The 57,671-nt window shown below is 60.2% G+C and carries 49 protein-coding genes and 3 tRNA genes (2 of these 52 cut by a window edge); 5 read left to right on the forward strand and 47 right to left on the reverse strand.

The features are described 5' to 3' along the window. The 17 genes from FBY03_RS00165 to FBY03_RS00245 all read right to left on the reverse strand — a co-directional run. Positions 1-436 carry the beginning of a hypothetical protein gene (locus tag FBY03_RS00165; RefSeq protein ID WP_147170160.1) on the reverse strand. It extends 446 nt beyond the left edge of the window, so the window shows 436 of its 882 coding nt (coding positions 1-436); its start codon is at positions 434-436; the stop codon falls past the left edge of the window. 8 nt (positions 437-444) lie between these two features. Continuing rightward, positions 445-1,080, reverse strand: coding sequence for a glycosyltransferase (locus tag FBY03_RS00170; protein WP_256677809.1), 636 nt, complete (start codon positions 1,078-1,080; stop codon positions 445-447). A 5-nt stretch (positions 1,081-1,085) separates the two neighbouring features. Further along, positions 1,086-1,568, reverse strand: a complete 483-nt coding sequence (locus FBY03_RS00175; protein WP_147170163.1) for a hypothetical protein — start codon at positions 1,566-1,568, stop codon at positions 1,086-1,088. A 1-nt stretch (position 1,569) separates the two neighbouring features. Next, positions 1,570-2,388, reverse strand: a complete 819-nt coding sequence (locus tag FBY03_RS00180) for a hypothetical protein (protein WP_147170164.1) — start codon at positions 2,386-2,388, stop codon at positions 1,570-1,572. Positions 2,389-2,518: 130 nt separating this feature from the next. After that, positions 2,519-3,802, reverse strand: coding sequence for a glycosyltransferase family 4 protein (locus FBY03_RS00185; RefSeq protein ID WP_147170165.1), 1,284 nt, complete (start codon positions 3,800-3,802; stop codon positions 2,519-2,521). Between the two features lie 112 nt (positions 3,803-3,914). After that, positions 3,915-5,330: an HlyD family type I secretion periplasmic adaptor subunit gene (locus tag FBY03_RS00190; RefSeq protein WP_147170167.1), complete on the reverse strand. Its 1,416-nt coding sequence runs from the start codon at positions 5,328-5,330 to the stop codon at positions 3,915-3,917. After that, the gene (locus FBY03_RS00195; RefSeq protein WP_147170169.1) at positions 5,327-7,477 is read right to left on the reverse strand and encodes a type I secretion system permease/ATPase; all 2,151 of its coding nucleotides are present in this window, start codon (positions 7,475-7,477) and stop codon (positions 5,327-5,329) included. The genes FBY03_RS00190 and FBY03_RS00195 overlap by 4 nt, the downstream gene beginning before the upstream one ends. A gap of 591 nt (positions 7,478-8,068) precedes the next feature. Further along, complete coding sequence (locus tag FBY03_RS00200) at positions 8,069-10,423, reverse strand: RND family transporter (RefSeq protein ID WP_147170170.1); 2,355 nt, start codon at positions 10,421-10,423, stop codon at positions 8,069-8,071. A gap of 18 nt (positions 10,424-10,441) precedes the next feature. Further along, positions 10,442-11,533, reverse strand: a complete 1,092-nt coding sequence (locus FBY03_RS00205) for a YCF48-related protein (protein WP_256677810.1) — start codon at positions 11,531-11,533, stop codon at positions 10,442-10,444. Between the two features lie 197 nt (positions 11,534-11,730). After that, complete coding sequence (locus FBY03_RS00210) at positions 11,731-13,101, reverse strand: DUF1329 domain-containing protein (protein ID WP_147170172.1); 1,371 nt, start codon at positions 13,099-13,101, stop codon at positions 11,731-11,733. 65 nt (positions 13,102-13,166) lie between these two features. Further along, the gene (locus FBY03_RS00215) at positions 13,167-15,203 is read right to left on the reverse strand and encodes a DUF1302 domain-containing protein (RefSeq protein ID WP_147170173.1); all 2,037 of its coding nucleotides are present in this window, start codon (positions 15,201-15,203) and stop codon (positions 13,167-13,169) included. A 656-nt stretch (positions 15,204-15,859) separates the two neighbouring features. Continuing rightward, positions 15,860-18,532 carry an aminopeptidase N gene (gene pepN, locus FBY03_RS00220; RefSeq protein WP_147170174.1) on the reverse strand — a complete coding sequence of 891 codons (2,673 nt, stop codon included), beginning with the start codon at positions 18,530-18,532 and terminating at the stop codon, positions 15,860-15,862. An 80-nt stretch (positions 18,533-18,612) separates the two neighbouring features. Further along, positions 18,613-19,440, reverse strand: coding sequence for a DUF2797 domain-containing protein (locus FBY03_RS00225; protein WP_147170176.1), 828 nt, complete (start codon positions 19,438-19,440; stop codon positions 18,613-18,615). Next, positions 19,440-19,706 (reverse strand): YeaC family protein, encoded by a 267-nt coding sequence (locus tag FBY03_RS00230; protein WP_147170178.1) that lies wholly within the window; start codon positions 19,704-19,706, stop codon positions 19,440-19,442. The genes FBY03_RS00225 and FBY03_RS00230 overlap by 1 nt, the downstream gene beginning before the upstream one ends. A gap of 27 nt (positions 19,707-19,733) precedes the next feature. Continuing rightward, complete coding sequence (locus tag FBY03_RS00235; RefSeq protein WP_147170179.1) at positions 19,734-20,591, reverse strand: rhomboid family intramembrane serine protease; 858 nt, start codon at positions 20,589-20,591, stop codon at positions 19,734-19,736. Further along, positions 20,588-21,562 (reverse strand): metallophosphoesterase, encoded by a 975-nt coding sequence (locus FBY03_RS00240; protein WP_178090532.1) that lies wholly within the window; start codon positions 21,560-21,562, stop codon positions 20,588-20,590. The genes FBY03_RS00235 and FBY03_RS00240 overlap by 4 nt, the downstream gene beginning before the upstream one ends. After that, positions 21,562-22,452 carry an NAD(+) kinase gene (locus tag FBY03_RS00245; protein WP_025165549.1) on the reverse strand — a complete coding sequence of 297 codons (891 nt, stop codon included), beginning with the start codon at positions 22,450-22,452 and terminating at the stop codon, positions 21,562-21,564. The genes FBY03_RS00240 and FBY03_RS00245 overlap by 1 nt, the downstream gene beginning before the upstream one ends. A 105-nt stretch (positions 22,453-22,557) precedes the next feature. Here FBY03_RS00245 and FBY03_RS00250 point away from each other — a divergent pair, with 105 nt between their 5' ends. Beyond that, on the forward strand, positions 22,558-23,505 hold the full coding sequence (locus FBY03_RS00250) for a DUF1853 family protein (RefSeq protein ID WP_147170181.1): 948 nt from the start codon (positions 22,558-22,560) through the stop codon (positions 23,503-23,505). 81 nt (positions 23,506-23,586) lie between these two features. Here the strand turns inward: FBY03_RS00250 and FBY03_RS00255 are convergent, their stop codons facing one another. The 5 genes from FBY03_RS00255 to FBY03_RS00275 form a co-directional block, all read right to left on the reverse strand. Beyond that, positions 23,587-24,696, reverse strand: coding sequence for a cyclic nucleotide-binding domain-containing protein (locus FBY03_RS00255; protein ID WP_147170182.1), 1,110 nt, complete (start codon positions 24,694-24,696; stop codon positions 23,587-23,589). A 22-nt stretch (positions 24,697-24,718) separates the two neighbouring features. Continuing rightward, positions 24,719-25,681 carry a 1-aminocyclopropane-1-carboxylate deaminase/D-cysteine desulfhydrase gene (locus tag FBY03_RS00260; RefSeq protein ID WP_147170558.1) on the reverse strand — a complete coding sequence of 321 codons (963 nt, stop codon included), beginning with the start codon at positions 25,679-25,681 and terminating at the stop codon, positions 24,719-24,721. Positions 25,682-25,690: 9 nt separating this feature from the next. Next, complete coding sequence (locus FBY03_RS00265; protein ID WP_147170183.1) at positions 25,691-27,061, reverse strand: chromosome partitioning protein ParA; 1,371 nt, start codon at positions 27,059-27,061, stop codon at positions 25,691-25,693. Between the two features lie 215 nt (positions 27,062-27,276). Beyond that, a complete protein-coding gene (locus tag FBY03_RS00270) occupies positions 27,277-27,708 on the reverse strand; it encodes a nuclear transport factor 2 family protein (RefSeq protein ID WP_147170185.1) in 432 nt (143 codons plus the stop codon). Between the two features lie 14 nt (positions 27,709-27,722). Next, positions 27,723-29,756 (reverse strand): NADPH-dependent 2,4-dienoyl-CoA reductase, encoded by a 2,034-nt coding sequence (locus FBY03_RS00275; RefSeq protein WP_147170186.1) that lies wholly within the window; start codon positions 29,754-29,756, stop codon positions 27,723-27,725. A 133-nt stretch (positions 29,757-29,889) separates the two neighbouring features. Here FBY03_RS00275 and FBY03_RS00280 point away from each other — a divergent pair, with 133 nt between their 5' ends. After that, positions 29,890-30,882, forward strand: coding sequence for a hydrolase (locus tag FBY03_RS00280; protein ID WP_147170187.1), 993 nt, complete (start codon positions 29,890-29,892; stop codon positions 30,880-30,882). Beyond that, entirely contained in the window at positions 30,879-31,925 is a 1,047-nt protein-coding gene (locus tag FBY03_RS00285) for an AraC family transcriptional regulator (protein WP_147170189.1), read from the forward strand. Before FBY03_RS00280 ends, FBY03_RS00285 begins: the two co-directional genes overlap by 4 nt. Before the next feature lie 262 nt (positions 31,926-32,187). On the opposite strand, the gene FBY03_RS00290 is transcribed toward FBY03_RS00285, so the two are convergent. The 12 genes from FBY03_RS00290 to gspE all read right to left on the reverse strand — a co-directional run bounded on the left by FBY03_RS00290 (position 32,188) and on the right by gspE (position 40,179). Next, a tRNA-Asp gene (locus tag FBY03_RS00290) sits at positions 32,188-32,264 on the reverse strand. A gap of 103 nt (positions 32,265-32,367) precedes the next feature. Next, a tRNA-Asp gene (locus tag FBY03_RS00295) sits at positions 32,368-32,444 on the reverse strand. A gap of 36 nt (positions 32,445-32,480) precedes the next feature. After that, positions 32,481-32,556 (reverse strand) — tRNA-Val (locus FBY03_RS00300). A gap of 224 nt (positions 32,557-32,780) precedes the next feature. After that, a complete protein-coding gene (locus FBY03_RS00305) occupies positions 32,781-33,305 on the reverse strand; it encodes a type II secretion system protein M (RefSeq protein ID WP_147170191.1) in 525 nt (174 codons plus the stop codon). Next, positions 33,302-34,444: a type II secretion system protein GspL gene (gene gspL, locus FBY03_RS00310; protein WP_147170193.1), complete on the reverse strand. Its 1,143-nt coding sequence runs from the start codon at positions 34,442-34,444 to the stop codon at positions 33,302-33,304. Before gspL ends, FBY03_RS00305 begins: the two co-directional genes overlap by 4 nt. Then, the gene (gspK, locus tag FBY03_RS00315; RefSeq protein ID WP_147170194.1) at positions 34,441-35,406 is read right to left on the reverse strand and encodes a type II secretion system minor pseudopilin GspK; all 966 of its coding nucleotides are present in this window, start codon (positions 35,404-35,406) and stop codon (positions 34,441-34,443) included. The genes gspL and gspK overlap by 4 nt, the downstream gene beginning before the upstream one ends. Then, on the reverse strand, positions 35,403-36,116 hold the full coding sequence (gene gspJ, locus FBY03_RS00320) for a type II secretion system minor pseudopilin GspJ (RefSeq protein WP_147170196.1): 714 nt from the start codon (positions 36,114-36,116) through the stop codon (positions 35,403-35,405). Before gspJ ends, gspK begins: the two co-directional genes overlap by 4 nt. Further along, on the reverse strand, positions 36,113-36,502 hold the full coding sequence (gspI, locus tag FBY03_RS00325; protein WP_147170197.1) for a type II secretion system minor pseudopilin GspI: 390 nt from the start codon (positions 36,500-36,502) through the stop codon (positions 36,113-36,115). Before gspI ends, gspJ begins: the two co-directional genes overlap by 4 nt. Then, positions 36,499-37,029, reverse strand: a complete 531-nt coding sequence (gene gspH, locus FBY03_RS00330) for a type II secretion system minor pseudopilin GspH (RefSeq protein ID WP_147170199.1) — start codon at positions 37,027-37,029, stop codon at positions 36,499-36,501. The genes gspI and gspH overlap by 4 nt, the downstream gene beginning before the upstream one ends. Positions 37,030-37,035: 6 nt before the next feature. Next, complete coding sequence (gspG, locus tag FBY03_RS00335; protein ID WP_147170200.1) at positions 37,036-37,461, reverse strand: type II secretion system major pseudopilin GspG; 426 nt, start codon at positions 37,459-37,461, stop codon at positions 37,036-37,038. A gap of 4 nt (positions 37,462-37,465) precedes the next feature. Then, positions 37,466-38,683: a GspF family T2SS innner membrane protein variant XcpS gene (gene xcpS / locus FBY03_RS00340; protein ID WP_147170202.1), complete on the reverse strand. Its 1,218-nt coding sequence runs from the start codon at positions 38,681-38,683 to the stop codon at positions 37,466-37,468. Between the two features lie 8 nt (positions 38,684-38,691). Further along, positions 38,692-40,179, reverse strand: coding sequence for a type II secretion system ATPase GspE (gene gspE / locus FBY03_RS00345; RefSeq protein ID WP_147170203.1), 1,488 nt, complete (start codon positions 40,177-40,179; stop codon positions 38,692-38,694). Between the two features lie 319 nt (positions 40,180-40,498). Here gspE and FBY03_RS00350 point away from each other — a divergent pair, with 319 nt between their 5' ends. Together FBY03_RS00350 and gspD are read left to right on the forward strand one after the other, a co-directional pair. Continuing rightward, on the forward strand, positions 40,499-41,068 hold the full coding sequence (locus FBY03_RS00350) for a type II secretion system protein N (protein WP_256677811.1): 570 nt from the start codon (positions 40,499-40,501) through the stop codon (positions 41,066-41,068). Positions 41,069-41,072: 4 nt separating this feature from the next. Next, positions 41,073-43,028, forward strand: coding sequence for a type II secretion system secretin GspD (gene gspD / locus FBY03_RS00355; protein ID WP_147170206.1), 1,956 nt, complete (start codon positions 41,073-41,075; stop codon positions 43,026-43,028). A gap of 121 nt (positions 43,029-43,149) precedes the next feature. Here gspD and FBY03_RS00360 read toward each other — a convergent pair whose 3' ends face one another. The 13 genes from FBY03_RS00360 to leuD all read right to left on the reverse strand — a co-directional run. Continuing rightward, a complete protein-coding gene (locus FBY03_RS00360) occupies positions 43,150-44,361 on the reverse strand; it encodes an O-succinylhomoserine sulfhydrylase (protein WP_147170207.1) in 1,212 nt (403 codons plus the stop codon). 55 nt (positions 44,362-44,416) lie between these two features. Further along, positions 44,417-45,922: an amidophosphoribosyltransferase gene (gene purF / locus FBY03_RS00365; RefSeq protein ID WP_147170209.1), complete on the reverse strand. Its 1,506-nt coding sequence runs from the start codon at positions 45,920-45,922 to the stop codon at positions 44,417-44,419. Between the two features lie 72 nt (positions 45,923-45,994). Continuing rightward, on the reverse strand, positions 45,995-46,522 hold the full coding sequence (locus FBY03_RS00370; protein WP_025165527.1) for a CvpA family protein: 528 nt from the start codon (positions 46,520-46,522) through the stop codon (positions 45,995-45,997). A 67-nt stretch (positions 46,523-46,589) separates the two neighbouring features. Next, positions 46,590-47,192, reverse strand: a complete 603-nt coding sequence (locus tag FBY03_RS00375; protein WP_147170210.1) for an SPOR domain-containing protein — start codon at positions 47,190-47,192, stop codon at positions 46,590-46,592. Then, positions 47,176-48,483, reverse strand: a complete 1,308-nt coding sequence (gene folC, locus FBY03_RS00380; protein WP_147170211.1) for a bifunctional tetrahydrofolate synthase/dihydrofolate synthase — start codon at positions 48,481-48,483, stop codon at positions 47,176-47,178. Before folC ends, FBY03_RS00375 begins: the two co-directional genes overlap by 17 nt. Then, positions 48,480-49,364 carry an acetyl-CoA carboxylase, carboxyltransferase subunit beta gene (gene accD, locus FBY03_RS00385; protein WP_147170213.1) on the reverse strand — a complete coding sequence of 295 codons (885 nt, stop codon included), beginning with the start codon at positions 49,362-49,364 and terminating at the stop codon, positions 48,480-48,482. Before accD ends, folC begins: the two co-directional genes overlap by 4 nt. Before the next feature lie 240 nt (positions 49,365-49,604). Further along, positions 49,605-50,234 carry a phosphoribosylanthranilate isomerase gene (locus tag FBY03_RS00390; protein WP_147170214.1) on the reverse strand — a complete coding sequence of 210 codons (630 nt, stop codon included), beginning with the start codon at positions 50,232-50,234 and terminating at the stop codon, positions 49,605-49,607. Between the two features lie 45 nt (positions 50,235-50,279). After that, positions 50,280-51,146 carry a tRNA pseudouridine(38-40) synthase TruA gene (truA, locus tag FBY03_RS00395; RefSeq protein ID WP_147170216.1) on the reverse strand — a complete coding sequence of 289 codons (867 nt, stop codon included), beginning with the start codon at positions 51,144-51,146 and terminating at the stop codon, positions 50,280-50,282. Positions 51,147-51,149: 3 nt separating this feature from the next. Further along, complete coding sequence (locus FBY03_RS00400) at positions 51,150-53,987, reverse strand: FimV/HubP family polar landmark protein (RefSeq protein ID WP_147170559.1); 2,838 nt, start codon at positions 53,985-53,987, stop codon at positions 51,150-51,152. A 152-nt stretch (positions 53,988-54,139) separates the two neighbouring features. Then, positions 54,140-55,150, reverse strand: coding sequence for an aspartate-semialdehyde dehydrogenase (locus FBY03_RS00405; RefSeq protein WP_147170219.1), 1,011 nt, complete (start codon positions 55,148-55,150; stop codon positions 54,140-54,142). A 159-nt stretch (positions 55,151-55,309) separates the two neighbouring features. Beyond that, the gene (gene asd / locus FBY03_RS00410) at positions 55,310-56,422 is read right to left on the reverse strand and encodes an aspartate-semialdehyde dehydrogenase (RefSeq protein WP_147170222.1); all 1,113 of its coding nucleotides are present in this window, start codon (positions 56,420-56,422) and stop codon (positions 55,310-55,312) included. Positions 56,423-56,479: 57 nt separating this feature from the next. Then, positions 56,480-57,562, reverse strand: a complete 1,083-nt coding sequence (gene leuB, locus FBY03_RS00415; protein ID WP_147170224.1) for a 3-isopropylmalate dehydrogenase — start codon at positions 57,560-57,562, stop codon at positions 56,480-56,482. A gap of 13 nt (positions 57,563-57,575) precedes the next feature. Then, on the reverse strand, positions 57,576-57,671 hold the 3' portion of the coding sequence (gene leuD, locus FBY03_RS00420) for a 3-isopropylmalate dehydratase small subunit (RefSeq protein WP_147170226.1). It continues 552 nt past the right edge of the window; the window shows 96 of its 648 coding nt (coding positions 553-648); its start codon lies beyond the right edge, outside the window — the gene reads right to left on this strand; the stop codon is at positions 57,576-57,578.

Raw genomic sequence — 57,671 nt, forward strand, 5'->3', positions numbered from 1 at the left:
CTCCCCAGGTTTTCATAAACGCTTCGTATTCGGGGGTTCCCTTCTTTCCTTTCAACCAGGGGCGCGCCTGCACAGGTTTAGGCCCCGGCAACTCGAACTCCACCGCAAAGGATTTTACGGAACCATCCTTCTCGACCCAGGTTGTGCCGGCATGCAGATACTCACGGGGAATACGGAATGTAACGGCGGGCTGCGTCTTCGTTGCCGGCCAGGATACTTCCAGGTCGGGCTGTTTCGATTCCTTCTTGACGTGCAAAGAACCGTCAATGGCAAGCACCTGACTCACCGATAACACACCAGCAAGCAACGCACATGTCCTTAACAACTTTCTAACCTTTATATTTTTCATTTTTTTCCTCATAAACGGGGCGACCGCAAGAACTGAGTGCAACACATGACCTTTCCGCTCAGGCTCCGACCTGATTATTTGTTGCATGTCGACTCCTACGCATTGATCTGGCGACTCCCCTGGCTTGGCAAACCCATTTCACGGGAAACTTTTCTGATCGTTGGTTCTGGGTAGCGCTCACAAGCATTCGCCAGGATTGCCTGAGCGTAATGGTTATTCCCATGCACGATGGAATAGCGTTGCGCCGTTATATAGGCAGCCTCGCGTAAATCTTTAAATACATCTGGCTTGGCAAGCCCCTGCAAAACACGTTCGGCTATTTCCTCCTGTTTGAAAAAGTCCACCAGCATGCCGTTCTCCTTGTCACGAATAACTTCGCGCACCGGCGCCGTATCCGAACCGACAATCAGACAACCACAGGCCATGGCCTCCAATAGCGACCAGGACAACACGAAGGGATAAGTCAGGTAGACATGCACCGCAGAAACCTGCAGCACTTTTTTATAGGTGACGTAGGGCACCTTGCCTAAGAAGTGCACACGATTTAGATCAACAGGATTCTCCGCCAGAAACTTGCTGCGCCAGTTGGATTCGTCCTTGGGCTTGCTACCGTAACTGACGTCATCGCCGCCGACGATCACCACCTGGCAGGTCGGATGTTGTTTGAGAATAAGCGGCAAGGCGCGCATAAAACTATGGAAGCCCCGATACGGTTCCAGGTTGCGTGCCACATAGGTCACCACCGGGTCACCCGCCTTGAGGATTTGCCCAGTGATGAAAAAAGCATCTGCCCTGCAATTGAAGCGTCGCTATTTGCCAACTGATTCAGAGTTGGCAGAATACCAGCGTGTCCCAGAATATCTGTGAAAACAACCTGCTCAGCGATCGCATCGGACACCGCCTGCATTTTGTTTATAACATCACCCATGGAGCTGCTGCCAGAACGAAGCTCAAATTGTCTTGCCGGGTACTCACGAATAAATGCTGAGAAAGCACCTTCCCCCTTATTAACCAGCACGGCACCATCAAACCATAACATCGCTGCTTCAGTTTCTTTTATGTCGCCACTCGCCACCGAGCCACGTTCAAGCGCCATCTTCAGAATCGAGGAAACCTTCTCATAGAGCCTCCACCACGGCACTTCACTGCCATCCGCCACAATAGAATCATAAACCAGCTTAATTTGATCCTGCTCTTCCTTTGAGAAAATATAAGACATATCATTGCTCCATTATGATACTGATTGAATTATTAAGCTGCACAAAGAACGCTCGCCAGTCTTTCAGTGCCGCCTCATTAAATTTTGCGGTCACCACCCAGCCATTGCCTTGATCCAAAACCAAAAAGCAAAAATTTTTAGAGCACGCAAAAATTGGCGGGTTGCCGAGTCTTGTGCGATATTTATTGAGGTCTTTTGGAGCCCACCAACTACCATAGTGGTGCCCGGGCTCTTCATATAAATCCAAGCCCTCATACTTACCCTGCAACTCCCCTCGATGCTTAACCAACATCGGGGCACCCAGCCTTGCTCTTTCAAAAGCTTCTTTATACTGAGCCACATACGGCGTCCTACCTTCCAAATCCACATTAACGGGGAATGGAAATTTATAAGAAACATTCCCTTCCATTCTGACCTGTTCAACATCTCGCCCACGCAAGTAGTAGCTATACACGACCTGCACACCCCTTGGATCACTGCCTGGAATACGTCCTCGTGCACAATTACTCAGCCCTAGCGGCACAAACCCAGGCAAACAGTAATGCAAGGCAAAACTACTGCCATCCATTGCAGCATAAACTGGTAAATATTTAGAATCATGCTTATAGTTAGGATCCCCTAAGACCGGGATACCTTCTTTTCTAAGCTCACTAGTCTCCCCATCAAATTTTGTTTCGGCTACTGCGTTAGGCATCTGCCACAACATAATGAACACAACAAAACAAGCAAACGCAGATTGTGCTAACTTACTTAACAATCCATTACCCGAAAATGCCATTTGCCGTACAAGATACACGCCACGAATGCTTTTAAGTTTCACCGCTGCCATCTCCAAAAATTAGTCTCCCTGTGAATTCCATATATTCATCGGCCACTCCACTTGGCCGCCGCCGCGTAAGCCAAGCGATCACCGAATCATTGCCAATGAGGTGCCACACTTATCTCAGCACCTATGCATTGACCTGGCTTGTCTGAATAGGTAGTCCCGTGCCGCTGGCTAATCGATTGAGCGTCCGCCTTGACGAGCACTCACCCGCACTCGCCAAAGTGACCTGTGCCAAGTGGTTATTCCCATGCTCAATGGAATAACGTTGCGCCGTCACATAGGCAGCCTGGCGCAATTCACTAAAAGCCTCCTGCTTGACAAGCCCTTGCAGAACTCGCCCGGCGATTTCGTCCGTATTGTAGAAGTCCACCAGCATGCCGTTTTCCTTATCACGAATAACCTCCCGCACCGGTGCAGTATCCGAGCCCACAATCAAGCAGCCGCTGCCCATGGCCTCCAGCAGCGACCAGGACAAGACAAAGGGATAGGTCAGATAGACATGCACCGCCGAGACTTGCAGAACCTTCTTGTAAGTTTCATAGGGCACCTTGCCAAGAAAGTGCACCCGGTTTGTATCAACAGGATTTTCCGCCAGCAGCTTGATCCGCCAGTTGGGTGCGTCCTTGGGTTTGCTGCCGTAGCTGACACCGTCGCCACCGACTATCACCACCTGGCAAGTCGGGTGCTCTTTAAGGATTGTCGGCAGCGTGCGCATGAAGCTGTGAAAACCCCGGTACGGCTCCAGGTTGCGCGCCACGTAAGTGATGATCGGCTCACCGGCCTTGAGCACCTTTCCATTAGGCAACTGCAACGTCGCCTCGGCGTCTGGCCCCAGGTTAACGGTGTCGATACCTTCGTGAATCACCTGGATTTTGTCCCGGTAGGCCGCCGGATGCAGGCTGTGCTGCCAGTGGGTCGGGGTAATGGCCTGGTCGCAATTTTCCAGGTTGAGCAGGTGCAAGGCATTGCGGCTGCGGATGCTGGCGGCGCCGTTGATCTCCAGGGGGAACTCCGGGTCGAAGCCGGCGTCGGCGCCCTGGGTCTGGTAGTAGTACTCGCAAAAATGAATCAGCTTGGCTCGGGGGAAGGCGTCCTTGGTATAGAGGGTTTCGCCCCAGCCGGGGTGAGCGACTATCACGTCTGGACGGTAGCCTTTGGCCTTGAGGTCGAGTAGCAGGCGCAGTACCTGCTGGCCGTGCAGTACGCCATCCTCGAAGCTGCGTGCATAGGGGTGGGTGTGTTGGCTGGCGCTGCGATGCGGTTTGTAGCGCAGCAGGCGAATGCCCGGCAACCCAGGTGCCTGTTCGCGGCCGATGGCCAATACCTGCACGCCCGGCTGTTGGGCCAGGTGCGCGGCGATATGGCGAAACTGACCGGGGAAGTTCTGGTGGATAAACAGCACCTTCATACCGCTGCTCCCTGCGTTTACTTATTCGGCTCTATGCCTGTGCTGGGTTACGCCTTCGGCTAACCCCACAGCATGGGTATCGCTGCGCTCAACCCATCCTACGATTTGGTGCTCAGCGCTCGCTTAAACTTTCTGCGGTGTACTGCTTGAGCGGGCTTAGGAAGTAGTCGATCACCTTGCGCTTGTCGGTCTTCACTTCCGCCCTGACAGCCATGCCCGGTGACAGGGCGATCCTGTTGTCGCCCACCTGAATCGTGTTCTGTTTGAGTTGGATGCGCGCGCTATAGACCAGGCCCAGGCGTTCGTCTTCGATGGCGTCGTTGGAGATGCTGACCACCGTGCCTTCGACTACGCCGTATTTGGTGAAGGTGAAGGTCTCGACCTTGATCTCGACTTCCTGGCCTGGCCGCACAAAGCCGATGTCCTTGTTCTCCAGCATCGCCTCCACTTCCACTGGCTGGTCGCTGGGCACTATGACCATCAGCGGTTGCGCCTCGGTGACCACGCCGCCGTTGGTGTGGATCGCCAGCTGTTGCACGGTGCCGTCCACCGGGGCGGTGAGGCGCATCAGGCGGTCGCGTTGCTCGGCCTTTTTCAGTTCCTGGGTCAGGGCGGCGGCGCGTTGTTGGGATTCGTGCTGCAGGTCGAGCATGGCCCGACGAGTCTGGGCGAGCACGCTGCGCTGCTGGCTCTCGGCGGCTTTCTTAGCGGCGCTGAGTTCGCGTACCCGCGACTGCTGGATGGCCAGTTCGCGCTCCTGGTCGAGCAGCGTCTGCTGCTTTTCCAGGTAGGCGTGTTTGGCGACGAACTGCTTGTCCAGCAGGCGCTTGTAGTCGGCGGCCAGTTCGCGGGTGATCGGCAGGCTTTGCTGCAGAGAGGCGACGCTGCTTTGCGCTGATTGGATTTCCGCGCTGCGCTGCTCGATTGCAGCCTGTCCCTGGTCGAGGGCGCTGCGCAGCTCCAGGTACTGGCCTTGCAGCCAGCGCTGGGCGGCCAGTTGCTGTTCGGCGCGGGCCTGGGGGATGAGCGCGGCCAGGCTGGTGGGTTCGTTGTTGTGTTGAATGGCGTCGAGCAACGCGGTGGCGCGGGCGCTGTCGACTTGGGCGGCGAGCAGGTCGCTGCTGAGTCGATCGACATCGGCACCGGTGATCTGCCCGTCCAGCTCCACCAACAGTTCGCCAGCCTTGACCTGCTGGCCGTCGTAGACGTGGATGGCCTTAACCACCGCCACGTCGCTGGGCTGGATGATCTTGCTCTTGCCGCTGGGCACTATCTTGCCGCTGGCGGTGGCGACCACGTCGATCTCGCCGACGCAGGCCCAGAGCAACGCCAGGGCGGCAAAGGCCATGATGCTCCATTGGATGGTGCGCGGCGCTGGGTGCACCGGCTTGTCCTGCAGGGCCAGGGCGGCCGGCAGAAACTGCACCTCGTGGCGCAATCGTGCGGGTGCGTCCATGGCCTGGCGATTGCGCCAAGCATGGCGCCAAGCCTGGCGGTAGCGGTTGAGCAGCTCACGCTTGGCACTCATGCGGCACCGCCTTGCTGCAGACGGTGCAGGCGCGAATAGTGGCCGGCCTGATGCTCCAGTAGCTCGGCGTGGCTGCCCTGCTCGACTATCTGCCCGCGGTCCATCACCAGGATACGGTTGGCGTCGCGCACTGCGCTCAGACGGTGAGCGATGATGATCACCGTGCGGCCCTTACAGATGCTTTGCATGTTCTGCTGGATGATGCGCTCGGACTCGTAGTCCAGGGCGCTGGTGGCTTCGTCGAAGATCAGGATGCGCGGGTTGCCGATCAGCGCGCGGGCGATGGCGATGCGCTGGCGTTGGCCGCCGGACAGCGAGGCGCCATGCTCGCCGACCACGGTGTCGTAGCCTTCCGGCAGTTCGAGGATAAAGTCATGGGCGCCGGCCAGCTTGGCCACCTGAATCACCCGCTCGATGGGCGTGCCGGGGTCGGTCAGGGCGATGTTTTCGCGAATGCTGCGGGCGAACAGCATGTTGTCCTGCAGCACCACGCCGATCTGCCGGCGCAGGGAGGAGACATCGGCTAGGGCCAGGTCCATGCCATCGACCAGCACGCGGCCGCGCTCGGGGGTGTAGAGGCGCTGCAGCAGCCGGGTCAAGGTGCTTTTGCCGGAACCGGAGCGGCCGACCACGCCGATCACCTCGCCGGCCTGGATGCTCAGGCTGATGCCGCGCAATACTTCGGAGCCATCCGGGCGATAGCGGAACTGCACTTGATCGAATTCGATGGTGCCCTTGAGCGGCGGCAGCGCACTGCGCGAGTCCTGGGACAGTTCGGTGCGGCTGTTGAGGATGTCGCCCAGGCGTTGCACCGACACCCCGGTCTGCTGGAAGTTGGTCCACAGCTGGGCCAGGCGCATGATCGGCTGCGACACCCGGCCGGCGAGCATATTGAAGGCGATCAGCTGACCGACCGAGAGGTCGCCGTCGATCACCAGCCGCGCGCCCAGCCAGAGGGTGGCGACGGTGACCAGCTTGCCGATCAGGCCGACGCTTTCGTTGGCCAGGGTGGAGAGGGTCTGGGTCTTGAAACTGGCGGCGACATAGCCGGCCAGCTGGTTGTCCCACTTGCGGCTGATCTGCGGCTCCACCGCCATGGATTTGAGGGTGTCGATGCCGTTGACCGTCTCCACCAGAAACGCCTGGTTCTCCGCGCCACGGCTAAAGCTTTCGTTCAGACGCGCGCGCAATACTGGGGTGATCAACAAAGAAACAATGAAGTACAGCGGCAGGGACAGCAGCACGATCAGGGTCAGCCAGCCGCTGTAGACGAACATCACGGCGATGAACACCACCGAGAACAGCACGTCCAGCACCAGGGTGATGGCGTTGCCGGTGAGGAAGCTGCGGATGTTTTCCAGCTCGCGCACCCGCGCCACCGAGTCGCCGACCCGGCGGGCCTGAAAGTAAGCCAGCGGCAGGCTCACCAGATGACGGAACAAGCGCGAGCCCAGCTCCACATCGATGCGGCTGGCGGTGTGGGCGAACACGTAGGTGCGCAGGCCGCTGAGCAGGGTTTCGAACAGCATGATGCCGAGCAGGCCTATGGCCAGTACATCCAGGGTGCTGAGACCGCGATGCACCAGCACCTTGTCCATCACCACCTGAAAAAACAGCGGCGTCAGCAGCGCGAAAACATTGAGTACGAAGGACACCAGCAGTACTTCGCCGAGCAGCTTGCGGTACTTGACGATGGCCGGGATGAACCAGCTGAAGTCGAAGCGGGCCAGCTCGCCGGCCTGCGAAGCCTCGGAGCGCAGCAGAATCAGCTCGCCGTTCCAGCGCGCCTGCAGATCCTCGAAACTCAGCACCTCGGGGCGTTGCGTTTGCGGGTCGTGGATCAGGACTTTGCCGTCATCCAGCCGCGCGATGATGAAGAAGCGGCCGTCATTATCCGCAGCCAGCGCCGGCAGCGGTGTGTGCGCCAGGCGCTCGAGCTTAGTGCGAACGGCCTTGGCTTTTAGACCAAGTTTCTTGGCGGCCAGCAACAATTCGGCGCAACCAAACTGGTGGCCATCTTCGGCAAACTCATGGACCAGTTGTTCGGGGGAAGCGGCGACATTATGAAAGCGCGCGAGCATGACCAAGGCGGCCAGGCCGGTGTCGACCTCAGGTAAAACGCCTGATTCAATGGTTTCGTCTGACATCTGCATTCCTTTGCACCGAACTGGCCTCCAACGAGGCGTTGCCGACAATCAGCCGAGCTAATCTACTGGTCAGTCAATACGCTGACAAGAAAATCCATGTTGAAGAGCAGATAGGCATAAGCAATTCTGAGAGAGTCTTCGCAGACTAACTAAGGGGACGTCATCCAGAGGACGGGGTTGCTCTGTATGCTGCGCTTTTTAAATCCAAATGCTCTTGGATGGAAAGGGCTCTGGCTGATCCGAGGTGCATGCCAGCGCTCGCGACAGCTCTCCGCCCCGACTGGCGTAAACCTAACTCCTCCGCTAAGAACCAGCTGAAAGCGCTAGTTGTGATCTCTCAGTAGGTTGTTCATCCGGGGCATTCCCGAAGTTCTTGAAGCGCGACGAGTTATCACGGGCTATGGCCCGGAGCGGCAACGCCGTATTGAGGTTTCAGCGCCAACTTTGACTGATCGAGCCCGTCACACAGAGCCCTAGCAATGCCCGCGCAGCAGCAGAAACGCTTTCGCTATACCGCACCGTTTAAACCGCGAGCAAAAAAACCGCGACCCTTGGGTCGCGGTTTTTCACAGGGGTGACTGCGAATCAGGCTCAGGCCTTATTGCGCAGTTTCTCCGGGTTGATCAGGAAGCGTGCCAGAGCAGGCAGCAGCCAGATCGCCCCGATCATGTTCCAGAGGAACATAAAGGTCAGCATCAGCCCCATATCCGCCTGGAACTTGATCGCCGAGAAGATCCAGGTTGCCACCCCGATCGCCAGACAGACGCCGGTGAACAGCACGGCCTTACCGGTCGACTTGAGGGTCTCGTAGTAGGCTTCCTGCAACGACAGTCCTTGGCGCAGGTAGGTTTCCAGTCGACTGTAGATATAGATGCCGTAATCGACACCGATACCCACGCCGAGGGCAATCACCGGCAGGGTCGCCACCTTCACGCCAATGCCCATATAGGCCATCAGCGCGTTACCCAGTACCGACGTCAGCACCAGCGGCAAGATGACACAGAGCGTGGCGGCCACTGAGCGGAACGTCAGCAGGCACATGATGCTCACGGCCGCATAGACCGCCACCAGCATGGTGGTTTCGGACGCCGCGATCACCTCGTTGGTGGCCGCTTCAATACCAGCGTTACCCGCCGCCAGGATGAACTGCAGGTCGTCCTTGTTGTTTTCCTTGGCGAAGGCCTCGACCACCTTGACCGTACGCTCCAGCGTTTCTGCCTTGTGGTCATTGAGGAACACCAACACCGGTGCCACCGAGCAATCGGCGTTGTACAAGCCATCGGCACGGGCAATCGAGTTGTTCAGCACATCCTGGTTGCGCGACAAGGTCTCCCATTTCAGGTTGCCCTCGTTCATCCCTTTGATCACCTGACGCGATACCGTGACCATGGAAATGGCCGACTGCACGCCTTCGGTGTTTTCCATCTTCCACATCAGCTCATCCATGGCTGACAGTGCCTGATAGGAGGAGCAACGCTCGGGCCCGCTTTTAACCATCACCACCAGCACATCGGAACTGGTCGAATAGTTGCGGATGACGAAATCGTTATCCAGGTTGTAACGCGAATCCGGATGCAGTTCGGGCGCGCCCTGATCGAGGTCGCCGATCTTCAGGTTCTGGCCATACCAGATACCGCCCCCCAAAGCACCCAGGGCAATGACCACGGAAATCGGTGCGATCATCGGATGGGCGAAATTGGAGACCAGGCGCCAGATTGGGTGATCCTTGACCGCATCCTCACGGCTGATCCTTACCGCCTTCTTGCCAATACCGATGTAGGAAATCATCACTGGCAGGAGGATCAGGTTGGTCAGGATGATGACCGCCACACCCATCGAAGCACCAATGGCCAACTCACGGATTACACCGATATCGATAAGCAGCAAGGTCACGAAACCCACGGCATCCGAGAGCAGCGCCACTAGACCGGGGATGAACAACTGGCGGAAGGCCATCCGCGCGGCAGACAAGGAGTCGGTCGCCTCGCCGGAGGCCATGGCAATGCCGTTGATCTTCTGCACACCATGGGAAATGCCGATGGCGAAGACCAGGAACGGCACCAGCATCGAGTAAGGGTCGAGACCGAAACCAAGGGTATGCAGCAAGCCCAGCTGCCAGATCACCGCAATCAGCGTGGCGACAATGACCGCCAGCGCACTCTTGAAGCAATGGGTGAACCACAGCAGGAGGACGAAGGTAATCCCGATGGCCACGGCAAAGAACAGCGCAACACCGACCAGACCATCGATCAGGTCGCCCACCTTCTTGGCAAAACCGATGACATGGACCTTAATATTGGGGTTTTGCGCCTGGTATTTCTCGCGAATCTTCTCCTCCAACTCATGGGAGAACTTCTGGTAATCCAGGGGGATCAGCTTGCTCTGGTCGTTAGGATCCGGATACGACTCCAGCAGCGGCACATCGACAATGCTCGACTTGAAGTTGTTCGCCACCAAGCGACCGACTTGCCCGGACTTGAGAATATTGCTGCGCAACTCCTCGAGGCTGTTCGAGGAGCCATCGTAGGTTTGTGGAATCACCTCACCACCGGCGAAGCCTTCCTCGGTCACTTCGGTCCAGCGTACGCTCGGGCTCCACAGTGACTTCAGGCCGGAACGATCCACACCGGGAATATAAAAGGCTTCGTCGTTGATCTGACGCAGCGTCTCCATGTACTCCTTGGAGAAGATGTCGCCTTCGACCGCCTCTACGGAAATTCGTACGGTGTTGCCCAGGTTGGCCAGGTCATTGCGATGCTCGAGCATCTTCTGGATATAGGGATGTCCCAGCGGAATCATCTTCTCGAAGCTGGTTTGCGGACGCACCTGCGAAGCCTGGTAGAACAGGAAAACACTGATGATCAGGCACAGCAGAATCACCGCAGGACGGTTGTTGAAGATCAACCGTTCCAGGAAAGACGCAGGTTGTTGTTGATGCTTACTCATGCAAACGCTCCCGGCTTATTATTGTTGGCCCAGATCGGCGCCAGTTGGCGAAGCGACATGCACGCCGCCCTGCCCCACCAGAATCAGGTTGCCGTTATCCACTGCGGTCACGCCGGCCAGCGAAAGCCGGTCGGCGCGGTTGACCAAATTAAAGGTACGCCCGTGATCCGTGCTCTTCAGCACGGTACCGCTATGCCCGACCACCACGATCGAGCCATCGGCCAACAAGTTGCCGTCGGCCAGACCGAACTTCAGCGGTCCATTGTTCGGGGTATTCAGTTCGATCTGCTCCCAGCTATCGCCAAAGTCGGCAGAGCGGAACAGATGACCACGCAGGCCATAAACCAGCAGGGTGCCGGCTTCATTCGTGCCCAGGGCACCGAACAAGGAGCCTTCGTACGGGCCTTTGAGGGTTTCCCAGGTTTGCCCCCAATCGGCCGAGCGGAACATGCTGCCCAATTCACCAACAACAAATAGCCCGGAATCCTTGACTGCGACGATGGCATTCAGGTGATAGCCATCTTCATTGTCCAGACGGTCACTGACATCCTCCCAGCTTGCCCCACCATCGGTGGTTGCCAGTAAAGCGCCATAGGCGCCGACGGCATAACCGGTATTGAGGTCTTTGAACCAGACGTCGAGCAGCGGCGCTTCACGCTCCAGGTCTTCGAACTGCTTGACCCAGGTCAGACCGCCATCGCTGCTGGCGAGGATTTGTGCGTCGTGGCCTACCGCCCAGCCATGCTGGTCATCGACAAAGAACAACGCAGTGAGCAACTGCTTGGTCGGCACCTTGGCTTGCGTCCAAGTGGCACCGTTGTCATCGGAGTAAAGGATATGACCGCGATCACCCACCACCACCAGACGTTTGCCGACGCTGGCAACATCCAACAGCAGGCTTTTTACCGCCTTGGGTGACTCGATGGAGTAATTAGCAGCTGAGCCGGCGGCAGTTTGCGCCTGCAGTGGTGTAGCGATAAAAGTCAGCATCGACAGCACACTGCACAGCGAGAGTGCTTTAGCCAGCGGCGAGTGGACGCACAACACCGGAGCGCGGAACAATCCCGCGGCATGACCGGCCAGGGTGCGCCGCATGACGGGCTCACTCATATACCTTCCCCTTTATTGTTATAGCTGGTACTGCCATTTAGCAGGCCGCCTATGCTATCGAGCTTTAGAAAGGCCTGACAATCAGTGAGACGTTATGTTTTGTTAAGGCAAACCCGCGTGATTGACCGCCCATTCGACTCGCGAATGCACAAAGGCCGCTACAACTGTAGCGGCCTTTGGCCAAGACTACCTAACCTTTAACGGGTCCCGCGTCGACGCAGGGCGGCCGGTTTGAAGTAACCGTCGTCTGGAATCGGCTGACTGAAGTCGATGGTGTTCGACTCTTCGTTGTCCAGGTTCTGTACGTGGTAACGACGCGCCTGCAAATCGTGGAACACATCCAGCGCCGACCAGGTGGTCGGCAGATCGTAGTAGTTCTTCAGATAGGCAATCGACACACGCCACAGCTCGCCACGACCGTCGTACTGATCGACTACCGCCGCTTGCCAGCTGTCCTCGTCGAGGTACAGGGTGCGCTTGGAGTAGATATGACGGGCGCCGGGCTTCAACGTGCCCTCTACGACCCACACACGGTGCAGCTCGTTGCGCGTTACTGCCGGGTTCAAGTGGCCAACCTGCAGCAGGTCTGCGTACTTGATCTCCGGGCTGGTGACTTTGTAGTTGTTGTACGGAATGTAAATTTCCTTCTTACCCACCAATTTCCAGTCGTAACGATCTGGAGCACCGTTGAACATATCGGTGTCGTCGGCGGTACGCAGGCCATCGGCTGCGGCGATCGGCGTGTCATACGCCAGGTTCGGCGCGCGACGTACGCGACGCTGGCCGGCGTTGTAGCCCCAGGCCTGGCGAGGCTCTTTCACCTGATCCAGGGTTTCATGCACCAGCACCGCACCACCGGCCAGGCGTGCCGGGCTCTTGGTGAAGGACAGGTAGTAGAACATGATGTTGTTCATGTTGGCGTACGAGCCCTTCGGGTCGTAGAACTTGAACAGGGCTTCCTGCTGCGAGGTTACCAGCGAGTAGGCGCCATTGCGCTGCACCGCCACTTCAGAGGCACGGCGCACGATATAGCTGCCGCGATAGCGGGTGATGTGGTTCCACAGCGCCTCGACCCCATTCTGCGGAATCGGGAACGGGATGCCGCCGTAGGCGTCGGAGAAACCATTACCACCGTCCAGCAGCTTGGCGCTGGTGGCGTTCTTGATGCTGTTGTCGTAGACCCACTGTGGCGCCGAGCCGGAGCGACGGGTCTGATACACCGGCATCTGGTAGCTGTTCGGGTAGGTGTTGAACAGCGCAATCTGACCGGCCGTCAGGTTGTCTTTGTACTGTTCCAGGTTGGCCTTGGTGATGGTGAACAGTGGCGTGTCGCCGGCAAATGGGTCCGAATGGTGTTGCCCCGCGCCCTTGTAGTCGGCAGGCGCCTTGGTGATACCGCCAGTCCACTCCGGAATGGTACCCGCGGCATTACCCGCCTTCTCGGCACCAAAGGGTGTCAGGCTCGCGCCCAGCTTGGCCGCTTCTTGTGGCGAAACCGCCGCCAGCGCGCTACCTGCAGACAGTGCCAGCGCAATGGCAGCCCCCATCAGCGTGTGTTTTATCAACATTGTGATCTCCGTGATAAATCGTCGGGCGTCCACCCGCGGGCGCCCGATAGGGTTCTGGTTAAGGCTTAGAAGGAGTACTTGACGTTCAGACCGATGTTGTCGCGATCGCGCGCCGAGTTGTTCTGACCGGCGCCATAGAATTCGGTGTACTGAACCTCGGCCTCCAGACTGTTCAGGTAGCTGGCGCGCAGACCGACGGTGTAGGCCTTACGGCCTTCGATGAAGTTGCCGGTCTGGTGCGAGTTGCCTTCGAAGTCATCCTTGTAAACGGCGAACGGCGACAGGTTCACCCCGGCGTAGACGTCGTTCCAGGTACCGGACAGCAACAGGGTGTAGCCGTAGGCGTTCTTGTTGATCTGGTCATCGCGGTCATAACCGGAGATGTAGGAACCGTTCGGACGGCCGGCGTAATAACGGTTGCCGTTACGCGACTGATACTGCAAATCGCTGCCGCGCAGATGCTCGGACGCCAGTTCGGCAACACCGAACAGCGAATCGAAGCCGAGGGTCGGACCAAAGTTGTAGATGGTACCCAAGGAGGCGTTGAAGGCCTCGACGCGTTCCGAGTTATGGATTTCATCGTCCAGCTGGACGATCTGTCCGCCGATATTCGCCGAGCGACCGGATGACAGGAAAGCCGCCTGGGTGAGCAAGTCGCCCAACAGATCGTTGGTTGCCGCGATACCGATCGGCATGTTCGGCCGGTAGGCCAGGTCACCGAACACCGAAGCCTCGCCGAGCGTGGTATTGAAGCTCATACCATACATGCGGATGTCTTCGGCATACTCGCGTCGACCGATCACGTTGTTGGCCAGATCGACTGCGGCCAGTCCGCCTACGGCAGTGTTGACTGCGCCGCCTAGAGCCCCGGCATAGGCGGCAGCTAGCGCCGGATTAAGCGCCGGGTTAGCAATGACCGCCTGCAGAGTAGCCAAAGGCACACCAGCCTGTGCAGCAACCGCCTGCTGCACCTGTGGCGTCAGCGCTGGGGTGGCTGCCCCAGCAAGGGTCGCCAAATCCAGACCGGTAAAACTGCTGTCCACCTCGGCGAAGATGGTCGGTTCCTTGGCGTGGTAGTTGACGAAATAGAAGCCGAACTCGGTAGAGTTCAGTTCTTCGGCGATATAGCGGAATGCCACGCCAAACTGCCCGTCGTTCTTGGCATTCAGGTCGCTGCCAATGGTCGCCACCTTGATGGTGCCGTTGCTGTCGAAGAAGTCGTTGCCGCCAAGACCACCGACCCTGCCCGCTGAAAGCCCGGCATACAGCGGCTGCAGAGCCGCCAGGGCCCGTTGCTCGCTGTAAGCGGTGTTACCACCATCGGCGAACAGATCGGTCTCGGAGAAGTAGGTCCCGACCGGGTCGATAGCCGACTCCTTCCAGTTGAACTGGTAGAAGGTTTCCATCGACAGGTTGTCGGTCAAGCCGACACTGAAGTTCAGTGCCTCGACCGGCACCAGTACTTCCTTCAGTTCGGAACCCGGCAAACGGAATTTGGCCGCATCCACCGGGTTGGTGGTGTTGATGCCGCCACGGTAGAAGATGCCCTCGCCCCAGTTGAATACCTGACGCCCCAAGCGTGCGCTGACCGGCATGTCGGCCACATCCCAGTTGCCATAGACATAGGCGTCGAGGATTTGCGCATCGCGACCGGCCTTGTGGCGGGTCTGATAGGTGAAACGATCATCCTTGGGGAAGCTCTGGCTCGGCTGCACCGGATCGTTGGCGCTGTAGTAGTCGTTGCGCTTGTCCATGATCTGGGTGTCATAGAACGCCGTGCCACGGACGAACAAGCCATAGTTCTTGTAAGTCGCGCCCATGTCGGAGGTGATCTTGTACACCTCGGAGACCAGGCCGGTATCGAAGTTGCGATTACCGTCATTGGTGTTGATGTCGTTGTTGCTCTTGTCCTGCCCCTGCACGCGCCACAGCTGGCCGTAAGACACAGTAGTGTCGATGGAGCCGGTGATTTCATTGTCGGCGAAGCTGAACTCAACCGCGTGAGCATGGACGGCAACCAGCAGGGGCAGGATGCCGGCAAAAGCAAAACCGGCCTTGGCTGGCGCAAAACGCAATATGGGTTTGCGGGACTTAATTTCCATCGAGACTTCACTCCGTGGACAAACAGATCATTCTTTTTGCGCCCACGAACCGGGGCACGACATAGCCGTACTGACGACGACTTTTGGTTGATTGGAAGGAAAAAACCTGCGCGCTTGCAGGTCATTGAAAGTCATCGCGGGCGGCCCTCGGCTGTTACTCCGCGTCGCTACGTGGCGCCTTGAGACCCACATAGTGGGTTCAGGAACTAGCGCTACCCGTAGGAAGCGGCTACGCCCTAGCCTTCCTCGCGAACCTTCAACGATCTGTTACGCGCGCCTCACCGCTAGGCATGCACCATCGCGGGGCCGAATCCGCATTGGTATTGCAACCATAGTGCCAATTCAAACGAGCGTATAAAAACCAGGCACCCAGCGGACACAGAACCCATCAAGCCATTTTGTGACCGATCATTCACTGAACAAATAATACAAACGCCAGCAAAGGCTGGCTTATTTTGTCTGACAACCTGACGCGTTACGTCCCTTCACACGACCAGCCACTGCGAATCAGCCTCAGGAAAAGCAGGCACAGTCAAGCCAGCCGGCGCAATCTTAAGTAAGAAAGCGCATAAGCCAATCTGCTGAAATTCTTTTAGGTAACAAAAAAGTGTTACCCGCCAGAGACGAGTAACACTTTCAGAGGAACAGAGCAGCCCTTAGGCGAGACTCTTGCTGACCACTTCGAAGACATCGCTGGACAGCTCGCCGGACGCGAGAATTCGCTCCAGCTCGGCCTTCATCAGGGACTGACGCGCCGCATCGTATTTACCCCAGCGGGTCAACGGCGCCAGCAACCGTGAGGCAATCTGCGGGTTGAGGGCATTCAGGATGATCACCTGATCAGCCAGGAAGCGGTAACCGCTGCCATCGGCCAGGTGGAAGTTCACCGGGTTCTGCCCGGTAAAGGCCCCAATCAAAGCCCGTACCTTGTTCGGGTTCTTCAGGGTGAACGCCGGGTGTTGCATCAGCTGCTGCACCCGCGCCAAGGCACCCGGCAGGGCACTGGCCGCCTGCACGCTGAACCACTGGTCCATGACCAGCGGGTTGTCCTTGAAGAAGTCGGCAAAGCTGGCCAGGGCCTTGGCTTTTTCGGCGTCGAACGGCGAATTGATCAACACCGCCAGGGCCGTCAGGCGCTCGGTCATGTTGTCGCACGCCTCGAACTGCTCCAGACAAGCCGCCAGCACTTCGGGTTTGCCGCTGAGCATCAGGTAGGACAGCGCGATGTTCTGCAGGCTACGCCGAGCAAAGTGCCGGTCTTCGGCGACATAGGCACTGCTACGAGAGACTTCGCGGTTGCTCTGATAGCGCTGCCACAGCGGCTCGAACAGGGCCTCGGCCAACTGCAGGCGAGCGAATTCGCGGGCGCCATGAATGGCCTCGACATCGGCCACCTCGCTGATCTCGGTGAGGTAGGCCTCGCCCGGCAGCGAGAGCATCTCGGCAACCATGGCCTGATCCAGCTGTTGGTTCTCCAACACGCTACGCAGGGCGGCGATCAGGCGTTGGTCCATGACCAGCGGCTGGCCGCGCTGATGCTGGCCGATCAACTCCTGCAGCACCTGCACCGACAGTTGCTGGCCCGCCTCCCAGCGGTTGAAGCCGTCGCTGTCGTGCTGCATGAGGAACATCAGCTGATCACGGTTGTAAGGGAAGCTCAGTTTCACCGGCGCCGAGAAACCGCGCAGCAGCGACGGCAGCGGCTGTTCAGCCACGTCTTCGAAGGTGACGGTTTGCTCGGCCTCACTGATGGCGATCACCCGCGAAGTGCCGAGCGCAGCGGTCTCACCATCCAGGCGCAGCGGCAACTCGCCACCCTGGGCATCGAGCAGGCCCAGCTCAACGGGGATGACGAACGGCAGCTTCTCGCTCTGCCCCGGCGTAGCCGGGCAGCTCTGGCTGAAGGTCAGGCTGTAGCGCTTGGCTGCCGCATCATAGGCCTCGCTGACCGCCAGGCGCGGCGTGCCGCCTTGGCTGTACCAGCGTTTGAACTGGCTCAGGTCGACGCCATTGGCATCTTCCATGGCCTTGATGAAGTCATCGCAGGTCACCGCCTGGCCATCGTGGCGCTCAAAGTACAGGTCGCTGCCCTTGCGGAAGCCTTCGCTGCCGAGCAGGGTGCGAATCATCCGCACCACTTCCGAGCCCTTCTCGTACACGGTCAGGGTGTAGAAGTTGGAGATCTCGATGAAGGCATCTGGGCGCACCGGATGGGCCATGGGCCCGGCATCCTCGGCGAACTGATGGGTGCGCAGGTAAGCCACGTCCTCGATGCGCTTGACCGTGCGCGAATTCATGTCGGCGCTGAACTCGGCATCACGGAACACCGTGAAGCCTTCCTTGAGCGACAGCTGGAACCAGTCGCGGCAAGTTACCCGGTTACCCGACCAGTTATGGAAATACTCGTGCGCCACCACCGCTTCGACGCGCTGGTGCGCGGCATCGGTGGCGGTCTCGGCCTTGGCCAACACGCAGCTGGAGTTGAAGATATTGAGGCCCTTGTTCTCCATCGCGCCCATGTTGAAGTCGTTAACCGCGACGATCATGAAGATATCCAGGTCGTACTCGCGACCATAGGTCTCCTCGTCCCAGCGCATCGACTTCTTCAGGCTGTCCATGGCGTGCTGGCACTTGTCGACGTTCTCCGGTTCGACATAGATACGCAGCGCCACCTCGCGCTGACTCATGGTGGTGAAGCTGTCCTCCACACACCAGAGGTCGCCGGCCACCAATGCGAACAGGTAGGCCGGCTTCATGAACGGATCTTCCCAGGTCGCCCAGTGCCGAACACTCTTTCCAGGGGCAGTCTCTTCCGGGCCGCTGGCAATCGGGTTGCCGTTGGACAGCAACACCGGGTAGCGATGCTGCTCGGCGCTGAGCGTGGTGGTGAACTTGCTCATCACGTCCGGGCGGTCGAGGTAATAGGTGATCTTGCGGAAACCCTCGGCCTCGCACTGGGTGCAGAACATGCTGCCGGACTTGTACAGGCCTTCCAGTGCGGTGTTGCTTTCCGGATGGATGCGCACGCTGCTGTCGATCACGAAACTCGCGGCTTTCGGTTGCAGGCTCAGGTGGCTGTCGCTCAGCTGGTAATCCGCTTCGGTCAATGTTTGCCCATCCAGCGCCAGCGCCAGCAACTCGAGCTGCTGACCATCCAGCACCAGCGGCGGCAGATCGTTGCCACAGGCCGGGTTACGCCGCATCACCAGTTGCGCATGCACCAGGCTGTGATCCTCGAACAGCTCGAAGGTCAGGTGCGTCTCGTCGATCAGGTAATCCGGCGCCTGATAGTCCTTGAGGTAAATCATCTTCGGCTGTTCGCTGCGCATGGCTGGTGGCCCTTCTGGTTCAGGGCCGTGGCTAGGCCCAAATGTGCGAAGTTTGGTTGTCGACTACTGGTGCAGGCCCGCTAGGCGTGCACGGCCAGCTGGTAGGCCGTGTACTTGCGGATATTGATCACCCCGGTGTCGAACATCAGGTACTGGCCCTTGATACCGATCAAGGTGCCTTCGGCGATGGGATTCTTGTCCAGGTTGAAGCTGGTGATCTTGGCCGGATAGGCCTCTATCGGGTAGGCGATCTCGACCGGCTGCTGATCGCTCAACGGCTGAATGGCTTGCAGGCCGAAGCGCTGCTGCAGTTCGCGCAGCCCCTCGCCACAGCTGTCGAACAGCTGGTCGCGCACCGCCGCCAGGTCGACCGGTGCGGCATCGCCCTTGAGCAAGGCACGCCAGTTGGTCTTGTCCGCCACCTGGCTGCGCAGCAGGTCTTCGACGAAGCCGGACTGCTGGCGGGTCGCCACGCGCAGAATCGGCAGCGCCTGGCTCGCCCCCTGATCCAGCCAGCGCGTCGGTACCTGAGTTCCGCGAGTGATACCGACTTTGACCCCGGAGGAGTTGGCCAGGTAGACCACGTGATCGGTCATGCAGAACTGCTCGCCCCAGCTCGGTTCGCGGCAGGTGCCGGCGTCGTAGTGACAACGCTCCGGACTCATGATGCAGATATCGCACTGCGCGAGTTTCTGCATGCAGGGATAACAGTAACCCTGGCTGAAGCTGGTCTTGGTCTTGCGCCCGCAATGGGTGCAGTGAATGGCGCCGAGGTATTCCAGGCGCAGGCTCTTGCCAATCAACGGATTGACCGGCACCTCCTGCTCATCCAGGCGGAAGGCGTATTGCACTGGGGCTTCCAGGCGTGCCGCCATCTTGCTCAGGGCACCGCGGGCTAGCTCGACCATCAGTGCAGGGTATCCGCGGAGGTCTTGAACAGCAGATTCGGCACTGGCGCGGACTTGGAGCTGCATTCCTGCGGGCCCATATAGCCGATACGCTGATCTTCCGGCAGATTCTGCACTTCCCAGGCAATCAACGCCTGCAGACAGAGTTCTTTCTGCTCCTGAGTCAGCTTGCGGCCATCGGCCCATTTACCGATTTCCACCGCCAGCTTGAGGCTCTGGTAGATCTGCGGAGTGATATTTTCGATAGTTTCTAGGAAGGACGACATACGGGTCTCCGAATACAAAGCGGCAGTTTAACGGCGCTGACGCGCCAGCGCACCGCCCAGCAGGCCAGTGGCACAACCGGCAAGCAGGCCACCGACATGCGCGGCATTGGCAATTGCGCCGAACTGCAGCAGCTCGAAGATCCCGGTCATGCAGATCAGCAGCCAGGCCAGCATCATCACCAGCACCCCAGGCGGCAGGCGGTAGTCGGCGTTCGGCGCCAAACGCTGGTACAGCCAGCAGTGCCCAAGCAGCCCGTAGAGCACCCCGGACAGACCGCCAAACAAGGACGGCCCGCCGAAGCTGTACTGGGCAAGATTCGATATCAGACCGAACAGCAGGGTCAGCCCCAGGAGCATCCAGCTGCCCTGATGCGCCTCGATACGCCGCCCCAGCTCCCAGTACCACAGCGCATTCATGGCCAAGTGGAGCATGCCGAAGTGGATCAGCATCGGCGTCAGCAAGCGCCACCACTGCCCGCTTGCCAAGGTTTCGCCCAGGTAGCTGAAATAGATGTAGTCACCCTGGATGCGAAAATTGACGAAGCTGAGCCAGCGGACCACCGCGAGGTTCTCGCCGAGCAGGGTCAAGGCCGCGACCAGCAATGTCAGCAGCAGTACCCCTGCCGTCAGCGGGCGACTTTTCACCTGCTGGAGAAAGCCTTGCGTCGGTCCGGGTGCAGCGGCCAACCGTACAGCCGGATCACCTTGCGGGTAACGGCTATAGAGATCGCGCACCTGTTCGGCCAAAGCTTCGCCCGGGACCCAGAGCACCTGCTCACCGGCCTCCTCGGATACCCGGTGAGGGACCTGTAAACGCTGCAACAGCTCGATAAAGCCACTGAGGTTGGTCTGCACCGGCAAGCGCAAGACGGCCACTGGGGTCATCGCGGCGCCTCCGGTTTTTCCACTTCGACCCAGGCGAACTTGCTCGGATCGAGACGCGTCTCCCGATCCAAGCGGTACGCCACCAGCTTGCCGTACAGCACCGCGCTGTAGTCCAGACAGGCCAGGTTGGGGCGAATCGGCGCCGGCTTACCGCGGCGCCAGTAATGGCCGACGAACAACAGCGGCTGGTCGGCGCCATATTTCAGCAGCTCGGCCTTTTGCAGCTCACTCAGCGGGGTCTGCGCGGCCAGGGTCGGCAAGGCATCCGGCTGAAAAACGATATCGCCATAGGTCTGCGGGTCTTCTTCCCAGAACTTGGTGCGAAAATGCGAGCGAGTGAAGCCCTCATCGCTGGTCAAGGTCAAGCCATGCGGCAGGCGCATATCGGTGCCGCGCAGCAAGCGATCCAGGGCGGTGCTGGCAAAGCTGCCGGGCACAGCCGAAGCCTTCAGAAAAGCCTCGCTGATGCGCCCGTCGGCAAACTGCGCGCGCAGCGATTCGATCAACCCGGCATCCCAGCAGGCATGCACGACGCGAAAGCGCCCCGCATCAATGAACAACGGCAGCTCATAGAACCAGCCGAGAAACTCACGCCACTCCGCCGGATACGCCGCGAACTGCTCCAGCGTCTCCTGGATCAGCCGGGCATGCCGCGGTGTGTGTTCGCGCACGTACTGGTGACCGCTGCCGGGCGCCGCCGGGGTACTCCAGGCCAAGGCATTGAACTCATGGTTGCCCATGATGCACAGCGCTTCGCCGGCGGCGACCATGTCGCGTACCAGGTGCAAGGCCTCGCGGATACGCGGCCCGCGATCGACCAGATCTCCGAGAAAGATCGCCATGCGCTGCGGGTGACGCCATACACCGCCCTGAATGCGATAGCCGAGGGTGTCGAGCAAGCGCTCCAGGGTGCGCGCGCAACCATGGATGTCGCCGATCAGGTCATAACTGCGTGCCGGATCGAGAATCATCATGCCCCTCCGCCACCGAGACGACTGCCCCAGCCCAACTTGGTGCGACAGATTTCGTAGTAGTTGTGATCGAGCGGATGAATCAGGCAGAGCTTCTGTGGCTTCTTGCGCACCGTAATGGTGTCGCCCGGGGCGCAGGTGAAATGGTTTTGCCCATCGCAGGAGACCTGCGGGTAAATCGACATGTCCTTGGACACGACAATTTTCAACTCGCTATTGCCATCCACCACGATCGGCCGGCTGGACAGCGTATGCGGGTACATCGGCACTATGACGATGGCATCCAGCTTGGGGTGCATGATCGGCCCGCCGGCAGACAAGGCATAGGCGGTAGAGCCGGTCGGCGTAGCGACGATCAGGCCGTCGGCCTTTTGACTGCAGACGAACTGACCATCGATATACAGTTCGAACTCGATCATCCGCGTCGACTTACCTGGGTGCAGCACCACATCGTTGAGCGCATCGCCTTGGCCAATGGCCTCGCCATGCCTGCGCACTTCCGCTTCCAGCAAGAAACGGTTTTCGGTCAGGTAGTTGCCTTCCAGCACCTCGGCGACTTTCTGCTCCAGCTCATCCGGACGAATGTCGGTGAGAAAGCCCAGGTTGCCACGGTTGACGCCGAGCACCGGCACTTTGCTGCGGGCCAGCGCCCGGGCGGCGCCAAGCAGACTGCCATCGCCGCCCACCACAATCACCAGATCGCAGACCTCGCCAAGAATCTTCCGTGACGAGGTTTGCAGACCGTGGCCTGGCAACACCTCGGCAATGGTGTCCTCGAGAATCACATGCAGGTGGCGGTCGAGCAGAAAGTTCTTCAGCCGGCGGATGGTGTCGAGCACCTGGGTACTGCCGAGGCGACCGATAATGCCGATATTACGAAACTGCTCCATGGTGCTCCCGCAAACGCTGAATCCAGAGGGCTCGATTATGGGCGAAAGCCCGCAATAGCGGCAAACTTGAGCCTGGATTAATGATTAAGCGCTATTCTCGATAGCATGATGCCTTTCGCCTCGCTCGCCGACCTGCCCCAACAATTGCGCCAACCTGTAGTGCGGGATCTGGCCTGGGTACTGCTTTCGCAGCCGCTGCTGAGCACCACGCCCTGGCCGCAACGCCACCCGTTCAGTGCCAGCTATTGGGCTCGCCACCCGGGAGCACTGGCCGACTGGCTGCTGCATCTCGACTACGACAGTAGCAGTCTGGTGTCCTGGCTGGCGCGAAGCTCGGTACGCCGTCTGGGCCTGTATTACGAACGCCTCTGGCAGTTCGCCTTGCGCGCCGCCCCGGACATCGAACTGCTCGCAGCCAATCTGCCGATTCGCCTGAGCGGCCATACCCTGGGTGAGCTTGATTTGCTGCTGCGCGATGACGAAGGCGTGCACCACCTGGAGCTGGCGATCAAGTTTTATCTCGGCCCCGAGCAGGATAGCGGCGAACCGCCTGCGCACTGGCTCGGCCCCGGTAGCCTGGACCGCCTGGATATCAAGCTCGACCACCTGAGCCAGCATCAACTGCCGCTATCCGCCCGTGGCGAAGCGCGCGCGGCCCTGGCCGAGCTAGATCTGGTGCATGCCCAGGCGGCACTCTGGCTCGGCGGTTATCTGTTCTACCCCTGGTCGAACCGCTGCACCTCACCACTGGGTGCTAACCCGCAACATTTAAAAGGCCGCTGGCTGCACCGACGCGACTGGCCGAGCCTGACCCTGCAAAGTGCCGACGGCTGCTGGCAGCCTTTGCCGCGCAATGCCTGGCTCGCACCCGCGCGAGTTGCGGCGGACGACCTCTGGTCAAGCGCAAGACTACAGGACTGGTTCGGCGCACTGCCGCCGCAGGCCAATGCGCAATTGTTGGTCAGGCTGGAGTGCGGCCCACAGGACGACTGGCACGAGGCTGAACGGGTATTTCTGGTCGGCGATGAGTGGCCTGCGCTGGCTGAGGAATAAACGCCAACAACGGCTCTCGGTCTACGCGCCCAACAAGCCAGTCGCCTGCCGCTCACAAAACATCCTGACGCCCGGCGAAAGTCAGCGGCTGCGCTCGACGCGACCGCCGGAGCGGGCCAAATAGCCGGAGCCACTTTCACACAGCAAGCCTTCACGCTGCACTGCCGGCAAGGCATCCAGCCCATCGCGCAAGGCATAGGCAGTGAAACCCAGTTGCGCCAGCAAAAACACCGCACTGGCACTGCGCTTACCACTGTCGCAGTAGCACAGGTATGTCCGCCCCTTGTCCAGCAGACGCGCCTTCAGGCGCAACAACTGCAGCGGCATATGCAAGGACTCCAGCGCATGGGCACCCTGGTATTCCTCTTGCAACCGCACATCCAGCCACTGTGCGCCGGAGGCCAGCAAACGCGCCGCCTCACCGAGCGAAACCTCGTCCACCACAGGGGCCTTGAGCAAGGCAAAGAAATCCTGACGAGCCAGGCGCAGCACCACGCCATCTTCCAGCAGGGTTACCGTGGCGTTGCGCGGACTGTCGCCAAGTAAGGCCTCCTCGCCAAAACAGGCGCCCACCTCCAACTCCGCCAACACTTGATGAGCGCTACCGGCGCCGCGAATCACTTCGGCACGGCCACTGTAGAGAAAATAACAACAGTCGCCGACCTCGCCCTCGCGTAACACGGTGCTACCTGCTGACAGTTCGAGACGCTGCAAACGCCCAAGCATGCTGCGCACATTGGACGGCGGTACCTTGGCGAACAACGGATTGTCCAGCAGGCGCTCCAACCACTCCACGTCCTCATCCTGGTGACCAAGCTCCAACAGTAAATCCTGATACGCCAGGCGCCAGGTCAATAGCCGGTTGAGGGTCGCACTGTCCAACGCCAGCACGCTGGCATCGGTCAAGGCTCGCGCCTCATGTCGGCGCGGCAGGCTGGGCGACAACGGATGGCAACTGGCTGCGCTGCCAGCGAGCACGTTCTCGCGCTGACCATCGAGCGCCTGCAAGGACAACTCGCCAGCCAACAGGTAGTAAGTCAGGCGCGCTTGATCGCCTTGACGAAACAGCAGCTGCCCCGCCAATACCGGTTGCGGCACCAATTGACCGCGCAGCTCGCGCCACTGCTGTTCGGACAGCATATTGAGCGGCGTCAGGCTGCGTAACTGCTCGGGATTCAGGGGTTCACTCATGGAAATATCCAGGCTCCGCGGGTCACGTCTCGAGATTGCCAGCCAACGGGGCGAGACACGCCTGCTCATGTTTGCGCAGCGCCGCGGTACGACCCTGCAGGCCGCCAGTATGGACGAATACCAACCGGCTACCAGGTGCAAAGTAACCAGCCTCGACTTGCCGACGCAATGCCATTAACGCCTTCCCGGTATACACAGGCTCCAAAGGCACAGCACTCCCTGCTTCGCTCGCCCAGAGAAACTGCACCAACTCGCTATCGACCTTGGCAAAGCCACCACGTGCAGCGTCCAGCAGGTGGTAGCCACGATCGGCCACTCCCGCCGCCTGCAAAACACGCTGCACCTGTTGCGCCACCCCATGGTCGGCCGGCACCGCCACGGCGCCATAAACGGGGTGGGCGTTCGCCTCGCCGAGGACCAACCCCGCCAAGGTGGTACCCGTGCCAACCGCCAACCACCAACCGTCATAATCCGCCCAGCCAAGCGTGGCCAGCTGCTCACGCACTAGAGCCACCAGGCCGACACAGCCCAACGCCCCGACTAGACCGCCGCCGCCTTCAGCCACGGGATACAGGGCCGGGTAGCGTTCACCCCACTCATCCCAGAATCCCGGCCGATGCCGCGCGCGATAACCGCCATAGCCCAGCCAGTGCAGCTGCATGCCAAACGCCAGCAAGTCGCGCACTGTCGGCGTGTCCTGCGCGGTACCGCGCAGCAAGCCCACGGTTGGGAAGTTGAAACGCCGCCCTGCGACAGCCAAGGCATGCAAGTGATTGGAGTGTGCCCCGCCCAGGCTGATCAAGCCATCAGCCCCGACAGCGGCGGCCGCCTGCACATGCGGGGCGAGCTTGAACCATTTGTTGCCGCTGATCAGCGGATCGATCAGGTCCAGACGCAGCACCGCCACCTCAAGACCGGCTGACGTCAGCCAATCGAGGGTCAAACGCTCGAGCGGTGCCCGAGGCGTCCAGTCAGGGGAGATCAGTGACAAGGCTTAGCCGACAGTGCGCAAACGACTACTGGCCTTATGCCGCGCGCAGCAATTGGAGTCGCCCAGGGTAAAGCGGCTGGGGGTATCGACACGGTCGATCGGAATGGCGCAACGGCCACCGCTAGTCAGCGAAGCCTCGCATGTCGGTTGCTGATAGTGCGCCAGCCAGTGGCGGTATTGCGCCTCGGAGACGAAGCACTTGGCCGCCGCATAAGCCATGGGGTTGTCCTGATAACTGGCGATATCCTGCAAGGGAATGGTCAGGTGCCCGGCCCCAGGATGGTAGACCACGAACACCACACCCAACTTGGCGAGACGCTCGAGAATCTGCTCACCACCCTGGCTGGCCAGCGCATCGCACTCGCGCTTGAGTCGCGCGATCTCCTCCTGCGACTGAGCCTCTTGCTCATTGCGATAGGCCAACTCGACATCACGCAAGACCACTTGCTCTTTGTACTCGACCACTGCCGACGCGATTTTCGCCTGCATCTCGCTCTCGAACTGCATGCGCAGAACATCGCTCTCGCTACGGCCATGCTGCTCCACCTCGCGCAGCTGCAGGGTCATTTCTTCGCGGGAGGCTTGCAGGCTGGCCGCCTGTTCGGCCAACTGCGTCTTGAGCGTGGCGTTGAGCTCTTCCTGCTGGCGCAACGCCTGGTGCAGGCCGTGAATCTGCGCCTGGAGACTATTGTTGCGTTCCTCATTGGCCAGTTTGTACTTAGCCAACTCCTCTTCGTGCTGCTGACTCAGACTGCTGATGCGTAAACGCTGCTGCTTGATCAGCTGCGCCGTTTTCAGGCGGTGCTCATGGTCCACCTTTTCCGCGGCCTTGGTCGCACCTTCCTTGGACGGATCGGACGCATACCACTTGTCATCCGAGGCCATCTGCAGGCGCTCTGGCGCAAGTGACTGGATGCTCTCGTCGTCGACCAGCAGACCCAGCTTGTTGCGCTTGGCCGCATCGCGCAGCAGCACTAGGTCATTCTTGCCTGGCGCCAAACTCGGGTCCCACAAGTGCATTTGATGCCAGGACACCGGGCACTGGCTCCGGCAAGCCAGGCGAATCGGTCCGGCGCCGAGATCGGGACCACGCCCAGCACGCTCGGCCAGATGCTGTAACGGAATATTCCAGCCCTTGTCCGGCGCACCTTTCTCATCGAAATCCAGGTAGAAAAACACCGCCGCCCTGATCATCAACCGCGGATTGATCATCACAAAGGCCACGCGCATCTGCTGATCGGCGAACTCCGGCATGCCCACCACGCCATCCAGCAAGGCTTCGAACTCGGGGAAAAACATCTCCTTGCAGATGCCGCCACGCTCATTGAAGAACATCACGGCCTCAACAATCTGCGGCTTATTCTGCATGCTCATCGTTTTCCCTCTAGGCCAACACGGTGTAATCCGTTCCGTCGGGTGACACTCCTGACAGGACAGGCTAACCCTGTAGCCCAGGCGCCGCTCCTTTATTCAGGCAAGTCTAGGGGAAAAACCAACGCCAGCAATGTGACTGGGTTGGCAGTCGGCATGCCGACCAGCCCAAGCAGGCTGCCGGCATGACGAAACTGTGATGGGCTTGGTACAGCGGGCTAGCTGGTTTTAGCGGACAGGAAGGGCGCCAGGCGTCGGCCCATTTCCTCTCCCAGGGCTTGCAGGCCACTCATCGGCCGGATCATCACCTCAAACTCGACAATCTTGCCGTCTGCGTCGAAGCGAATCATGTCGATGCCTTTCAACTCGCGCTCGCCCACCTTGGCACTGAACTCCAGGACAACACTCAAGCCATCGCCGCTGCTCAGCTCGCGATGGTAGGCGAAGCCCTCGAACACCTTAAATACCGTATTGAGGATCAGCGACACCATCGGCGCCCCCTCATAGGGTTTGAAGGCCATGGGTGAGCGAAATACCGCCTGCGGGTGCAACAGCTCCGGTAGCGCACGCAGATCGCCGGCAATCAACATCGCATGCCACCTATCCAGTGCTTCTGCAACCGGAGGCTGCACCGTTAACGCTGTAGACATGAGCGACGCTCCTATTAGAGTTCTGCGGCCAACCGCGAGCCCTGGTTGATGGCACGCTTGGCGTCCAGCTCTGCCGCCACATCGGCACCACCGATCAGGTGCACGCTCTGGCCAGCGGCAATCAGCTCGTCATGCAGTTCGCGCAGCGGATCCTGACCGGCACACACGATCACCGTATCGACCGGCAGCACCTGTGGCTCGCCCTCGGCGATGCGAATATGCAGCCCTTGGTCATCGACCTTGAGGTATTCGACGCTGTTGAGCATCTGCACCTGCTTGTTCTTCAGCCCGGCACGGTGGATCCAACCGGTAGTCTTGCCCAGACCATCGCCGACCTTGGACTTCTTGCGCTGCAGCAGGAACACCTGGCGCGCCGGCGCATGCGGCTCGGCCTTGATCCCGGCGACGCCGCCGCGAGCCTGCAGGTCGACGTCGATGCCCCACTCCTTCCAGAACGCCTCGCGACTCAGGCTGGTGGCTTCGCCCTGGTGGATAATGAACTCGGACACGTCGAAGCCGATACCGCCAGCGCCGATCACCGCGACCCGCTGACCGACCGGCTTGCGCTCGAGGATTGCGTCCAGGTAATTGATCACCTTGGCATGCTCGATGCCAGGAATCTCCGGGGTGCGCGGTGCGATGCCGGTGGCCAGAATCACCTCATCGAAGCCACCCTGGCTCAACTCATCGCCACTGACGCGGGTATTCAGACGCAGATCGACCCCGGTGGTTTCCAGCTTGCGCTTGAAGTAGCGCAGGGTTTCGAAAAACTCTTCCTTACCCGGCACGCGCTTGGCGACATTGAACTGACCACCGATTTCACTGGCCGAATCGAACAGAGTCACCTGATGCCCACGCTCGGCCGCCACCGTGGCGGCAGCAAGACCGGCGGGACCGGCGCCAACCACGGCAATTTTCTTGACCAGGACGGTCGCAATGTAATTCAGCTCAGTCTCATGACAGGCGCGCGGATTGACCAGGCAGCTGGTCAGCTTGCCGCCGAAGGTATGATCCAGGCAGGCCTGATTGCAGCCGATGCAGGTGTTGATCTCATCACTGCGACCCTCGGCCGCCTTGTTGACGAAGTCCGGGTCGGCGAGGAACGGACGGGCCATGGACACCATGTCGGCGTCGCCTTCGGCCAGTACCTGCTCGGCGATTTCCGGGGTATTGATGCGGTTGGTGGTGATCAGCGGAATCTTGATCTCGCCGCGCAGCTTGGCGGTCACTTTGGTGAAGGCCGCACGCGGCACCTTGGTGGCGATGGTCGGAATCCGCGCCTCGTGCCAGCCGATACCGGTATTGATCAGGGTCGCGCCGGCCTGCTCGATGGCCTTGGCCAGCAGCACGATCTCATCCCAGGCGCTGCCGCCTTCGACCAGATCGAGCATCGACAGGCGATAGATGATGATGAAATTCGGGCCAACCGCCTCGCGCACGCGGCGAACGATTTCCAGCGGCAGACGCATACGGTTCTCGTAGCTGCCACCCCAGCGATCGCTGCGATGATTAGTGTGGGCGGCGAGGAACTGGTTGATGAAGTAGCCTTCCGACCCCATGATCTCGACGCCGTCATAGCCGGCCTGTTGCGCCAGACTGGAGCAATTGACGAAGTCCTGGATCTGCTTCTCGATGCCTTGCTCGTCCAGCTCTCGGGGCTTGAACGGGTTGATCGGCGCCTGAATGGCACTTGGCGCCACAGACTTGGGGCTGTAGGCATAACGCCCGGCATGCAGAATCTGCATACAGATCTTGCCACCCGATTCATGCACCGCCTGGGTGACAATCTTGTGCTTCTCAGCCTCCTCCACGGTAGTCAGCTTGGCCGCACCGGAGTAAACCCCACCCTCTTCATTCGGGCCAATACCACCGGTCACCATCAGACCGACACCGCCACGGGCGCGCTCGGCGAAGTAGGCCGCCATGCGCTCGAAACCACCTGGTTTCTCTTCCAGACCGGTGTGCATCGAGCCCATCAGGGTGCGATTCTTCAACGTGGTGAAGCCCAGATCCAACGGAGCGAGCAGGTGCGGGTAATGAGTGGTCATGGCGTTCTCCACATCGAGCTTATGCATTTCACGGAATGCCGTGGTCTCAACTGGACCGCGGTCGGTATGCACTCAACAATATAGAGCCTGCCCAAGCGCCTCAATGATCATAAATAACAAACAGCTAACCTAAATGAACAGCAGACTTGGCAAGAACCATCCATCTGCCTACCCTGTAGCCATGATGCGTAAAGTCTCGATAGTCCTCTTCACACTGGTGGTCAGCGGCTGCCTGACGGCGTTCCTGATATGGGCCGAGCGGCGTCCCGACGCGCACTATTTGTCCGATCTGCGCAGCACCATTAGCAGCGAGCCGGCCCCAGCACAGGTGCGCGGCAATCTGCTGCTGATCCGCCCGCAACTCTACCCGTTGGATTACCAAAGCCCGGCGCACCTGCGCCTGAAGCTTGCAGCCGCACTGGACAATGCCCGGCAGACCGGCCTGCTCGGCCCGGGCACGCTGGTGGCACTGCCCGAGCATATCGGCACCTGGCTGCTGGCGCGCGGCGAGAAGACCGAGTTCTATCGGGCTCTCAACCGTAAGGAAGTGCGCAACTGGTTGCTGCTTGGCAATCCGCTACTAGCGGTCAAGGCACTGCTGATGAATCTTGATGCCGAACGTCTGGACGAGGCGCTGCTGCGCATGAAAGCCGAGCAGATGGCCGAGGATTACCAGCAACTGTTTGCCGGACTCGCCCGCGAGTACCAGGTCACTCTGCTAGCGGGCTCGATCCTGCTACCCGAGCCGCGCCTAGAGGATGGTCAGTTGCGCAGCGGCGATGGCCCACTGCGCACGCTCAGCCTGGTTTTCTCCCCGGAAGGCACAATCCAGGGCGAGCCGTACTACGAGCCTTGGCCCCGACAATCAGACACCAGCGCGCCGCAACGCCTTAGCGCCGGCGACATGACCTATATCGTTGAGCGCGACTGGCGCCCCGGCTACCCGCAGAGCCGATTGCGCCTAGCCGACAGCGACAAGCCGAGTCAGGCCCTGTTCCTGCGCGGCAAATTGGGCTGGCCGATTGGCGGAGCGCCTCGCGAGGTCCAGCTGACCCCCCAGCAAGTCCAACAGAGCAGCCAGGCGCCGGGCAGCCATCTGCTGAACACCTGGGTTGGCGCCGAATGAAACCGCAACGGGTTCGCCTCGGCGATCTATCGGTAGGCTTCGTTTTCAGTCTGGCCGATGCCATGCGCCACCTCGACCAAGACCCGCTGCCGCTTTTTGCCCAGTACGACCTCGATGCGGCTCGTCTGGCCGAACCCAGGGCGCGCCTGTCCATCCCGCGTTATATGCGCCTCGGCCACGCGGCCATTCAGCAAACCGGCGAGCCCGGCCTGGGCCTGCTCATGGGTCGCCAAAGCCGCCTGAGCCAGGCGGGTCTGGCGGGCGTCACTGCCGCTCAAGCACCCACTGTGCGCGAGGCGGCGCGGACCCTGACTCGCTTCGAACCGCTGTACGCCTCCAACTACCGCGGGCAATCGAGCCTGCACGAAGACGCCAAGGGTGCCTGGTTACGCTTTTATTCGATCAGTCCCTACAACGCCTACAACCACTTCGTGGTCGACTCGGTACTGGCCAGTTGGACGCAACAATTGGGCAGCCTGGCCAGACAGCGCCTACCGGTGGAGAAAGTCGAGATTGAATTCCCGGCACCCAGCTATGCCACCGATTATTCAGAGTCCTTCGACTGTCCCGTGGAATTCGCGGCCGCACACAATCAATTGCGCCTGAGCCACGCCACGCTCAACCTACGCAACCCCGAACACTGCCCGACTACTTGGCGCCAGCTCCTGGAAATCTGCGAGCGAGAGCTGGAGCAGCTGACTCGCACCCGCAGTCTGCAAGAGCGCGTCATCCAACTGCTCGGCCCCCTGCTACATGGACGCGAGCCCGATTTACAGGAAGTCGCCGCCCGTCTGCACCTACCGCCCTGGACGCTCAGGCGCAAACTGGCGGAAGAAGGCACGCAGTTCCGCACCATTCTCAACGAAACTCGCCGCGACCTGGCCATGGCGTATATTCGCGACACCGAACTGGCATTCGGTGAGATCGCCTACCTGCTCGGGTTTTCTTCGGCCGAAGCCTTTCAGCGCGCCTTTAAACGCTGGAACCAGCAGACCCCAGGCGAGTTTCGTCGTATCCAGCGCACCCCAGGTGCAATTGCCTGACACGCCACAAAACGTAGCCCGCCCCTTACAGCTCGGTGGCGTCCTCCACTGGCTCAGGCAGATCCTGCTCAAGCGCGCGATACTCAAGGAGCTCTTCTTGGTAATCATCCATTGGACGGTCCTCTTTAATTAACCCGCATGGCCAGATAGACAGCATGCAGGCAGTTTAAAAAGCGCAGATGACCGATAGATGACCGATAGATGACAATAAATCGCAGACAATAAAAAACCCTCAGGTATTACTACCTGAGGGTTTCGTATATGGCGCAGCGGACGGGACTCGAACCCGCGACCCCCGGCGTGACAGGCCGGTATTCTAACCAACTGAACTACCGCTGCGTATCTCTTGGACTTGCGTCCGTTGAACTCTGCTTACTCGGGTAGAACCAACCAATTTGGCGGTTCCCACCTCATGCCAAGAATAAACCTGACATGTAAAATATGGCGCAGCGGACGGGACTCGAACCCGCGACCCCCGGCGTGACAGGCCGGTATTCTAACCAACTGAACTACCGCTGCGCATTGACCGGACTGACGCCCGACCTCGTAAAGTAATGGTGGGTGATGACGGGATCGAACCGCCGACCCTCTGCTTGTAAGGCAGATGCTCTCCCAGCTGAGCTAATCACCCATTGCTTTGCGAAGGCGCGCAATTTACGTCGAGGCCTCACCTAAGTCAATACTCTGCTTCAGTTTTTTCTGAAAACAGAACAAATACTTGGATGCGCCACGAGCAACGATAAAGCAACGCTGGCCCAACCTCATGAATACCCTCGCGCGGCCATCGAGGGCAAGGACAGCATTAGGAATATCGACAGGGCATCTCCAGGCTCGTCCAGCACCTGAGACACCCGATTAAAACCTCACACGCAAACTCAAGCGCGCCGCCACCCGATTTCCCTCGTCGCGGTCCAGGCCGGCCTCGACGATCTGCACCCCCTGCTGCTCGAGCACGGCGAACCAGCGTAACAACTGCGCGAAGGGCGCCGACTGCACGCTAACCTGCAACGAGCCATCACTGTCGCTGTCCAGTCGCTCGATCGTCAATCCCTGTTCGGCGGCGCTGGCGGTGACCATGCCTTGCAAGCGCTCAGGATCAAGATGGACCTGCGGTTTAGCGGCCAGACCGCGAGCCAAGGGTGCCTGCGCCTGCATATAGGTATGCAAGGCACGCTGTTGTTCGAAGGCGCTGCGGGCCGCCGCCACTCCTAGCTGAGCCGGCCGCCAGAGCGACAGATAAAGCACCACCAGCAGCAGAAACACCGCCAACAGGCCCAGGGCCAGCCGCTCGCGCATCGCCAAGCCGCGCCAGCGCTGCAACAAGACAGAACTCTGCAGCTGCGCCGCGAACGATTGCCCCGGTTCGCTCAGACTGCTCATGCACCACCCCCGATCACCAAACGCGCGCTCACCCCAGTCGCCTCACGACTGGCCGAGCCCAACTGCACCGCCAATCCAGCCTCCTGCAGGCGCTCGCGCAACCGCTCCAACTCGCTAAAACCCGGCGCCTGTACCTGCAGCGATAAGTCGCCACGGATGTCACTGAAATCCAGTTGTTCAACCTGCACCGACGCCCCCTCCGCCACCATCGCCTGACTCACTTGAGCGAGCATCCCGAGTAGACGACTCTGGCCACTGGCACCACTGGCCACCAGGTGTTGGTCGAATTGGGCACGCAGGTTGACCAGCTTGTGATCATCAGGAAACAGCTCCTGATAGAGAGCCGTGCTGGCCTGTGCGTAGGTGTCGGCTTGGCGCTGAAAATACCAACCCTGAGCCAGGTTGAAGCCCCACTGCAACACCAGCCACAAACCGACCAACCCCAGCAACGGCCGCCAAGCCTGCCAGTAGCCATTGGGTTGACGCGAGGCGAATACGCCCTGCGCCAGATTATTGATAACGGCCTGTTCAGCCAGCCAGCGATAGGGATCGGCGATCGTCACGAACTCGCCCACCGGTTCCGGTGCGGCCTGCTGTTCCGGACTGTAGGCGACATGCGGTGGCGGGCAAACGCCGGCCAGGCTCGGCCAATCCTCCTCCCCCAAGGCCAGGCGCGCCACCTCCGCACCACCGAGCAACCAGCGCGAATGCAACCACAGCAGCTGGGTACCGCCCCGAGGCAACAAGTCGGCATCCAGCGCAATTGTCTGTGGCGGTATCGGACACAAGGCCAACCAACTGGCCAACCACTCGCGGCGCATGGCGAATACCCGATGACGGCCATCTGGCAAGCGCTCGCCCAATGCCAGATGCAGCTGTTCGACATCTTCGGCCAGCAACTCTTCCACGGCGAACGGCAGGGCCTGACGCAGCCAACGCGCCTTCTGCGTTGGCAGCTGCACCGCACAGGCCGTTACCGCCTCCACTGGCAATACCAGGGTCCAGGCACCCCTTACTTCAGCCAGCGCTTCGGCAAATGGCAAACACTGACTGTTTTCACCCTGCACGCACTGCACCGGCATGTCCGCGGATGCCCCGGCGCAGGCCGCAGGGGGCAGAAACACACATAATTGACTCATGGCTCGACTTCCTTGACGGGTACAGGCGGTAAACCGCTTTGCCCCAAATCACGGGCTAAAACATACACCTGACCATCGCTGGCGCGCTGCAAGGTGCTGCGTAAAATCTGACGGCGCTCACCCACAGTCACTTCGCTGAACACCTGAAAATACTGACTGCCCACTGCCAGCCCCTGACTCTGTACGCGCAACCCTGGCAGCTGCGCAAGAAAGCTCGGCACGTCGGGATAACCCTGACTGCCACGCGCAGCGACCAAACCCTCTGCGGTAGCCAGCGGCAGCCCCTCGGCAAGGCTCGCCAACACCCAGGCATTGGCGGTGTTGACGTTCAGCGTTGCATCCTCCGGCAAGGCACTGACAAACGGCAGCAGACGCTGGTAATCGGCCTCGCTCATCTCCAGCAGCAAACGCAATTCCGACACATCGGCCAAACCACGATTGGCTGCACGGTACGCCGGCTGTGCCAGTAAGTATTGATTATCCTCGGCGCCGTAGCCGCCGCTTGGCTCCTGATCGAGGTCCAACCAGTCAAGCAGACGTTCGGCATAGGGCTTATCGATTTGCAGGCTGAGCAACAGACGACGAAATTGCCCCAGCGCCACCTCGTTGACCTGCCCCTTGCGCACCAGGCTGTTGAGGTTGAAGCGACCCGTCGGGTCGTCGATACGTACCCGTAACTCACCGCCTTCATCCAGGGCAAACGGCGCCAGCGGTCGCGCCCAGAGCTCGCCCAGGTGATCCACCGGTGTCCGCGGGTCGCCTTGTTGCAAATCCCGCTGCAGCACCGCCTTGGCCAGGGTCTCGCCACCCAGGGCGTAATGCCAGGCTTGACGCACGTGCAACTGATTGGCACTGCTGCGAATCGCCAGCTGTTGGCGGGCAATCAAACCGGCGCAGACCACCGTGACCACCACCACCACCAGCAGCACGGTGATCAATGCCATGCCTCGTTGCCGCTTCATCGCGAGGACTCCACCGCGGAGTCGGCTGCTGATTCAGGCTCTGTACCCTGATCACCTTGATCCCCCTGATCGGCCCGAGCCGCCTGTTGCAGCTGCTCCGGCAGCACGTCGGGCAAGCGCAGCAAGCGCCGCAACTCGCCGTAATGGCGATGCTCCAGGATCAGTTCGACCGCGTGCGGCAACTCTTCCAGCGCATCGTCACCATGGGTGCCGGGTGGCGGCCAGCTGCCATGCCAAGCGCCGGCACCGTCCAGATAGCGCAAGCGCATCCGTGTCACGCCATCCAGCGCCTGCTGCACTTGGGGCTGACTGTCCTGGGCCTGATCCAGCACATTCCAGTAGCGTCGCTGCCACTGCTCGCCACTCAACTGCCAGCGCACGCGCTGCTCACTGGCCCGCACTCGCCCCAGCGGATTGCGCCAGCCGACCCGGGTCAGTTCCAGTGCCGCGTTATCCCCCTCCTCGCCGAGCAGCGCCGGGCGCGAATCGCCGAAGGGGTCACGCACCGGTCGCACCACCACCTGTAGCACATCGCGTTCGAACGCGGCGATGGCGCGGACCAGTTCGCGCAACTGCAGTTCATGCGCGCGCGTTGCACTGTCGGTGCGCAGCACGCTGTCGAGCATGCGATAAGTCGCGAGCCCCAGCAGGGCAAAGATCGCGATGGCGATCAGCAACTCCAGCAAGGTGAAGCCGCGCGAGCTGTTCATCGTGGCGCCTCGAGAAAACCACTCAAGCTGACCACCGCGCGCTCGCGCAGATCGCCGCTCGGGCCACGCTCGGGTCGCGGCGCCACCCACAGGGTGACCCGGCGCATGCGGGGTTCGCTGGTTGCCTGAATTTCACTCTGCCACTGCCAGCGTCGCCCGGCGAACTCCAGCTCGCCCTGGTCACGCCCCTCGCCCGCTGGGACCTCGGCCAACTGCAGTTCGGTCAAGCGATTATCGGCGATCCACATCGCCAGGGTCTTGTCCTCCAGTCGCGCCGCAGTTTGCAAACTGCGTGCACTCGCTGTCAGAACGCTGGCGGCGACCATGGCGAAGATAGCCAGAGCAACCAGCACTTCGAGCAAGGTAAAACCCCTCGCGCGCTTCATCCGGCATGGGCCTTAGGGCTGTAGACCTCGACTTTTGGCAGGCGAAAACCATCGCTGGACAACTGCAAGCGCAAGCCGTCCTTGCGCCGCTCGCCCAAGCGCAGGAGAAACGGGCTGAGCTCTCCGCTGGAGAGAATCAACAATTGCGGCGCACGGTTTTTCCCGGGGGTTTCGCTGCCGGCGGGCAGTGGCAGTTCGAGCGCCTCACCTTCCAGCTCGACACTCAGCTCGGCCCAGGCCGGCAGGCGATGCGGTTTGTCCGCCAAGGCTTGCCAACGCCCGGAAACAGGGTCGTACTGCAGCACCTGATAGGCCTCCTGAGTCAGCTGTAAGCCATATTCGCGGTTGTCCAGCACCGCCTCCTCGGCCAGCACGCCAATCAAGCCGGCCAAGCGCTCGGCTTCATTGCGCAGCTCGCGGGCCGGACCGGCCAATCCCGTACTGAGCACGGTCAAACCGATCAGGCTGCCGAGAATCACCAGCACCACCAGCAACTCGATCAGGGTAAAGCCCCGCGCCTCACGCATGGCGGGCTATAAGTCCCAGTTACCAATATCGGCATCCAGGTCGCTGCCGCCCTGCTTACCATCGGCGCCAAACGAATAGAGGTCGAACGCACCCTTAGTACCGGGTGCCAGGTACTGATAGACATTGCCCCAGGGATCGACCGGCAGGCGCTTGAGGTAACCGTCCTTACTCCAATTCTTCGCCGGCGGATTACCCGAGGGCTTTTCCACCAAGGCCTCAAGCCCCTGCTGGGTGCTCGGGTAATTGTGGTTATCCAATTTGTACATATCCAAGGCGGCTGACACCGCCTTGATATCGCCCTTGGCGACGGTAACCTTGGCCTGGTCCGGTCGGCTCATCACCTGCGGCACGACCAAGGCGGCGAGAATCCCCAGGATCACCACGACCACCATGATTTCGATCAGCGTAAAACCTGCCTGACGCTTGTTCACCTGCTTACCCCACCAATTGATTGAGAGACAGAATTGGCAGCAGGATGGCCAACACTATGACCAACACCACTGCGCCCATAAAGACCAACATGAATGGCTCGAACAAGCCGACCAGTAACGCTACCTGGGCACTCAGGTCGTTTTCCTGATTGCGCGCCGTACGCGCGAGCATCTGATCCAATTCACCAGAGCGCTCACCACTGGCGATCATGTGCAGCATCATCGGTGGGAACTGCCCACTGGCCTCCAGTGCGCGAGTCAGGCTGCCACCCTCGCGGACTTTCTGCGCGGCCACCACCACCTCGGCACGAATCACCCGGTTGGCAATCACTTCGGCGCCGATACCCAAGGCCTCCACCAGTGGCACCCCGCTCTGCGTAAGAATGGCCAGGGTCGAGGCGAAACGCGCGCAGTCGGTAGCGCGAATCAAGCGCCCCAGCAACGGCAACTGCAACAAGAAGGCGTGCCAACGCACCTTGACTGGCTCTTCACGCAGGGCCCAGCGCGACGTGAAAAAGCCCAGCATCAACACAATCAACGCCAGCCAACCCCAACTCTTGACCCAGTCGCTCAATGCGATCAGCCCCCGGGTCAAGGCGGGCAAGGTTTGCCCGGAATCGACGAACACCCGCACCACATCCGGCACCACATAACCGAGCAGAAAGCCGACGATCAGCAACGAGGCGCACATCAGGATCAGCGGATAAAGCAGGGCCAGTTGAATCTTCTGCCGCGACTGCTGACGCTGCTCGGTGTAATCGGCCAACTGTTCCAGCACCGGCCCCAAGTGCCCGGCGTGCTCACCCGCCGCGACAGTGGCGCGGTACAGATCGGGAAAGGCCGCGGGAAACTCCTTCAGGCTGCTGGCCAGACTCTGGCCTTCCAGTACGCGAGCGCGCACCGCCAACAGCATGCCTTGGATACGCGGCGTGCCGGCCTGAGCCGCCGCGGCGCGCAAGGCTTCTTCGATCGGCAGCGCGGCTTGCACCAGGGTTGCCAGCTGACGGGTCAACAAGGCCAGATCACGCGCCGAGATCCCGCGAGAAAAACTGAAATGCCCGGCGTGATCAGCCTGTTCCCGAGTGCGCGTGGCTTTGACGTCCAACGGCGCCAGTTGCCGCTCGCGCAGCAGTTGGCGTACCTGACGTGCGCTATCGGCCTCGAGCACGCCTTTCTGCTGGCGACCCTTGGGATCGAGGGCGAGGTATTCGAAAGCAGCCATGTTCTAGCTCACTCCTCTCGAGTCACGCGCAGCACTTCTTCCAGGGTGGTCACCCCGTCCAACACCTTGCGCCGCCCATCCTCTCGAATACTCGGACCAAGCGTGCGCGCATGACGGGTCATGTCCTGCTCGGAAGCGGCGTTGTGAATCAGCGTGCGCAAGTGCTCGTCGAATACCACCAGCTCGTAAATGCCAGTACGACCCCGGTAACCCTGCTGATGACAGTCGCTGCAGCCGCGGGCGTGGTACAGGGTCGGCGCCGGCTCGGCCGCCACGCCGAGCAGCGCGCACTCGGCAGCATCGGCCTGGTAAGCCTCCCGGCACAGCGGACAGAGGACCCGGACCAGGCGCTGAGCCAGTACACCGAGTAACGACGACGACAGCAAGAAGGGTTCAACCCCCATATCCACCAGGCGGGTGATGGCGCCGACTGCACTGTTGGTGTGCAGCGTCGACAGCACCAGGTGGCCAGTCAACGACGCCTGCACCGCAACCTCGGCAGTTTCCTTGTCGCGGATCTCACCGACCATCACCACGTCCGGATCCTGCCGCAGAATTGCCCGCAGGCCGCGCGCGAAGGTCATATCGACCTTGGTGTTGACCTGAGTCTGACCGATGCCTTCGAGGTGGTACTCGATGGGGTCCTCCACCGTAAGGATATTGCGCGTGCGGTCATTCAGACTGACCAGGCTGGCGTACAGCGTGGTGGTCTTACCCGACCCCGTTGGACCGGTAACCAGCAGGATGCCGTGGGGCTTGCGCACGGCATCCTCCATCAATTGACGATCGCGCGCACACATCCCCAGGTGCTGCAACGACAAGCGCCCGGCCTGTTTGTCGAGCAAGCGCAGCACCACCCGCTCACCATTGGCCGAAGGCAGAGTGGAGACCCGCACATCGACTTCGCGCCCGCCGACCCGCAGGGAAATTCGCCCATCCTGTGGCACACGCTTTTCGGCGATATCCAGCCGCGCCATCACCTTGACTCGCGACACCAGCAGCGCCGCCAGCTCGCGCTTGGGTTCGAGCACCTCACGCAGAATGCCGTCAACGCGAAAGCGTACAACCAGGCGCTTTTCGAAGGTTTCCAGGTGAATATCGGAGGCGTTCTCCTTGATCGCCTCACCGAGAATGGCGTTGATCAAACGAATGATCGGGGCGTCGTCCTCTTGCTCAAGCAGGTCTTCGGTTTCCGGAACCTGATCGGCCAGGGCTGCCAGGTCGAGACTGCCGCCGAGATCTTCGGCGAGCTGCATCGATGCCGAATCATGCTGATAGGCCTTCCCCAGAGCCTGCTCAAAGGCTTCTGCAGACAGCTCCCGCAGTGGCATCCGAACGCCTACGAAGCGCTGGGCCTCAGCCAAGGCCACCAGATCGACTGCCGGCCGGTGCCCCAGGCAAGGCGGGTCGACCTCGGCCAATACGACCACTCCGTGCCGTTTAGCGAAACTGAACGGTAAACGGCGCAGTACAGTTTCAGTGAGCAAAGCGTTCATCCTGGGTCGCCTTAAAACGGTAACGTAACACGAGTATCAGAGCGGCTCAGGCCGATCCAAGTCGATAGCTGCGTCAGTGAATAATTATCGACATGCGCCATACTAGAGCCGATCCACTGGACTATCTTTAGCACATCACGGAACGCGATACACCACCTCGATAGGGGGCTGCTAAACGCCGGCTAACTGTCTATGATCGGGGCGCGATTCACACCACATAACAAAAAATTTCCGGAGCCACACCTTGCCCTTTTCGGCTACTCGACACTGGATGCAACGGCACGCCGCCACTTTGGCGGGTGTCGCCGTGATTGTGGCCATGAGTGTCAGCCTGGCCTGGCAAACTGTTGATTGGCTGCGCTTAGTGCGCGCACCCGGCACTGTCGATCCACTGAACACGACCAATACACCAGCACCCGCCCCTAACCAACGCCTGGATCAACTGTTCGGCGCCAGCGGCGCAGACAGCCAGACGCCGCCACCTGCCACCAGCCTACGCCTGACCTTGCTGGGCAGTTTCGTACATGCCGACCCCAAACGCTCCACTGCGATTATTCGCCTGGAAAGCAGTCCCGCACAGCTGCACGCCATAGACAGCGAAGTGGCCAATGGCGTGCGCCTGCATGCGGTCTACGCCGATCACGTGGAACTGATGCGCAACGGCCGCCTGGAGACCCTGGCCTTCCCACACAGCCCATCGGCGGATGACAGTGCGAACTATTCGTCCAGCGCAGATGCGCCGGACACCCTGGATCAACTCGACGACCTGGAAGCAGATAACCTTACTCAGCTGCGCGAACGCATGGACGCCCTGCGCCAACAGATGGAAGCGGCCGGCACCTTACCGCCGGATACAGAACCCACCGAACAGCCCACGGAAAGCGACTGAACCGATGCCCCAGACCTTCTCGCGATTCACCCTCGCTCTACTGGCCGCCGGCCTGGCCGTCACCGCGCTGCCGCTCAGTGCCGCCGACAGCCCAGCGGCACCTGCCGCCAACCAGCAAGAAGAAAGCTGGACCATCAACCTGAAAGGCGCCGACATCCGCGAATTTATCGACCAGGTCGCGCAGATTACCGGCGAAACCTTCATCGTCGACCCACGAGTCAAAGGCCAGGTCAGCGTGGTGTCGAATACTCAGCTGAACTTGAGTGAGGTCTATCAACTGTTTCTCTCGGTGATGGCCACTCACGGGTTCAGCGTTATCACTCAGGGCGAACAGGCACGCATAGTCCCGAATGCCGAAGCCAAATCCGACGCGGGCCTAGGCCCGGCTGCACCAGATCGCCTGGAAACCCGCCTGATTCAGGTACAACACGGCTCGGCGACAGAACTCATTCCGCTGATTCGACCACTGGTGCCGCAATACGGCCATCTCGCGGCAGTGACTTCGGCCAATGCCATCATTATCAGCGACCGCAGCGCCAATATCGCCCGAATCGAAGACCTGCTGCGTCAGCTCGACCAGAAGGGCGACCGCGACTACAGCGTTCTCGACCTGCAATACGCCTGGGTCATGGATATCGCAGAAGTGCTCAACAGCGCCCTGGAGCGCGGCCAGGCCAAAGGCGCCTCCGGCACCCAGGTGATAGCCGATGCGCGGACCAACCGCCTGATACTCCTCGGCCCACCCGCCGCGCGAAGCAAGTTGGTGGCATTGGCCAAATCGCTGGACACCCCGACTAGCCGCTCGGCCAATACCCGCGTGATTCGCCTGCGGCATAACGATGCTAAAGCCCTGGCGGAGACCCTCGGCGAAATCTCCGAAGGCCTGAAAGCCCAGGACGGCAGCGAGGCTCCCGGTAAGCCGCAGAACATCCTGATCCGCGCCGACGAGAGCCTCAACGCCCTGGTACTGCTTGCCGAGCCCGATATGGTGGCGACCCTCGAGGACATCGTGCGCCAGCTCGATGTGCCCCGCGCACAGGTGTTGGTAGAGGCTGCCATCGTCGAGGTCTCGGGCGACATCAGCGATGCCCTCGGTGTGCAGTGGGCCTTGGATGCCCGTGGCAGCACAGGTGGTCTCGGCGGAACCAGTTTCAGCAATACCGGGCTGGCCGTTGGCACAGTGCTGCAAGCCATTCAGGATCAACGCAACAATGTCGACAACCCGATACTCAACAACCTCCCGGATGGCGCTATCGTCGGGATCGGTACTCGCAACTTTGGCGCACTGGTCACCGCCCTATCGGCAAACACCAAGAGCAACCTGCTATCCACTCCCAGCCTGCTGACCCTGGATAATCAGAAAGCGGAAATCCTGGTCGGGCAGAACGTACCGTTCCAGACCGGCTCCTTCACCACCAGCGCATCCGGTGCAGACAACCCCTTCACCACCATCGAGCGGCAAGATATCGGGGTAACCCTGAAGGTCACGCCGCACATCAACGAAGGCGCCAGCCTGCGCCTGGAGATCGAGCAAGAGATATCCTCCATTGCGCCCAGCGCCACCCTGACCTCCCAGGCCGTGGACCTGATCACCAACAAGCGCTCGATCAAGAGCACCATCCTTGCCGAGGACGGCCAAGTCATCGTGCTCGGCGGCCTGATTCAGGATGACGTCACCCACTCCGATTCGAAAATACCAATACTGGGCGACATACCCATACTCGGCCGACTGTTTCGCTCATCCAAGGACACCCACATCAAACGAAACCTGATGGTCTTCCTGCGCCCCACGGTGATTCGCAATGCGACGGGACTGGCCGCCCTTTCCGGGAAGAAATACGGTGATATCCGGATACTCGGCAACCTGCGCGACGACTACCGCCCAGGTATCCTGCCGCGCGATCCAGCGCAGCTGTTCGACCTGAATTCGCCGTCAGACGCCATCGACTTACGTAAATAGCATCCGCGCAAAGCAAAAAGGCCTCGGTTCACCCCGAGGCCTTTTCATTCGTCGCAACGCAGTCGCCGGTTACTTTAGCTGAAGCGGCACTCGCGCCGGACCCTGGATTACGCTCTGCCGATCAAAGCACGGCGAGACCGCGAGCCAGATCCGCCTTCAGATCGAGCAAGTCCTCCAGCCCCACCGCCACCCGAATCAAGCTGTCGCTGATGCCGGCGCTGGCACGCTCCTGCGGCGAAAGACGACCATGCGAGGTGGTTGCCGGGTGGGCGATGGTGGTTTTGGTATCGCCCAGGTTGGTGGTGATGGAAATCACTCGAGTCGCGTCGATAAAGCGCCACGCAGCCTCCTTGCCACCCTTGACCTCAAAACTGACCACTGCACCGAAAGCACTCTGCTGACGCTTGGCCAATTCGTGCTGAGGGTGGCTCGGTAAACCGGCATAGTAGACATGCTCGATGCCCGGCTGCTGCTCCAACCATTCGGCCAACTGTTGCGCACTGGCGCAATGCGCCTGCATCCGTACGCGTAGGGTTTCCAGACCCTTGAGGAAAATCCACGCATTAAACGGACTGAGGGTCGGACCTGCGGTGCGCAGGAAACCCACGACCTCCTTCATCAACTCCGCCTTGCCAGCCACCACGCCGCCCATGCTGCGACCCTGGCCATCGATGTACTTGGTCGCCGAGTGCATGATGATATCCGCACCGAGCTTGATCGGTTGCTGCAGCGCCGGGGTACAGAAGCAGTTATCGACAATCAACAGGGCGCCTTTGCCATGCGCAATCTCGGCCAAGGCCGCGATATCGACCAACTCGGCTAGCGGGTTGGACGGTGACTCGACGAACAACAGCTTGGTATTAGGCAGGCAGGCCGCTTCCCAAGCCTGCAGATCCGCCAGCGCGACATAGCTCACCTGCACGCCGAAGCGCTTGAGGTACTTCTCGAACAGGCTAATGGTGGAGCCAAACACACTGCGCGACACCAGCACATGATCGCCGGCGCTGCACAAGCTCATGACGATGGACAGGATCGCCGACATACCGGAGGAAGTAGCCACCGCTTGCTCGGCGCCTTCCAACGCTGCGATGCGCTCCTCGAAGGCGCGCACGGTAGGGTTGGTATAGCGCGAGTAGACATTCCCCGGCACTTCGCCGGCAAAACGCGCTGCCGCATCGGCCGCCGTACGAAATACGTAGCTCGACGTCGGAAATATCGCCTCGCTGTGCTCACCTTCCGGCGTGCGACGTTGCCCGGCACGCACCGCCAGGGTATCGAAACCGACCCCTTGCAGGTCGCTGTCCAGGCGCCCGGCATCCCACTCTTGCGTCATGTCCCTTACCTCGAATTGCAGCCTTAACGACGCCACTCGGGGCGCCACTCAAGGCTTAATTGTTATACAGGTCGATAATCGCGCTGACGGCTTGAGACTTGACCTTGGACACATCGTTACGCGCCTGCTCGATCTTGTTCAAGTAATTCTCATCGACATCGCCGGTGACATATTGGCCATCGAACACCGCACAGTCGAAATGCTCGATTTTCACCTTACCGCCACCCACCGCGTCGATCAGGTCGCTGAGATCCTGATATAGCAACCAATCGGCACCGATCAATTCGGCGACTTCCTCGGTGCTGCGATTGTGCGCGATCAACTCGTGAGCACTCGGCATGTCGATGCCATAAACATTCGGGTAGCGCACCGCGGGTGCCGCCGAGCAGAAATAGACGTTCTTCGCCCCGGCTTCGCGAGCCATCTGGATGATCTGCTTGCAGGTGGTGCCGCGCACGATGGAGTCGTCCACCAGCATCACGTTCTTGCCGCGGAACTCCAACTCGATGGCATTGAGCTTCTGGCGCACGGACTTCTTCCGCGCGGCCTGCCCCGGCATGATGAAGGTACGGCCGATATAGCGGTTCTTGACGAAGCCTTCGCGGAACTTCACACCCAGGTGGTTGGCCAGTTCCAGCGCCGCGGTGCGGCTGGTGTCGGGAATCGGGATGACCACGTCGATGTCATGCTCTGGACGCTCGCGCAAAATCTTCTCGGCCAGTTTCTCGCCCATGCGCAGGCGCGCCTTGTACACCGAGATGCCATCCATGATCGAATCCGGACGCGCCAGGTAGACATGCTCGAAGATGCAGGGTGAGTAATGCGGATTGGTCGCGCATTGGCGGGTGTGGAGCTTGCCGCCTTCGGTGATGTACACCGCCTCGCCCGGCGCCAGATCGCGGATCAGACTGAAGCCGAGTACGTCCAGCGACACGCTCTCAGAGGCAATCATGTACTCCACGCCCTCGTCGGTATGACGCTGACCGAAGACGATCGGGCGAATCCCGTTGGGGTCACGAAAGCCGACGATACCGTAGCCGGTAATCATTGCGACCACCGCATAACCACCACGGCAACGCTGGTGCACCTGACTGACCGCAGCGAACACGTCCTCTTCGGACGGCTGCAGCTTGCCGCGCTGGGCCAGTTCGTGCGCGAAGACGTTGAGCAACACCTCCGAGTCGGAGTTGGTGTTTACGTGACGCAGATCAGACTCATAGATTTCTTTGGCCAACTGCTCGACGTTGGTCAAATTGCCGTTGTGCGCCAGGGTGATGCCATAGGGTGAGTTGACGTAGAACGGCTGCGCCTCGGCCGAGCTGGAGCTACCGGCGGTCGGATAGCGCACATGACCGATGCCCATATGACCAACCAGGCGCTGCATATGGCGCTGTTGAAAGACGTCACGAACCAGGCCGTTGTCCTTACGCAGGAACAGACGGCCCTCATGGCTGGTAACAATACCGGCAGCATCCTGGCCGCGGTGCTGGAGGACGGTGAGCCCGTCATACAGCGCCTGATTGACGTTCGATTTACCGACGATACCGACAATGCCGCACATGTGACGCAACCCCTACTGAATGAAACAGGCTAATGCTGAACGCTCTTGCAGCAGTTTAGGCTGCAACAGCGCTTATTTGAACGGCAGCTCAACGGGTGCGCTGATGCCGCTGGCCAGCCACTGGCTGGACATCCCCAAGATGAGGTTTTTCGACCAGTCCGCGACCAATAAAAAATGCGGCAACAGCGTCGACTGTTGCCACCACGGATCTTGCTGCACAGGCGCCAGACTGAGCAGCCCGATCAGCACCACGACCAATAAACCGCCACGGGCTGCGCCGAAGACCATGCCCAGAAAACGATCGGTGCCGGATAAACCGGTGACGCGTATCAGCTCACCGATCAGGTAATTGACCAGTGCACCGACTAATAAAGTGACGATAAACAGAATGGCGCAAGCGGTGATCACGCGCGCCGAAGGGGTCTCGATAAATTCGCCAAGGTGCTGCGACAGGGCACCACCAAACATCCAGGCGACGACCCCGGCAATGATCCAGGTGAGTAAGGACAAGGCTTCCTTGACGAAGCCACGACTCAAACTGATCAGACTCGAAATGGCGATGATGGCGATAATCGCCCAGTCGACCCAGGAAAATCCCACGATGGCGGCTACCGACGGAAAAGGCGCTGCATTTTAACAGAGCCCTCGCCGCGGGGTAAGCGGAGGATTAGCTGCGCTCCGGACGAAAACGCACCACGAAGCCATTGAGTTTTTGCTGACGATTCAACTGGTCACGCAACCGATCGGCTTCCGCACGCTCGATCAGCGGGCCAACAAACACCCGATTCATCCCGTCCACACTGCGAATATAGGCATTGTAGCCCTGACTACGCAGAGTCTTCTGCAGGGTTTCCGCTCCGCTTCGGCTGGACAGGCTAGCCAGCTGTACTGACCAACTGACCGGTAAGCTGTTGGCATCCAGACGACTTGCCGGTGGCTTCGCTACAGCCTCGACCTGCGCGGGCGCCGCTGCAACCGGCTCAGCCGGCAGCGCAGAGGGCTGTTCGGGCTCGCTCGAAATGGCCACTGCTTCATTATCGAACTCATCCGGCACAGGCTCTTCGGGCAGGATCTGCGGTTCCGGCACGCTCACCGGTTGCATTTCAATCTGCGGCATAACCGGCGCCTGTGGCATGCCCGGCGCATCCACCACCACGCGGCGCAGTTCGTCCTCACGCGACAACAGCATGGGCAGAAAAATCACTGCCAGCGCCAACAATACCAGGGCGCCGACCATGCGTTGCATCAATCCTTTATCCAGCAAAGCCATCCTGCACTTCCCCCTTGGCATGGCCAGCCAGCCAGTCCAGGGCCTCGGCCACGCAATAAAAAGATCCGAACAGCAGAATTTCATCCCCTGCTGACGCCCGCGCACACTGCGCCAGCAACGCCGACGTCACGTCGACATATGTCGCGACATGCGCACCAAGATTATGCAATTGCGCCTGCAACTCGGCGGCTGGCCGCGTGCGACTGGTCGGTAACGGCGTCACCGCCCACTCGGCCACTTCGCTCAGCAAGGGCGTCACCACCCCTACCAGGTCCTTGTCAGCCAACAGACCGAACACAGCCAGACGCTTGCCCGCCAGCGGCCTGGCAGCCAAACGCTGCGCCAAGTATGCGGCGGCATGCGGATTATGCCCAACATCAAGCAATAACGTGAGTGCCTTACCCTGCCAATTCAACACCCGGCGATCCAGGCGACCAGCTACCCGCGTTCTCAATAGAGCACTGACGATCTGCTCGGCGTGCCAAGGCAGCTCAAGCAAGGCATAGGCTTGCAGCGCCAGCGCGGCGTTTTCCATGGGTAAATCGAGTAGCGGCAGCTGCTCCAGCCGCAGGACCTCGCCCCTGGCATCCAATCCTCGCCAACTCCAACGCTGCGCCTCGACTGCCAGATCGTAATCGCGCCCCCGCAGAAACAACGGCGCTTTTAGCTGGGCAACTTGCTCCAGCAAGGGCTGTGGTGGGTCGCTATCTCCGCACAAGGCAGGTTTTCCGGCGCGGAAGATTCCGGCCTTTTCGAAGGCAACCGACTCACGGGTATCACCCAACCAGTCGGTGTGATCGAGACCGATACTGGTGACCAGGGCAAGATCGGCGTCGATCAGGTTTACCGCATCCAGACGCCCGCCCAGCCCGACCTCGAGCACCACGGCGTCCAGGGCCGCACGCTGAAACAGCCAAAACGCGGCCAAAGTACCCATTTCGAAATAGGTCAGGGAGATAGCGCCACGCGCCGCGTCAACCTCGGCAAAGGCCTCGCAGAGCGCAGCATCGTCGGCTTCGATACCATCGACCTGCACGCGCTCGTTGTAGCGCAGCAAGTGGGGCGAGCTATACACCCCCACCTTGAGTCCCTGCTCTTGCAGCAAGGAAGCGAGAAAGGCGCAGGTCGAGCCCTTGCCATTGGTGCCGGTAACGGTAATGACCCGTGGCGCCGGCCTGGTCAAACCCAAGCGCTGCGCCACTGCCCTGGAGCGCTCCAATCCCATGTCGATGGCGGATGGGTGCAATTGTTCCAGATAGGCCAACCAATCGGCGAGGGAGCGTTCGTTCATGCAGTGACCGGGAGCGCTGCCGGCGATGGCAGACGCATAAACTGCGCGAGCAATTTAGCCAACCGCGGGCGCAATTCTGCGCGCGGGATGATCATGTCGATGGCGCCATGATCCAGCAGGAACTCGCTGCGCTGAAAACCTTCCGGCAGCTTCTCGCGTACCGTCTGCTCGATCACTCGCGGGCCGGCGAAGCCGATGAGCGCGCGCGGCTCCGCGACGATTACATCACCCAACATCGCCAGGCTGGCGGAAACGCCACCGTACACAGGATCGGTCAGCACCGAGATAAACGGAATGCCTTCTTCGCGCAGGCGCGCCAGCACTGCGGAGGTTTTCGCCATCTGCATCAAGGAAATCAGCGCCTCCTGCATGCGGGCGCCGCCCGATGCGGAGAAACACACCAGCGGACAGCGCTGCTCCAGCGCCACGTTAGCGGCACGCACGAAGCGCTCGCCAACAATCGCACCCATCGAGCCGCCCATGAAGGAAAACTCGAAAGCGCAGGCCACCACCGGCATTTTTTCCAGGGTCCCCTGCATTGCGATCAGCGCATCTTTCTCGCCGGTCTGCTTCTGCGCCGCGACCAGGCGATCTTTGTACTTCTTGCTGTCGCGAAACTTCAGGCGATCGACAGGTTCCAGCTCGGTGCCAATTTCTTTACGGCCCTCGGCATCAAGGAAGATGTCCAGGCGCGCGCGCGCGCCGATGCGCATGTGGTGATTACACTTGAGACAGACATCCAGCGTCTTTTCCAGCTCGGGCTTGTACAACACCGCATCGCAGGACGGACACTTGTGCCAGAGCCCTTCCGGCACCGAGCTTTTCTTGACCTCGGAACGCATGATCGATGGGATCAGTTTGTCTACCAACCAGTTGCTCATGCTCTTATTTCTCCAAAGCTGTAGGCTCGAATAGGTTCGCGGCGCAAGGCCCTAGCAACCTATCCAAGCGAATTCACGACTGCAGTTTCAACTGGAACCGGCGCCTGCATGAAGCAGCAGCCCGGGCTCGCAGAAAGCTCGCCACTACGCAGACGAGCACCCAAACTCAGGGCCGTCATAGCAGCACCTGTGACAGGGTTATGGACGGCCAAGCGCACAGCGCCGTCACATCAAGCTCGCTCATGGAGCGCAAGCCCCCTTGACCGCCCGCACGAACGCTCGAACCTTTTCGGCGTCCTTGATACCTTTGCTTGCCTCGACCCCGCCACTCACATCCACCGCGTAGGGCCGCACCTGTTCGATAGCACTGCGTACATTCTCCGATGTCAGCCCACCGGCGAGAATAATCGGCGTGTTTAAGCCTTGCGGCACCAACGCCCAGTCAAAGGCCTGCCCTGTACCACCGGGCACACCACGCACATAGGTGTCCAGCAAGATCCCTGACGCGTTGCCGTATGGCTCGATCCGCGCCGCCACATCTTCTCCCGGCCTAACCCGTAATGCTTTGATATACGGGCGACTGAAGCGATCGCAATCAGCAGGGGATTCGTCGCCATGGAACTGCAGCAGATCCAGCGGAACCACCTCGAGAATGGCACTCAACTCGTCGCGACTGGCGTCGACAAACAGCCCCACCGTGGTCACGAACGGCGGTAAGGCAGCAATAATCGCCCGCGCCTGCTGCACACTGACTGCTCGCGGGCTCTTCGCATAAAACACCAAACCAATAGCGTCCGCCCCGGCTTCAGCGGCAATCAATGCGTCTTCTATGCGGGTAATCCCACAGATTTTGCTGCGAACGACTGACAACGCGCGAGTACCTTTAGCAAAGCCCGGATGGTAGCAAATGCCACTCTAGGCGTCAGCCGCCACATCAGGTAGGCCGGATAGGAAATGCGGCCCGAGATAGCGCCTGGGCAGATCGAACTCCTCGGGATAATCGACTTGCACCAGATACAGGCCATAAGGATGTGCGGTAACGCCGCCAGTACGCCGCACGCCGGTCTCCAGCACTTCGCGCGCCCACTCAACCGGCCGCTCGCCCGCACCGATGGTCATCAGCACTCCGGCGATGTTACGCACCATGTGGTGTAAAAAGGCATTGGCACGAATATCCAGAACGATGAAGCGACCGTGCTCAAGCAGACGCAAATGGTGCACCGTCTTGATCGGTGACTTGGCCTGGCATTGCCGAGCCCGAAACGCACTGAAATCATGGGTACCAACCAAAGCCTCAGCCGCCTCACGCATGCGCTGAACATTCAGCGGTCGATGGTTCCAGGTGACCTCCTCAGCCATGTGCGCGGGACGTATTTGGTCATTGTAGATGGCATAGCGATAACGCCGGGCCTGGGCGCTGAAACGCGCATCGAAATGCGCCGGCATGAGCTTAGCCCAGGTCACACTGATGTCTTTCGGCAGATTCATGTTTGCCCCCATCACCCAGGCATGCATGGAGCGCTCTACCGACGTATCGAAATGCACCACCTGGGCACTGGCATGCACCAGCGCATCGGTACGACCGGCACAACTCAGGGTGACGGGCGCGCCACCGGCCACTTTGGATAGGGCTTTCTCCAGGGATTCCTGGATCGAGGCCACACCGCTGCGCTGACGTTGAAAGCCGTGGTAGCGCGACCCCTTGTATTCAACCCCGAGAGCGACTCTGAAAAAGCCAACGGCAGCCGAATCGGCTGCCGCTGTAGGTATTGCATCAGACATGAATCAAACCAGATTAGTGACCAGCTCTCGCGCTTCCTGCTGCTGGTCTTCGTTACCCTCGGCGATCACTTCGTCGAGGATGTCACGGGCGCCTTCGGTATCGCCCATGTCGATATAAGCACGCGCCAAGTCGAGTTTGGTCGCAGTTTCGTCCGTACCCGACAGGAAGTCGAAATCATCGTCGTTTTCCATGTCAACCAGCGGCGGCACGTCAGCAGGCGCGTCCTCACTCGACTCACTCGCAACAGGCGCCTGATCCAAGTTACTGGCCAACTGATCCAACTCCGCAGTCACCTCATCAAGCTGCGCCGCGAAGCCATCGCTAGCTGGCTCGGCGACAGCGTCATCGTCATCGTCCAAGGACAAGTCGAAATCGGCCGAGAAGTCGAACTCACTTTCAACAGCGTCGCCCGGCAGGCCGGGGCTCACGTCAGTCAAGTCGTCGCCGACCTGAGCCGCAGTCGGCGCCTCATCCTCCAGGCTCAGCAAAAACTCGTCTTCGCCTTCCTCTGCCGCGACTGGCTTGCTCTCATCATCGAGACTCAGACTGAAATCGACCAACTCATCGCCCAGTTCCAAGCTATCGTCGGACGCATCATCCAGACTCAAATCGAAACTCAGATCATCAGCCTGCCCAGCCTCCATCTTGGCCGGAGCATTCAGATCCAAATCAATCTCCAGATCCAGAGCATCGATATCCGCCAGAGAGGCTTCACCTGCCGCCGCTTGCTGATCGCGATCCTGCTCGGGCTCAAGCTCATCCAGACTCAGGTCAAATGCCTCATCCAATCCATCCGCAACAGGCTGGCTCGGCTCATCCAGTGTCAAATCATCCAGGCTGAAGCTATCCAGATCATCATCGGCACCGGCACCGGCAGCCATACCGGCGACTGCGAAAGCAGCCATAGCCGGGTACTTGGTTTTTAACTGGTCGATCTCGACTGCGGCTCCGCCGATTTCGCGCAACTCACTTTCTTGACGGGCAAAACCTTCGCGATCACCCAGCTCGGCATAGACTTCCATCAGCTTCACACGTAAATCGCTACGTTGTGGCTCATTGTTGATCGCGTTGTGCAATAGGTCGGCAGCCTGATTGAAACGGCCATAGGCGATATAGATGTCCGCCTCACCCAATGCATCACCAGTCTGCGCAGTCACTCGCTCTTCACTAGCCGGCGCATCAGCCTCAGCGCCATCAAGATCGTCTTCATAGCTATCGAAGCTGTCAGCCGACAACTGCATATCTGCATCAAAACTACTGGCATTGTTCTCAGCGGCCAACGCCTCCTGCAGCTCAGCCTCTTTCACGGCATTGCGTCGCGATAGCATCATCAGACCGATCAGCAGCACCAATAAACCGCCGCCGCCAGCAATACCCAGGAGCATGGGGTTGGCGAGTAGATCGTCGATCATATTGGCTTGCGGTTGTTCCTCCACGACCGGGGCAACTGCTTCCTGCACGGGAGGAACCGGAGGTTTCTCAGCGACCGGAGGCTGTTGCGGCTCCAGGGCCGGTTCAGCGGCTAGTGGCTGGACCTCTGCCGGCGGCGCTACATCGGGCGCTACCGAAGGTTCCTCGCTGTAGTTGTAATCGGGCGCCTCGGCTACAGGCGGTGTTACTACCGGCGCTGGTTCGATTGGTTGTACCGGCTCGGCTTTCGCCGGCTCAGCCGCGGTCGCTTCAGCGGCAGCCGCTTGAACAGGCGCTGGCTTGGACGCCGCCAGGTCTGCTTGCAGCTTGGCCAACTGATCATCTTTCAACTGAATCAAACGCTGCAGCTTATCGAGCTGACCTTGCAGGTCGCCCATGCGGCTTTTTAGCTCGTCGTTCTCACGACGGGTCGAGTCGAGACTTTCCTGGGTCACCGCCAATTTATCGGTCAGCGCCTTGCTCTCTGCCGCACCTTTATCGCTACCACTGGTAGCTTTACCCGCATCGGCAGAAACCAGCTTCAGACTGTCCTGAGTCTTTGCCTGGGCAGGGGCAGCACCGGCAACACTGCGCTTGGTCGCGTCCAGCTGGCGAGTAGCAGAGGCTACGTTGCGACCCTCACGCCAGGCGGCATTTTGCTCAGCAACCTGCGCAATCGCCTCCGCTCGGGAGCGACCGCCAATTTGCTGCTGCTCCGGCAAACGCAACACCTGACCACGCTTCAGCCGATTGATATTGCCGCCAATAAAGGCATCCGGGTTCAGATCCTGAATAGCCAGCATGGCCTGATGAACGCTGTTGCTTCCGCGCACGCGCTCAGCAATCTCCCAGAGCGTGTCATTGGCGGTGGTTTTGTATTCGCTGCCCTGCAAGGCACTGGCAGTGGTAACGGCTGAACGTACAGCGGGAGCAGGAGCGGGAACAGCTGCCGGACGCGAAACCTGGGTGGCAGCCTGCTGTCGCGGGGCCACGGCCGCTGGAGCCGCTGCCGCAGCCGTTTGCGGCGAATAGAGCGGCGGATCAAGCAGCAGCGTGTATTCACGCAACAGACGACCATTCGGCCACAACACCTCAACCAGGAAGTTGAGATAAGGCTCACGCACCGACTTATTCGAGGTTACGCGAATGACACTCTTGCCATTCGGCTTGAGTATCGGCGTAAATTTCAGGTCGGTTAGAAAGTACTGACGATCAACGCCAGCCTTGATGAACTCTTCAGGAGAAGCCAGGTTCGGCAGTACTTCATTGGAAGCCAGATCACGCACTTCCAACAACTCGATTTCAGCCACCAATGGCTGATTCAGCGCCGACTGCAGGGTTACTTCACCCAGCCCCAGCGCATGCGCCATACCGGAGGACAGTGCTGAAGCAGCTGCGATTGCCAGCACCAGTTTGCGAACCCGAACCATAGCGTTATCCCTTTTTATCTTTTTTCTCGGCATGCGAGAGGGTCTTGATAATTGCTGCCTGTCTCCACTCGAAAGTGGCTCCCCATTCAGCAATCAACTCAGCCAGTATTGCCAAGCTCGAAAGATTCTTCAAATTTCTAGGTAAGTATCTTTTACAGATAGTGTTTTATCAATAACTCGGCCAATTGCACAGCATTCAAGGCAGCGCCTTTTCTTACGTTATCAGACGCAATCCACAAATTGAGCTCCGCCGGATCGTCCAGCCCACCCCGAACCCGACCGATATATACCTCATCCTGGCCGACTGCATCACCCACAGCCGTCGGATAATCGTCCGACTCAACGTATTCGAGTCCCGGAGCCGCACTCAACGCCGCACAGATCGCAGCCAGATCAATCGGCCCCTCCGTCTGCACCGATAAGCTGATGCTGTCGCCGAAGAATACCGGCGCCTGCACACAGGTTGCCGAGACTTTCAATCCCGGCGCACCGAGCAACTCCTTCAGCTCAGAGGCCACACGCCGCTCCAGCACACCATGGCCGTCGCTATCCGGCGTATCGACCTGAGCCAGCAGATTAAAAGCGATTTGCCGGTCAAAAAAACGCGGTTCGAGCGGACGCGCATTTAACAGCTCGGCTGTCTGGCGCGCTAGTTCGGCCGCGCCTTCGCGCCCACGACTGGTCACCGCCAGGCATGCCGTGACCGCCACACGCTGCAGCTTTATCTGCTCACGCACCACCGCCAATACGCATGCCAGTGCAATGCTCACCGCACTCGGGCTGGTCAGTTGGTAAGGCGCCGAGAGTCTTGCCAACACCTCGGCATTCACCTCTGGCACGACGCGCGGCGCTTGCCGCGCCGGCAGCGCTGCAGCCAGGTCGATGATAGAGCAGCCGGCAGCGCGGGCCTTTTCAGCATACTCAAGCGTCACCGCCGCGCCAGCCGCGAAGAAGGCTAATTGCACACGAGAGAAGTCGAAGGACCCCAGCGCCGACACTCGCAGACTCTTATTCTTGAAGGAAAGCGAGCGCCCTGCCGACTCGCCACTGGCGAGCAGATGCAGATTGGCCAAGGGAAACTCACGCTCTTCGAGCAGTTGCATCAGCGTTTCGCCGACGCTGCCGGTGGCACCGATAACGGCAATATCAAAGGTACGAGTCATGAAAGCGCTTCTGACGAAATTAGCCTCGCACTGTATAGAGCGGCCCCACAAATGCATAGGAGCGAGCCTGCAGGCGGTCGGTTGGTAGCCCGATCGCGAACAGCGCTCGCTCCTATCTTGGAACTCGAAACGGCCCACCCAAGCAGACCGCCGCGACCATCAACGCTCCAGCAGAATCCGCAGCATCCGGCGCAACGGCTCGGCGGCGCCCCAAAGCAGCTGATCACCCACAGTGAATGCGCCTAGGTACTGCGAGCCCATGTTCAACTTACGCAAGCGACCAACCGGCACACTCAGGGTACCGGTCACCGCCGTCGGACCCAGCTCGCGAATGCTGGCTTCACGCTGATTCGGCACCAACTTGACCCACGGGTTGTGCTGACTGATCAGCCCCTCGATGTCGGAGAGCGGCACGTCCTTGTTCAATTTGATGGTCAGTGCCTGGCTGTGGCAGCGCATGGCACCGATACGCACACACAGACCATCGACCGGTATAGGGCTCTTGAAGCGGCCTAGAATCTTGTTGGTTTCCGCCTGCGCCTTCCACTCTTCACGGCTCTGCCCGTTCGGCAACTCCTTGTCGATGTAAGGAATCAGGCTACCGGCCAGCGGCACGCCAAAGTTATCCACCGGGAAGGACTCGCCGCGCATGGCTTCAGCCACCTTGCGGTCGATATCCAGAATCGCGCTGGCCGGATCGGCCAGTTCATCGGCGACCGAGGCGTTGATCGAGCCCATTTGCTTGATCAGTTCGCGCATATTCTGCGCACCCGCGCCACTGGCCGCCTGATAGGTCATGGCACTCATCCACTCGACCAGGCCGGCCTCGTACAAGCCGCCCAAGCCCATCAGCATCAGGCTGACGGTGCAGTTGCCGCCGATGTAGTTCTTGGTGCCGGCGTCCAGCTGCTGATCGATCACTTTGCGGTTGACCGGATCGAGGACGATCACCGCGTCATCGCTCATGCGCAGCGAGGATGCTGCATCGATCCAGTAGCCCTTCCAGCCCGCTTCGCGCAGTTTGGGGAAAACTTCACTGGTGTAGTCGCCACCCTGGCAGGTGAGGATCACGTCCAGGCCTTTCAGCTCTTCGATGCTGTAGGCGTCCTTCAGCGGGGCAATGTCCTTACCGATGGACGGACCCTGGCCACCTACGTTGGAGGTGGTGAAGAACACCGGTTCGATCAAGTCGAAATCCCGCTCCTCCAACATGCGCTGCATCAGCACGGAACCCACCATGCCACGCCATCCGATCAGACCTACACGCTTCATAACCACTACACCTATATAAACAGAGCACCGGAACGTCCCCCGGCAAACCCAAAAAAGTTACAGACTACGCAGCGCTTCGACTACCGCGTCACCCATGGCGGCAGTACCGACCCTGGTCATGCCAGCAGAGTGGATATCACCCGTACGCAAACCCTGGTCCAGCACCTTGCTGACAGCCGTCTCGATAGCGTCGGCCGCCTGGCTCAGATTGAAGCTGTAACGCAGCAGCATCGACACCGAGAGGATGGTCGCCAACGGGTTGGCGATGCCCTGCCCGGCAATATCCGGAGCCGAACCATGACACGGCTCATACATGCCCTTGTTGTTGGCATCCAAGGAGGCCGAGGGCAGCATGCCAATGGAACCGGTCAGCATGGAAGCCTCATCCGACAGAATGTCGCCGAACATGTTGTCGGTGACCATCACATCGAACTGCTTGGGCGCGCGCACCAGCTGCATCGCCGCGTTGTCGACGTACATGTGGCTCACTGCGACGTCCGGGTAATCCTTGGCCACTTCTTCGACCACGGCGCGCCACAGCTGACTGGAGGCCAGCACGTTGGCCTTGTCCACCGAGCACAGTTTCTTGTTGCGTACGCGGGCCATGTCGAAGCCGACCTGCGCGATGCGACGGATCTCGCTCTCGCTGTACGGCAGGGTGTCGTAGGCCATACGCTCGCCATTCTCCAGCACCTTGCTTTCGCGCGGCTGACCGAAATAGATGCCGCCGGTCAACTCGCGAACGATGAGAATATTCAGGCCGGCGACTACTTCCGGTTTCAGCGAGGACGCATCGGCCAGCTGCGGATAGAGGATAGCCGGGCGCAGGTTGGCGAACAGGCCCAGCTGCGAGCGGATCTTCAGCAGGCCGCGCTCCGGGCGCAGGGCCGGCTCGATCGCATCCCACCTGGGCCCGCCGACCGCTCCGAGCAGGATCGCATCGGCAGCGCGGGCGCGCTCGAGGGTTGCGTCGGCCAGCGGTACACCGTACTTGTCGTAGGCCGCACCGCCCAGTTCGTCGAACGACAGCTCGATGCCCAGGCTGTACTTGTCGTTGGCCAACTGCAGCACCTTGACTGCCTCGGCCATGATTTCCGGGCCGATACCGTCGCCAGGGAGAACCAGAATCTGCTTGCTCATGGAATGTCCTTAATTACTTGATCGCACCGAACAGCCAGGGGCTGCTCTGCTGGTAGCTGGTTTCGAAGGTCTTGATTGCCTCGGCATCCTGCAGCGTCAGGCCAATATC

Origin of the sequence: Pseudomonas sp. SJZ079, assembly GCF_007993865.1 — a bacterium.
Classification (GTDB): Bacteria; Pseudomonadota; Gammaproteobacteria; order Pseudomonadales; family Pseudomonadaceae; genus Aquipseudomonas.

Coding starts and splice junctions, on each gene's coding strand:
- gspE (WP_147170203.1), bottom strand. CDS start 40,179: ATGAACGCTTTGCTCACTGAAACTGTACTGCGCCGTTTACCGTTCAGT.
- xcpS (WP_147170202.1), bottom strand. CDS start 38,683: ATGGCTGCTTTCGAATACCTCGCCCTCGATCCCAAGGGTCGCCAGCAG.
- FBY03_RS00240 (WP_178090532.1), bottom strand. CDS start 21,562: ATGATTCTCGATCCGGCACGCAGTTATGACCTGATCGGCGACATCCAT.
- gspL (WP_147170193.1), bottom strand. CDS start 34,444: ATGAGTCAATTATGTGTGTTTCTGCCCCCTGCGGCCTGCGCCGGGGCA.
- pepN (WP_147170174.1), bottom strand. CDS start 18,532: ATGCGCAGCGAACAGCCGAAGATGATTTACCTCAAGGACTATCAGGCG.
- asd (WP_147170222.1), bottom strand. CDS start 56,422: ATGAAGCGTGTAGGTCTGATCGGATGGCGTGGCATGGTGGGTTCCGTG.
- FBY03_RS00350 (WP_256677811.1), top strand. CDS start 40,499: ATGAGTGTCAGCCTGGCCTGGCAAACTGTTGATTGGCTGCGCTTAGTG.
- gspK (WP_147170194.1), bottom strand. CDS start 35,406: ATGAAGCGGCAACGAGGCATGGCATTGATCACCGTGCTGCTGGTGGTG.
- FBY03_RS00285 (WP_147170189.1), top strand. CDS start 30,879: ATGAAACCGCAACGGGTTCGCCTCGGCGATCTATCGGTAGGCTTCGTT.
- FBY03_RS00305 (WP_147170191.1), bottom strand. CDS start 33,305: ATGAGCAGTCTGAGCGAACCGGGGCAATCGTTCGCGGCGCAGCTGCAG.
- FBY03_RS00400 (WP_147170559.1), bottom strand. CDS start 53,987: ATGGTTCGGGTTCGCAAACTGGTGCTGGCAATCGCAGCTGCTTCAGCA.
- FBY03_RS00265 (WP_147170183.1), bottom strand. CDS start 27,061: ATGAGCATGCAGAATAAGCCGCAGATTGTTGAGGCCGTGATGTTCTTC.
- FBY03_RS00235 (WP_147170179.1), bottom strand. CDS start 20,591: ATGACCCCAGTGGCCGTCTTGCGCTTGCCGGTGCAGACCAACCTCAGT.
- FBY03_RS00215 (WP_147170173.1), bottom strand. CDS start 15,203: ATGGAAATTAAGTCCCGCAAACCCATATTGCGTTTTGCGCCAGCCAAG.
- FBY03_RS00225 (WP_147170176.1), bottom strand. CDS start 19,440: ATGGTCGAGCTAGCCCGCGGTGCCCTGAGCAAGATGGCGGCACGCCTG.
- truA (WP_147170216.1), bottom strand. CDS start 51,146: ATGTCTGATGCAATACCTACAGCGGCAGCCGATTCGGCTGCCGTTGGC.
- FBY03_RS00230 (WP_147170178.1), bottom strand. CDS start 19,706: ATGTCGTCCTTCCTAGAAACTATCGAAAATATCACTCCGCAGATCTAC.
- FBY03_RS00375 (WP_147170210.1), bottom strand. CDS start 47,192: ATGGCTTTGCTGGATAAAGGATTGATGCAACGCATGGTCGGCGCCCTG.
- FBY03_RS00275 (WP_147170186.1), bottom strand. CDS start 29,756: ATGACCACTCATTACCCGCACCTGCTCGCTCCGTTGGATCTGGGCTTC.
- folC (WP_147170211.1), bottom strand. CDS start 48,483: ATGAACGAACGCTCCCTCGCCGATTGGTTGGCCTATCTGGAACAATTG.
- accD (WP_147170213.1), bottom strand. CDS start 49,364: ATGAGCAACTGGTTGGTAGACAAACTGATCCCATCGATCATGCGTTCC.
- gspH (WP_147170199.1), bottom strand. CDS start 37,029: ATGCGTGAGGCGCGGGGCTTTACCCTGATCGAGTTGCTGGTGGTGCTG.
- FBY03_RS00360 (WP_147170207.1), bottom strand. CDS start 44,361: ATGACGCAAGAGTGGGATGCCGGGCGCCTGGACAGCGACCTGCAAGGG.
- FBY03_RS00255 (WP_147170182.1), bottom strand. CDS start 24,696: ATGAGTGAACCCCTGAATCCCGAGCAGTTACGCAGCCTGACGCCGCTC.
- leuB (WP_147170224.1), bottom strand. CDS start 57,562: ATGAGCAAGCAGATTCTGGTTCTCCCTGGCGACGGTATCGGCCCGGAA.
- FBY03_RS00405 (WP_147170219.1), bottom strand. CDS start 55,150: ATGACTCGTACCTTTGATATTGCCGTTATCGGTGCCACCGGCAGCGTC.
- FBY03_RS00185 (WP_147170165.1), bottom strand. CDS start 3,802: ATGAAGGTGCTGTTTATCCACCAGAACTTCCCCGGTCAGTTTCGCCAT.
- FBY03_RS00190 (WP_147170167.1), bottom strand. CDS start 5,330: ATGAGTGCCAAGCGTGAGCTGCTCAACCGCTACCGCCAGGCTTGGCGC.
- FBY03_RS00245 (WP_025165549.1), bottom strand. CDS start 22,452: ATGGAGCAGTTTCGTAATATCGGCATTATCGGTCGCCTCGGCAGTACC.
- gspI (WP_147170197.1), bottom strand. CDS start 36,502: ATGAAGCGCGCGAGGGGTTTTACCTTGCTCGAAGTGCTGGTTGCTCTG.
- FBY03_RS00270 (WP_147170185.1), bottom strand. CDS start 27,708: ATGTCTACAGCGTTAACGGTGCAGCCTCCGGTTGCAGAAGCACTGGAT.
- FBY03_RS00200 (WP_147170170.1), bottom strand. CDS start 10,423: ATGAGTAAGCATCAACAACAACCTGCGTCTTTCCTGGAACGGTTGATC.
- FBY03_RS00195 (WP_147170169.1), bottom strand. CDS start 7,477: ATGTCAGACGAAACCATTGAATCAGGCGTTTTACCTGAGGTCGACACC.
- FBY03_RS00250 (WP_147170181.1), top strand. CDS start 22,558: ATGATGCCTTTCGCCTCGCTCGCCGACCTGCCCCAACAATTGCGCCAA.
- purF (WP_147170209.1), bottom strand. CDS start 45,922: ATGTGCGGCATTGTCGGTATCGTCGGTAAATCGAACGTCAATCAGGCG.
- FBY03_RS00175 (WP_147170163.1), bottom strand. CDS start 1,568: ATGTCTTATATTTTCTCAAAGGAAGAGCAGGATCAAATTAAGCTGGTT.
- gspJ (WP_147170196.1), bottom strand. CDS start 36,116: ATGAACAGCTCGCGCGGCTTCACCTTGCTGGAGTTGCTGATCGCCATC.
- FBY03_RS00205 (WP_256677810.1), bottom strand. CDS start 11,533: ATGAGTGAGCCCGTCATGCGGCGCACCCTGGCCGGTCATGCCGCGGGA.
- gspD (WP_147170206.1), top strand. CDS start 41,073: ATGCCCCAGACCTTCTCGCGATTCACCCTCGCTCTACTGGCCGCCGGC.
- FBY03_RS00280 (WP_147170187.1), top strand. CDS start 29,890: ATGAACAGCAGACTTGGCAAGAACCATCCATCTGCCTACCCTGTAGCC.
- FBY03_RS00210 (WP_147170172.1), bottom strand. CDS start 13,101: ATGTTGATAAAACACACGCTGATGGGGGCTGCCATTGCGCTGGCACTG.